Origin of the sequence: Fictibacillus phosphorivorans, assembly GCF_007673525.1 — a bacterium.
In the GTDB taxonomy this organism is placed as follows: Bacteria; Bacillota; Bacilli; order Bacillales; family Fictibacillaceae; genus Fictibacillus; species Fictibacillus phosphorivorans_C.
Window position 1 is genome coordinate 922,747 of record NZ_VDZU01000001.1, and the last position, 57,671, is coordinate 980,417.

58 protein-coding genes and 1 riboswitch (2 of these 59 only partly in view) are annotated in these 57,671 nt (G+C 39.1%); of the genes, 44 read left to right on the plus strand and 14 right to left on the minus strand.

Features of this window, described 5'->3' with window-relative positions:
* The 3 genes in view from thrB to FS458_RS04370 are tightly spaced (at most 1 nt apart) and all read right to left on the minus strand, a layout consistent with a single transcriptional unit that may run on beyond the window.
* Positions 1-581 carry the 5' portion of a homoserine kinase gene (gene thrB / locus FS458_RS04360; RefSeq protein ID WP_144698163.1) on the minus strand. 334 nt of this gene lie to the left of the window's left edge, so only the first 581 of its 915 coding nucleotides appear in the window; its start codon is at positions 579-581; its stop codon lies beyond the left edge, outside the window.
* Positions 582-1,640 carry a threonine synthase gene (gene thrC, locus FS458_RS04365; protein ID WP_144698165.1) on the minus strand — a complete coding sequence of 353 codons (1,059 nt, stop codon included), beginning with the start codon at positions 1,638-1,640 and terminating at the stop codon, positions 582-584.
* Position 1,641: 1 nt separating this feature from the next.
* Positions 1,642-2,934 carry a homoserine dehydrogenase gene (locus FS458_RS04370; protein ID WP_144698167.1) on the minus strand — a complete coding sequence of 431 codons (1,293 nt, stop codon included), beginning with the start codon at positions 2,932-2,934 and terminating at the stop codon, positions 1,642-1,644.
* 208 nt (positions 2,935-3,142) lie between these two features.
* On the opposite strand from FS458_RS04370, the gene FS458_RS04375 reads away from it, so the two are divergent.
* The gene (locus FS458_RS04375; protein WP_144698169.1) at positions 3,143-3,898 is read left to right on the plus strand and encodes a hypothetical protein; all 756 of its coding nucleotides are present in this window, start codon (positions 3,143-3,145) and stop codon (positions 3,896-3,898) included.
* Positions 3,899-4,355: 457 nt separating this feature from the next.
* Here the strand turns inward: FS458_RS04375 and FS458_RS04380 are convergent, their stop codons facing one another.
* Positions 4,356-5,036 carry a DNA alkylation repair protein gene (locus FS458_RS04380; protein ID WP_144698171.1) on the minus strand — a complete coding sequence of 227 codons (681 nt, stop codon included), beginning with the start codon at positions 5,034-5,036 and terminating at the stop codon, positions 4,356-4,358.
* A gap of 232 nt (positions 5,037-5,268) precedes the next feature.
* On the opposite strand from FS458_RS04380, the gene FS458_RS04385 reads away from it, so the two are divergent.
* Together FS458_RS04385 and FS458_RS04390 are read left to right on the plus strand one after the other, a co-directional pair.
* Entirely contained in the window at positions 5,269-5,802 is a 534-nt protein-coding gene (locus tag FS458_RS04385; protein WP_144698173.1) for an NfeD family protein, read from the plus strand.
* 15 nt (positions 5,803-5,817) lie between these two features.
* Positions 5,818-7,383 carry a flotillin family protein gene (locus tag FS458_RS04390; protein ID WP_144698175.1) on the plus strand — a complete coding sequence of 522 codons (1,566 nt, stop codon included), beginning with the start codon at positions 5,818-5,820 and terminating at the stop codon, positions 7,381-7,383.
* A gap of 171 nt (positions 7,384-7,554) precedes the next feature.
* Here FS458_RS04390 and FS458_RS04395 read toward each other — a convergent pair whose 3' ends face one another.
* The gene (locus tag FS458_RS04395; protein WP_144698177.1) at positions 7,555-7,866 is read right to left on the minus strand and encodes an MTH1187 family thiamine-binding protein; all 312 of its coding nucleotides are present in this window, start codon (positions 7,864-7,866) and stop codon (positions 7,555-7,557) included.
* Positions 7,867-7,938: 72 nt separating this feature from the next.
* Here FS458_RS04395 and FS458_RS04400 point away from each other — a divergent pair, with 72 nt between their 5' ends.
* From FS458_RS04400 to brnQ, 6 genes are all read left to right on the plus strand, one after another.
* The gene (locus tag FS458_RS04400) at positions 7,939-8,358 is read left to right on the plus strand and encodes a GNAT family N-acetyltransferase (RefSeq protein ID WP_260858366.1); all 420 of its coding nucleotides are present in this window, start codon (positions 7,939-7,941) and stop codon (positions 8,356-8,358) included.
* A gap of 35 nt (positions 8,359-8,393) precedes the next feature.
* On the plus strand, positions 8,394-9,263 hold the full coding sequence (locus tag FS458_RS04405) for a Nif3-like dinuclear metal center hexameric protein (RefSeq protein WP_144698181.1): 870 nt from the start codon (positions 8,394-8,396) through the stop codon (positions 9,261-9,263).
* A 40-nt stretch (positions 9,264-9,303) separates the two neighbouring features.
* Entirely contained in the window at positions 9,304-9,837 is a 534-nt protein-coding gene (locus tag FS458_RS04410; RefSeq protein WP_144698183.1) for a GNAT family N-acetyltransferase, read from the plus strand.
* A 111-nt stretch (positions 9,838-9,948) separates the two neighbouring features.
* The gene (locus tag FS458_RS04415) at positions 9,949-10,563 is read left to right on the plus strand and encodes a DedA family protein (RefSeq protein ID WP_186320442.1); all 615 of its coding nucleotides are present in this window, start codon (positions 9,949-9,951) and stop codon (positions 10,561-10,563) included.
* 127 nt (positions 10,564-10,690) lie between these two features.
* Positions 10,691-11,233, plus strand: a complete 543-nt coding sequence (locus tag FS458_RS04420) for a YhcN/YlaJ family sporulation lipoprotein (RefSeq protein WP_144698187.1) — start codon at positions 10,691-10,693, stop codon at positions 11,231-11,233.
* Between the two features lie 188 nt (positions 11,234-11,421).
* Complete coding sequence (gene brnQ / locus FS458_RS04425) at positions 11,422-12,735, plus strand: branched-chain amino acid transport system II carrier protein (RefSeq protein ID WP_144698189.1); 1,314 nt, start codon at positions 11,422-11,424, stop codon at positions 12,733-12,735.
* Between the two features lie 52 nt (positions 12,736-12,787).
* Here the strand turns inward: brnQ and FS458_RS04430 are convergent, their stop codons facing one another.
* Together FS458_RS04430 and FS458_RS04435 are read right to left on the minus strand one after the other, a co-directional pair.
* Entirely contained in the window at positions 12,788-14,245 is a 1,458-nt protein-coding gene (locus tag FS458_RS04430; RefSeq protein WP_144698191.1) for an NAD(P)/FAD-dependent oxidoreductase, read from the minus strand.
* A 370-nt stretch (positions 14,246-14,615) separates the two neighbouring features.
* The gene (locus tag FS458_RS04435; protein ID WP_144698193.1) at positions 14,616-15,443 is read right to left on the minus strand and encodes a hypothetical protein; all 828 of its coding nucleotides are present in this window, start codon (positions 15,441-15,443) and stop codon (positions 14,616-14,618) included.
* A 129-nt stretch (positions 15,444-15,572) separates the two neighbouring features.
* Between FS458_RS04435 and FS458_RS04440 the strand changes: the two genes are divergently transcribed.
* From FS458_RS04440 to FS458_RS04450, 3 genes are all read left to right on the plus strand, one after another.
* A complete protein-coding gene (locus FS458_RS04440; RefSeq protein WP_186320443.1) occupies positions 15,573-16,430 on the plus strand; it encodes an ABC transporter permease subunit in 858 nt (285 codons plus the stop codon).
* Positions 16,427-17,449, plus strand: a complete 1,023-nt coding sequence (locus FS458_RS04445) for an ABC transporter permease (RefSeq protein ID WP_144698198.1) — start codon at positions 16,427-16,429, stop codon at positions 17,447-17,449. Before FS458_RS04440 ends, FS458_RS04445 begins: the two co-directional genes overlap by 4 nt.
* Before the next feature lie 64 nt (positions 17,450-17,513).
* Positions 17,514-18,290 carry a protein-glutamine gamma-glutamyltransferase gene (locus FS458_RS04450; RefSeq protein WP_144698200.1) on the plus strand — a complete coding sequence of 259 codons (777 nt, stop codon included), beginning with the start codon at positions 17,514-17,516 and terminating at the stop codon, positions 18,288-18,290.
* A 66-nt stretch (positions 18,291-18,356) separates the two neighbouring features.
* Here the strand turns inward: FS458_RS04450 and FS458_RS04455 are convergent, their stop codons facing one another.
* A complete protein-coding gene (locus tag FS458_RS04455; protein ID WP_260858369.1) occupies positions 18,357-19,676 on the minus strand; it encodes a murein hydrolase activator EnvC family protein in 1,320 nt (439 codons plus the stop codon).
* A 379-nt stretch (positions 19,677-20,055) separates the two neighbouring features.
* Here FS458_RS04455 and FS458_RS04460 point away from each other — a divergent pair, with 379 nt between their 5' ends.
* From FS458_RS04460 to FS458_RS04470, 3 genes are all read left to right on the plus strand, one after another.
* Entirely contained in the window at positions 20,056-20,610 is a 555-nt protein-coding gene (locus tag FS458_RS04460) for a sigma-70 family RNA polymerase sigma factor (protein WP_186320444.1), read from the plus strand.
* 4 nt (positions 20,611-20,614) lie between these two features.
* A complete protein-coding gene (locus FS458_RS04465) occupies positions 20,615-21,274 on the plus strand; it encodes a hypothetical protein (protein WP_144698204.1) in 660 nt (219 codons plus the stop codon).
* Between the two features lie 76 nt (positions 21,275-21,350).
* The gene (locus FS458_RS04470) at positions 21,351-22,115 is read left to right on the plus strand and encodes a DUF4931 domain-containing protein (protein WP_144698206.1); all 765 of its coding nucleotides are present in this window, start codon (positions 21,351-21,353) and stop codon (positions 22,113-22,115) included.
* Between the two features lie 16 nt (positions 22,116-22,131).
* Here FS458_RS04470 and FS458_RS04475 read toward each other — a convergent pair whose 3' ends face one another.
* Positions 22,132-23,769, minus strand: a complete 1,638-nt coding sequence (locus FS458_RS04475) for a M20/M25/M40 family metallo-hydrolase (RefSeq protein ID WP_144698208.1) — start codon at positions 23,767-23,769, stop codon at positions 22,132-22,134.
* 158 nt (positions 23,770-23,927) lie between these two features.
* Between FS458_RS04475 and FS458_RS04480 the strand changes: the two genes are divergently transcribed.
* The 4 genes from FS458_RS04480 (at position 23,928) to FS458_RS04495 (ending at position 27,430) form a co-directional block, all read left to right on the plus strand.
* Complete coding sequence (locus FS458_RS04480) at positions 23,928-24,632, plus strand: ABC transporter ATP-binding protein (RefSeq protein ID WP_144698211.1); 705 nt, start codon at positions 23,928-23,930, stop codon at positions 24,630-24,632.
* On the plus strand, positions 24,616-25,929 hold the full coding sequence (locus FS458_RS04485; RefSeq protein WP_144698213.1) for an ABC transporter permease: 1,314 nt from the start codon (positions 24,616-24,618) through the stop codon (positions 25,927-25,929). Before FS458_RS04480 ends, FS458_RS04485 begins: the two co-directional genes overlap by 17 nt.
* A gap of 133 nt (positions 25,930-26,062) precedes the next feature.
* Entirely contained in the window at positions 26,063-26,764 is a 702-nt protein-coding gene (locus FS458_RS04490; RefSeq protein ID WP_144698215.1) for a peptidase E, read from the plus strand.
* A gap of 66 nt (positions 26,765-26,830) precedes the next feature.
* Entirely contained in the window at positions 26,831-27,430 is a 600-nt protein-coding gene (locus tag FS458_RS04495; RefSeq protein ID WP_144698217.1) for a superoxide dismutase family protein, read from the plus strand.
* Between the two features lie 86 nt (positions 27,431-27,516).
* Here FS458_RS04495 and FS458_RS04500 read toward each other — a convergent pair whose 3' ends face one another.
* From FS458_RS04500 to FS458_RS04510, 3 genes are read right to left on the minus strand one after another with little or no spacing between them, the layout of a single operon-like run.
* Entirely contained in the window at positions 27,517-28,311 is a 795-nt protein-coding gene (locus FS458_RS04500; RefSeq protein WP_231607356.1) for an ABC transporter permease, read from the minus strand.
* Positions 28,312-28,323: 12 nt separating this feature from the next.
* Positions 28,324-29,112, minus strand: a complete 789-nt coding sequence (locus FS458_RS04505) for an ABC transporter permease (protein ID WP_144698220.1) — start codon at positions 29,110-29,112, stop codon at positions 28,324-28,326.
* Complete coding sequence (locus FS458_RS04510; RefSeq protein WP_144698222.1) at positions 29,096-30,124, minus strand: ABC transporter ATP-binding protein; 1,029 nt, start codon at positions 30,122-30,124, stop codon at positions 29,096-29,098. The genes FS458_RS04505 and FS458_RS04510 overlap by 17 nt, the downstream gene beginning before the upstream one ends.
* A gap of 547 nt (positions 30,125-30,671) precedes the next feature.
* Here FS458_RS04510 and FS458_RS04515 point away from each other — a divergent pair.
* Positions 30,672-32,411: a mechanosensitive ion channel gene (locus tag FS458_RS04515; RefSeq protein ID WP_144698224.1), complete on the plus strand. Its 1,740-nt coding sequence runs from the start codon at positions 30,672-30,674 to the stop codon at positions 32,409-32,411.
* Positions 32,412-32,546: 135 nt separating this feature from the next.
* Positions 32,547-33,275, plus strand: coding sequence for a ZIP family metal transporter (locus FS458_RS04520; protein ID WP_144698226.1), 729 nt, complete (start codon positions 32,547-32,549; stop codon positions 33,273-33,275).
* Positions 33,276-33,355: 80 nt separating this feature from the next.
* Here the strand turns inward: FS458_RS04520 and FS458_RS20555 are convergent, their stop codons facing one another.
* Positions 33,356-34,114 (minus strand): hypothetical protein, encoded by a 759-nt coding sequence (locus FS458_RS20555; protein WP_186320445.1) that lies wholly within the window; start codon positions 34,112-34,114, stop codon positions 33,356-33,358.
* Positions 34,115-34,488: 374 nt separating this feature from the next.
* Here FS458_RS20555 and pyrH point away from each other — a divergent pair, with 374 nt between their 5' ends.
* The 14 genes from pyrH to FS458_RS04590 all read left to right on the plus strand — a co-directional run bounded on the left by pyrH (position 34,489) and on the right by FS458_RS04590 (position 49,476).
* Positions 34,489-35,223, plus strand: a complete 735-nt coding sequence (pyrH, locus tag FS458_RS04530; RefSeq protein ID WP_144698228.1) for a UMP kinase — start codon at positions 34,489-34,491, stop codon at positions 35,221-35,223.
* Between the two features lie 489 nt (positions 35,224-35,712).
* A complete protein-coding gene (locus FS458_RS04535) occupies positions 35,713-37,236 on the plus strand; it encodes a spore germination protein (RefSeq protein WP_260858373.1) in 1,524 nt (507 codons plus the stop codon).
* Complete coding sequence (locus FS458_RS04540; RefSeq protein ID WP_144698230.1) at positions 37,233-38,321, plus strand: Ger(x)C family spore germination protein; 1,089 nt, start codon at positions 37,233-37,235, stop codon at positions 38,319-38,321. Before FS458_RS04535 ends, FS458_RS04540 begins: the two co-directional genes overlap by 4 nt.
* A gap of 138 nt (positions 38,322-38,459) precedes the next feature.
* Complete coding sequence (locus FS458_RS04545) at positions 38,460-39,359, plus strand: hypothetical protein (protein WP_144698232.1); 900 nt, start codon at positions 38,460-38,462, stop codon at positions 39,357-39,359.
* 154 nt (positions 39,360-39,513) lie between these two features.
* A complete protein-coding gene (locus FS458_RS04550) occupies positions 39,514-40,599 on the plus strand; it encodes a copper resistance D family protein (protein ID WP_144698234.1) in 1,086 nt (361 codons plus the stop codon).
* Between the two features lie 32 nt (positions 40,600-40,631).
* Complete coding sequence (locus FS458_RS04555; RefSeq protein WP_144698236.1) at positions 40,632-40,880, plus strand: DUF2573 family protein; 249 nt, start codon at positions 40,632-40,634, stop codon at positions 40,878-40,880.
* Between the two features lie 77 nt (positions 40,881-40,957).
* Positions 40,958-41,113, plus strand: a complete 156-nt coding sequence (locus tag FS458_RS20560; protein WP_186320446.1) for a hypothetical protein — start codon at positions 40,958-40,960, stop codon at positions 41,111-41,113.
* A 153-nt stretch (positions 41,114-41,266) separates the two neighbouring features.
* Positions 41,267-42,184, plus strand: a complete 918-nt coding sequence (locus FS458_RS04560) for a proline dehydrogenase family protein (protein WP_144698238.1) — start codon at positions 41,267-41,269, stop codon at positions 42,182-42,184.
* A gap of 398 nt (positions 42,185-42,582) precedes the next feature.
* Positions 42,583-44,979, plus strand: coding sequence for a 3-hydroxyacyl-CoA dehydrogenase/enoyl-CoA hydratase family protein (locus FS458_RS04565; RefSeq protein ID WP_144698240.1), 2,397 nt, complete (start codon positions 42,583-42,585; stop codon positions 44,977-44,979).
* Between the two features lie 15 nt (positions 44,980-44,994).
* A complete protein-coding gene (locus FS458_RS04570; protein ID WP_144698242.1) occupies positions 44,995-46,176 on the plus strand; it encodes an acetyl-CoA C-acetyltransferase in 1,182 nt (393 codons plus the stop codon).
* 15 nt (positions 46,177-46,191) lie between these two features.
* Positions 46,192-47,976, plus strand: a complete 1,785-nt coding sequence (locus tag FS458_RS04575; protein ID WP_144698245.1) for an acyl-CoA dehydrogenase family protein — start codon at positions 46,192-46,194, stop codon at positions 47,974-47,976.
* Between the two features lie 382 nt (positions 47,977-48,358).
* On the plus strand, positions 48,359-48,718 hold the full coding sequence (locus FS458_RS04580) for an arsenate reductase family protein (RefSeq protein WP_144698247.1): 360 nt from the start codon (positions 48,359-48,361) through the stop codon (positions 48,716-48,718).
* 71 nt (positions 48,719-48,789) lie between these two features.
* On the plus strand, positions 48,790-49,176 hold the full coding sequence (gene gcvH / locus FS458_RS04585; RefSeq protein WP_066397386.1) for a glycine cleavage system protein GcvH: 387 nt from the start codon (positions 48,790-48,792) through the stop codon (positions 49,174-49,176).
* A gap of 60 nt (positions 49,177-49,236) precedes the next feature.
* The gene (locus FS458_RS04590; protein WP_144698249.1) at positions 49,237-49,476 is read left to right on the plus strand and encodes a YusG family protein; all 240 of its coding nucleotides are present in this window, start codon (positions 49,237-49,239) and stop codon (positions 49,474-49,476) included.
* Positions 49,477-49,535: 59 nt separating this feature from the next.
* Here the strand turns inward: FS458_RS04590 and FS458_RS04595 are convergent, their stop codons facing one another.
* A complete protein-coding gene (locus tag FS458_RS04595; protein WP_137791763.1) occupies positions 49,536-49,856 on the minus strand; it encodes a general stress protein in 321 nt (106 codons plus the stop codon).
* A 240-nt stretch (positions 49,857-50,096) separates the two neighbouring features.
* Here FS458_RS04595 and FS458_RS04600 point away from each other — a divergent pair, with 240 nt between their 5' ends.
* The 9 genes from FS458_RS04600 to FS458_RS04640 all read left to right on the plus strand — a co-directional run.
* Entirely contained in the window at positions 50,097-50,444 is a 348-nt protein-coding gene (locus tag FS458_RS04600) for a toprim domain-containing protein (RefSeq protein WP_066397377.1), read from the plus strand.
* A 3-nt stretch (positions 50,445-50,447) separates the two neighbouring features.
* Positions 50,448-51,494, plus strand: a complete 1,047-nt coding sequence (locus FS458_RS04605; RefSeq protein WP_144698251.1) for a PQQ-dependent sugar dehydrogenase — start codon at positions 50,448-50,450, stop codon at positions 51,492-51,494.
* 12 nt (positions 51,495-51,506) lie between these two features.
* Entirely contained in the window at positions 51,507-51,854 is a 348-nt protein-coding gene (locus FS458_RS04610) for a thioredoxin family protein (RefSeq protein ID WP_144698253.1), read from the plus strand.
* Positions 51,855-52,313: 459 nt separating this feature from the next.
* Positions 52,314-53,084 (plus strand): RNA polymerase sigma-I factor, encoded by a 771-nt coding sequence (gene sigI / locus FS458_RS04615; protein WP_144698255.1) that lies wholly within the window; start codon positions 52,314-52,316, stop codon positions 53,082-53,084.
* Positions 53,085-53,174: 90 nt separating this feature from the next.
* Positions 53,175-54,395, plus strand: a complete 1,221-nt coding sequence (locus FS458_RS04620; protein ID WP_144698257.1) for an anti-sigma-I factor RsgI family protein — start codon at positions 53,175-53,177, stop codon at positions 54,393-54,395.
* A gap of 120 nt (positions 54,396-54,515) precedes the next feature.
* Positions 54,516-54,860: a hypothetical protein gene (locus FS458_RS04625; protein ID WP_144698259.1), complete on the plus strand. Its 345-nt coding sequence runs from the start codon at positions 54,516-54,518 to the stop codon at positions 54,858-54,860.
* 79 nt (positions 54,861-54,939) lie between these two features.
* A riboswitch (SAM riboswitch) is annotated at positions 54,940-55,070 on the plus strand.
* A gap of 310 nt (positions 55,071-55,380) precedes the next feature.
* Complete coding sequence (locus FS458_RS04630; RefSeq protein ID WP_144698261.1) at positions 55,381-56,406, plus strand: methionine ABC transporter ATP-binding protein; 1,026 nt, start codon at positions 55,381-55,383, stop codon at positions 56,404-56,406.
* Positions 56,399-57,067, plus strand: a complete 669-nt coding sequence (locus FS458_RS04635) for a methionine ABC transporter permease (RefSeq protein WP_137791770.1) — start codon at positions 56,399-56,401, stop codon at positions 57,065-57,067. Before FS458_RS04630 ends, FS458_RS04635 begins: the two co-directional genes overlap by 8 nt.
* 29 nt (positions 57,068-57,096) lie before the next feature.
* A protein-coding gene (locus FS458_RS04640; RefSeq protein ID WP_144698263.1) for a MetQ/NlpA family ABC transporter substrate-binding protein crosses the window boundary here: on the plus strand, positions 57,097-57,671 show its 5' portion. It continues 244 nt past the right edge of the window; only the first 575 of its 819 coding nucleotides appear in the window; its start codon is at positions 57,097-57,099; its stop codon lies beyond the right edge, outside the window.

The following is a 57,671-nucleotide window of genomic DNA, read 5'->3' on the forward strand; positions in this document are numbered from 1 at the left end:
TCAACCGCTTTGTTGAACGGAAGAAGATTTGGCAGAGAACCCCTTGATTGTTTCGTATGAAGAACTCCATCTGGAATGGCGACGATCATCTCAACTGCCACATCAGGAACATGGACCGTTTCGACCACTTGTCCATTGTAAAAACTGATTGTGAGTCCTCCAAAGATGGCAGGAATCACATTATCAGGATGTTCTTCTAGTGAACTTGCAAGAAGTGATTTGGATTCTCTAGAAAGTTCAAGGTCTAAAAGGATGTTTGCGAGTTCAATACCTGCAACGATCGCTGATGCAGAACTTCCCATTCCTTTTGATGTTGGAAAGGTACTAACCACATCTAGCTGACACGGAGGCAGTTTTTTTCGAAATGAATCTGCGGTAAAATAAGCAGCCTGCATGATTAAGTTGTTTTCATCTTTATTGAATGCCTGAAGTTCTTCTCCGTGAAAGGTTGTTTTTCGTGGAGCGAACGGCTGAACGTGAACGGTTAAGTATCTGTTTAGAGCAAGCCCTACTGAATCAAAGCCTGGACCGAGATTGGCTGTACTTGCTGGAACATGAATAGAAAAAGGTTCTGCTTTCATTTATACAACACATCCTTTTAGCTGTTGACGTAGTAAATCAAAATCATTTGGAATCACGATGGGCTCTTGTTTCACTGTTTTTAGCGCGATATTAGGATCTTTGAGACCATTGCCTGTTAGAATGGCCACAACGGTAGCGCCGTTTGGAAGTACTCCTTGTCTGTGTTGTTTATACAATCCAGCAATTGTACTGCATGAAGCAGGTTCGGCGAAAACACCTTCTTTTGAAGCGAGCATCTGATACGATTCTAAGATTTCTTCATCAGTAACTGAATCAATCACTCCTCCTGATTCTTCTAATGCAGATGAAGCTAACTTCCAGCTGGCAGGATTCCCGATTCGAATGGCCGTTGCAATCGTTTCAGGATTCTTTACAACGGATCCATTTACGATTGGAGCTGCACCGGCAGCTTGAAATCCATGAATGCGAGGGAGGCCGGAGGATTTAACTGCATCATATTCTTTGAACCCTTTCCAATAAGCACTGATGTTACCAGCGTTTCCAACGGGTATAGCTAGAATGTCAGGTGCTCCGTCAAGCGCATCAACTAATTCGAAAGCCGCTGTTTTTTGTCCTTCCAGACGATATGGATTTACAGAGTTAACGAGGGTGAAGTCTTCTTCTTCACTCATTTTCTGTACCATCTGGAGAGCTTCGTCAAAATTTCCTTCTATCGCAAAAATTTCAGCTCCATACATTTTTGCTTGAGCCAGTTTTCCTTGAGCGATCTTACCATCAGGAATGACGACGATACATCGGAGGCCAGCTCTTGCGCCATACGCGGCAGCTGCGGCAGAAGTATTTCCTGTAGAAGCACAGATGATCGCTCTGCTGCCTTCTTCTTTCGCTTTAGCCACAGCCATGACCATCCCTCTGTCTTTAAAAGAGCCTGTAGGATTTGCTCCTTCGTACTTCGCATAGAGGTTGATGCCCCATTCCTTCGAAAGATGTGTAAGTGGAATAAGTGGAGTATGCCCTTCGTTTAACGATAGAAGGGGAGTAGACTCATTGACCGGCAAATATTCTTTATATCGATGTAAAAGTCCTTTCCAATGCATGTTAAGCTCCCTCCACACGATAGTGACTTTTGATTTCTTGAACCACTTCAGAGTCCCGAAGCAGGTTGTAGACGTGACTATCTTGCTGCTTGTTCGTTCCGTGCGTCACGATTACAATTTCTGCGACCCCTTTATGATCTACAGGGCTTTGAATTAACTTTTCAAGGGAGATGTCATGAAGTGCAAACAGAGAAGTGATAGAAGAGAAAGCACCTGCCTCATCTTTCACGTACAACCGGTAAAAGAATTTTCCGTCGATCTCATTCGGTTGTTTTAATTGTTTATCAAATTGTGGAGCAACCACGCTTTTACCATTAACACCAAGCCGCATGTTCTTCACCACAGCTACTAAATCTGAAACAACTGACGTAGCCGTCGGGAGCTGCCCTGCACCTGGTCCAAAGAACATGGTTTCACCAACAGACTCACCGTACACATATACTGCATTGTATTCATTGTGAACACTTGCTAACGGATGGGAGTCAGGCAGAAGAGTAGGCTCAACACTGATCTCCACTTTTCCGTTATCCTTTTTTGCGTTTCCGATCAATTTCAGTGTATAACCGAACTGACGCGCATATTCAAGATCCTCTTGTGTAACCTTTGAAATACCCGACACGGTTACATCATCCAAATGGATATGCATAGAGAAGCCGAGTGTTGAGAGAATTGCCATTTTCCTCGCTGCATCGATGCCTTCTACATCTGATGTAGGGTCCGCTTCTGCGTATCCAAGATCTTGTGCTTCTTTTAATACTTCTTCATAATTGCGCTGTTGTTTATCCATTTTTGTAAGAATGTAGTTCGTTGTTCCGTTGACGATTCCCATCATCTTCGTAATTTTGTCTGAAGCCAACCCATCAACGAGTGAACGAATAATAGGGATACCTCCTGCAACACTTGCCTCATAAAAAAGGTCACATTCATTTTCATGTGCTACTTGTAAAAGCTCTGCACCGTGGAGCGCCATCAAATCTTTGTTTGCCGTGATTACATGCTTCTTATTTTGAAGAGCAAGTGTGATATATTCTCGCGCGAGTTCAATACCGCCCATCACTTCAATAACAACCTGTATATTTGGATTTTGAATAACATCTTCCGGGTGCTGTGTTAACCATTCATTGTTAATGGAGACGAGACGTTCTTTCTCTACATTCTGAACAAGTATCTTTTCAATAAAAACAGGGCATCCAACTCGGTGCTGCAATTCTTCGCGATTTCCTTCGATCATTCTAACAACACCACTGCCGACAGTTCCTAATCCTAAAAGTCCTACTGAAACGTGAGTAACCATTTTATCCGCCCCTTTGTTTTTGTGGAAAATACACTTGTTTGTTTGATATGGACATTTTACATGGAGTTAGAACATCACACAACAGTGTTTTTTGTAAAGATTTAGATAGCGCTTACATTAACAGGAACTCTTTAGTCTTTTTTATAGAGTAATAGGATGATCTCGGATATGATAGGAACAGGACTGTAAAAAAAGGGGAGCGCTTCTTATGGCTTATGAGTTAGAAGAAACAATTAAGGACACACTCAATTGTTTAGAAGAGAATATCTTTTATATAGATCAAGACTTCCATATTTCATGGATGAATAATAGCAGCAAAAAGTTAATAGAAATGATGAAGACTTACCTTAATATAGAATCTGCCGAAGACATTCTAGGTTTACATATTAGAAGTTTTCATAAAAGCTCTTTTCAAGAAGAGCTGATGAAAAAAGGTGAGTTTCCAATCGATATGCAGATTGTTCTCTTTAATCGGTTTGTTGCAAGATTAATCGTGAAAGAACTAATCGTGCAGAATCAGAAACGGGGTTATCTGTTAACGTGGAAAGATATCACAGAGCGCGAACAGGAAAGAGAAAGAACAAAAGAAATTCTGAATGAGCTAGCAACACCAATCCTTCAAACAGTTGCAGAACATACGCTGTTAGTGCCCCTGATTGGTGAACTTACCCTTGAAAGACTTGAAACGTTGACTACAAAGCTATTGAAAGAATGTTTAAACAATGAAGCAGATTACGTGATAATAGACTTTTCAGGCGTTACTACCCTTACAGATTCTGAACTTGGGATCGAGATTCAAAAGCTTACAGATGCGATAAAATTGATGGGAGCAGATGTATTGTACTGCGGTTTTCCGAAAGAAATGGTCAAAAATATGGTCTCTTTTGGAGTACATACGAATCAACTTTCATTTGTCTCTTTTCGCAATGCTATTCGTTATGTTGTTTCAGAACTTCAAGAATAAAGAAGCAGCCGTTTAGTGGAGGGCTCTGAAAAAGTCCCTAATTAGAAGATTTGGGGCGGTGGTCTCCGCTCCAGGGTACATGCTTTCCGCGGGGCGGGCGGTGAGCCCCCTGCCGCTTTGCGCCTTTAGTGGTCTCACCTGTCCCACTCGTCCTAGCCGTAGTCAGTACCCTTCCTCTCCAATCACTACATGTTTGCAAATTAAATTCAAAGTCCTTGTATGGCACTTTATGATTTGATTGTGCCTCGCAATGAATGAACTAGTAGACTTTTCGTTTATCTATGATGAAAAACTGGACAAATGTTGTCATGACAACGGCAGGAATGCCATTTAGTCACGGGTATGATGTGGCATCATCATAGGGTCTAGAGAATCACGAAGTTAATTAAATAAAAAAGTTAAGGCAAGGTAAAAAGGAAACACCGGTGAAAATCTACCGATGTTTCTGTAGCTTCGTTTAGTGCGGCTGCTTTGTCTTTTTAATATTCTTAATCGCCTCTTTATAGGAAAGTGGACTTAACTTCTCTGTATGAACGAACTCCCATACCCAATCGGCATCTGTGTACGCATACTCTCTTAAAGCCCATCCAATTCCTTTTCGGATAAAGAAATCTTCATCGTACTTTGTATCTCTAATGATTTGTGCTAGAAGCTCTTTATCGGTCTTGTCTTTATATCCGAGTTGAAATAAAATTGCCGAACGCATAAGCCAGATATTTTTGGATTGAATCCAACGTTTCGTAACGTGTTGAATCTCTTCTGGAAACTTCATCAAATAATAACCCGCGATATGTTTAGCGATATGATCAACCGTATCCCACCAGCTTTTATTCACGATGGTATACTCGATCCATTCTATATCCTCTTTTGTCATCTGCTTCTTTAATTTATCAACTATTGTAAACGTAGCATACTGCATCTCTCGTTCCGGTCTAGACCAAGCTTCTTTTATCAATGACGGTAATTCCTCTTTTGAAGGCAATCCATTTACTTTTAAGAATTCCTTCATGCTTTGTTTCAAAATGGGAGAACGAATACCGAAGAATTCGAACTGATCGCGCATATACTTTTTCATTGGCTCTGCATCATCTTGATTAGCTTGTCTGTTTAAAAACTGCCACAACTTCTCTTCATACATGGGATTCCACTCCTTTTAACAAAATTATACAAAAAAATGTTAACTAACTGAAACTTTTTTCTGAAACATCCGTAAATATCTATATAAAACCAATATTGGAAATTAATTATTGTCGACAGAATTTTACAATCTTTTTTGTTTCACTTTGTTAAGGTTATATCAAATTCGACAAAAGGGTGTGGTGATTTATCGTTTTGTAATAAAAAAGTATATGAAGACAGGAGAGAAGACTATGGAACTATTCGGATATCCGTTGTCTACGATCTATTTAGGAAGCTTTATTGTTTTTGGGTGCATCACTTTTGTATACATCCTATTTGGTGACATGCTTGATGCTGCTATGGACCTTTTGCATCCATCGCTCATCTTATCCTTTTTAACAATTGGGACGGCTTCGGGGTATTTGTTAGAAATCATGACGGAAATTAACAGCTGGTTCATCATGGTTTTCAGTAGTTTACTTTCGTTGTTGCTCGTGACTTTATTAAACGTTTTCGTCTTGATGCCGATCCGGTCTTCAGAAGAATCTTTAGCTTATCGAGATGAAGATCTAAAAGGAAGAGTGGGGACCGTACTTACTTCTGTTCCGACGGATGGATTTGGCGAAATCTTAATCGAAGGCATCAGCGGAAGGATATCGAAATCAGCTATAAGCATGGATAACAAACCAATCTCTCAAGGAGAAAAGGTGTTGATCATCGACATCCAAAAAGGTGTTGTATCCGTGATGCGTTATGAGCAAGTGGAACAAACATATATTCATTAAACTGGAGGGGTTATTATGAGTTTTTCACCGTTGTTTATCGTTATCGGGGTTGCCGTATTCTTAGTCGTTGCTCTTATTAGTGTTTTTATTACAAAGTATAGAACGGCGAGTCCAGATGAAGCATTGATCGTAACGGGAAGCTTCTTAGGAAGCAAGAACGTAAATATCGATGAAGCAGGTAATCGTATCAAAATCGTTCGTGGAGGCGGTACGTTCGTACTTCCTGTTTTTCAACAGGCAAAGCCGCTTAGTTTATTAACGAGTAAGTTAGATGTACAAACACCAGAAGTATATACAGAGCAAGGTGTTCCCGTTATGGCTGATGGAACAGCGATCATTAAAGTAGGAAGCTCAATAGGTGAGATCGCGACTGCGGCCGAGCAGTTCCTAGGAAAGTTGAAGGAAGATCGTGAGAATGAAGCACGTGAAGTTCTTGAAGGTCATTTACGATCTATTTTAGGATCGATGACAGTTGAAGAAATCTACAAGAATCGTGAAAAATTCTCACAGGAAGTTCAACGTGTAGCTTCTCAAGATCTAGCTAAAATGGGATTGATCATCGTATCGTTTACGATCAAAGATCTGCGTGATAAGAATGGATACCTAGATTCTCTTGGTAAGCCGCGTATCGCACAGATTAAGCGTGACGCTGACATGGCGATGGCAGAAGCTGAAAAAGAAACGCGTATCAAACGTGCTGAAGCAGATAAAGAAGCAAAGCAGTCTGAGTTAGGCCGCGCTACAGAAGTAGCAGAAGCTGAAAAGATGAATCAGTTGAAAGTTGCTGAGTTCCGCCGTGAACAAGATGTTGCCAAAGCTCGTGCTGACCAGGCATACCATCTAGAAGAAGCGATCGCAAAACAGCAAGTTACTGAACAACAGATGCAGATTAAGATCATCGAGCGTCAAAAGCAGATCGAGCTTGAAGAAAAAGAGATTCTGCGTCGTGAAAAGCAATACGACTCAGAAGTTAAAAAGAAAGCGGACGCAGATCGTTATGCGGTTGAACAGTCAGCGGAAGCCGATAAGCGTAAGCAAGTGGCTGAAGCAGATGCTCATAAGTATCGTGTAGAAGCCATGGCAAAAGCCGAAGCTGAGAAGGTACGCCTAGACGGACTTTCAAGAGCTGAGGCGGAACGTGCAAAAGGGGAATCCGAAGCAGATGTTATCCGCTTGAAAGGTCTTGCTGAAGCCGAAGCGAAACAAAAGATCGCAGAAGCGTTCGAGTTATATGGTCAGGCTGCGATGATGGATATGATGATTAAGATGCTTCCGGAATACGCGAAGCAAGTAGCTGCACCACTTTCCAACATTGATAAAATTACAGTCGTAGATACAGGCGGCGGTGAGAACGGTGGAGCAAACCGCATCACAGGTTATGCGACAAACTTGATGTCCACACTTCAAGAATCTTTGAAAGCTTCATCCGGCATTGATGTAAAAGAACTGTTGGAAAATTTCTCTGGAAAAGGGAATGTTCGCAATAGCATCGACGACCTTCGCATCGAATTTGCTAAAAAAGAACCAAATGCAGTAGCAACAAAGGAAAAAGCAGAAGTAAAAGCTTCAAAGGGAGAATAAATAAAAAAAGCTTACTCTCGGCGGGATGGTTAGCCCTGTTAGAGTAAGCTTTTTTGTAAATTTGGTTGCATTGCTTGATTGAAAGCTCGTTCAGCAGCATGAAATGCATGCTGAACAAGCGCCATACGAAAAATACGAGCGCCTACCCAAAATATTAACTCAGGTCAGGGCTTAATCCTTATTCATCCGAGCTTCGACAGCCTCTAGCTTTCCGGCCATCGTGGATTTTTTATCACGGCGGTCATCAATGCGAATGTTTGTGGCAACTCGCTGAATGCCTTTTGAGAATGGAACCTCGTGAAGCTGTTGGATTACATGAAAGAGATCAGGAAGTTCTCCTTCAATTAGTGTGCTCATCGGAGTAAGCTGGTAATTTACCTTATCTTCGTTTTGCTTAAGAACTTTTTGAATTTCAGCTACATATTCACTAACACTTGGAGTCTCAGTACCGATTGGAATGATCGTAATATCTACAATAGCCATGTATAGAACACCTCAACTTTTTTCTTTATTGTAGCAAACGCCACCATAATGACAAACAAAAGGATGATACATATGGAAATACAGAATGCGAGAGAGACTGATTTTCATAATATTATAGAATTAGATAAAAAAATGATAGGGAGTGATCATCGAAAAGAAGAAATCGTTCAGGCGATAAAAGAGGAAAGATGTTTGATCATGTATCAGGAAGATAAAATCGTTGCATTTCTTATCTATCACACTCATTTTTTTGACTGCTGTTTTATATCGCTCATCATGGTTGACCCTTTTTATCAGAGAAAAGGACTGGCCAGTAGTTTGTTAACGCACATGAGTAAGATTTCACCCACAAACAAACTATTCTCATCAACAAATGAATCCAATGAGTCTATGAAAAAGACCTTTATCAAGAATCAATTTAAGAAGAGTGGTTTTGTCGATAACTTAGACGAAGGAGATCCGGAAATTATTTATTTTAAAGAATGTTACTGAGTATGTATCAACATGCCAGAAAGGAAGAAAAAAAGATGGTGAAACTAAAGAGAATAGATCATGCGATCGATGAACTTTTTACATATAGAAAAATTGGAACAGATCCAGCGTTCAGTCGGTTTATTCCAATGGTTTACGACCCAATCCATTATGATTGGCGCGATGAGTTTGAACCCGAATTTACAAAACTGTTCAATGGACTCATGCTTAGAGGAGATGAAGAGGTCAATCGTGTATTTTCGGCTGTGTTTCCTACAGAAGAAGTATTAGAAAGACCAATTGTTATGGAATGCGGAGATCCCAAAGGGAAATGGGGAAGAGGCTTTATGCCGATACCTCCACATTTTATCGAACAGATGAAGACAAAGCGTTTATCAGTGTTTACGCTTCATGTACCCCTCGATTATTCGCGCGAAATCAGCACGAGTGATGCATGGAGAGAAGCTCTAAACGCAAAAGTGATTGGAGAGCTGTTGAAGGATGATAACGGAGCTTGTGGCATTCTTTGTGAAATAGCTCCAACTTCCACAGAAAACTTGATTCATCGTTCTACTGAAATGTTCGGAATCCCTTATGCAGATGTGCATGGTCCTTTCCATAACCACATAACGAAAATTGCGATTGTAGCCGGGTGCGGTGATAAAGTAGAAGCGATGATCGAAGCGGAAAGGATGGGAGCAGAAGCTTATTTAACAGGAGAGGTACACTGTCACATTGATAATGATTACGGTAAAAAGAAGTATGAACAGATGAAAAGCTATATCGCTCAAACAACAATGAGCTTAATCGGAGTATCGCATTCTGCTTCCGAATATTTAGTGCACAGCACACAGTTAAAATCTTGGTTTGAAGAGAAGATTCAATTGCCTGTAACACTTTTGCCACAGAGTAAATGGTGGGTATGAATCAAACAAAACAATAGAGAGATGATCGTGAGGAGAAAACATGAACATACGACGAGCTCAAATAACAGATGCAGCAGAAATAGCCAAAGTACACGTAAAAAGCTGGCAGCAATCTTATAGAGGTCTAGTAGATGACGACTATCTATTAGAGATGTCGGTCACAGAAAGAGTAGAAAGATGGCGTGAATGGCTGATGCAGAAATCACACATCGTACTTGTTTTAGAAGATGAAAATAAAGAGCTTTGTGGATTTATATCTGGAGGTTCCATCAGATCACAACATCCATATGAGAGTGAAGTATATGCTTTTTATTTATTAAAAGAAGTGCAACTAAAAGGACACGGTACAAAAATGCTTAAAAGATTCTCAGAAGAACTTCTTTCTTTAGGTAAGAAGAGTATGATCGTATGGGTATTAAAAGATAATCCATCAAAACAAGCATATATTTCTTTGGGCGGGAAAAAGATAGATGAAGAACAGATTACAATAGGAAAGCAGCAGATGTTAGAAGAATGCTTTGCTTGGGATGACATAGCTGTAATTCTTACGACTAGTAAGGATCACATGGGTTAAATACATAGTAACAATCTAACTACATTATACTTAAATGTAATTTTCTCTTTCCAAATCATCCAATTTATCGTTACAATGGTAGAAGGTGTAAAAAAAGAAGTTGGTGACGTCATGGAATTTGATTTAATAAATATCATTCATCAATATAGCTACTTTGGTATTTTTTTATTATTGGCACTAGGAATTATCGGCTTACCTATTCCAGATGAGATCCTTTTAGCCACTGTAGGATACTTCATTTTTGCAGGAGATCTTCCAGCTCTGCCTGCTGTATTGAGTGCTTTTTTAGGAGCGATCACGGGTATAACGGGTAGCTATTATTTTGGAAACATCTGTGGTAAACCTCTATTAAAAAGGGTAGGACCAAAATTTGGAGTTTCTGAAGAGAAGATAGATAAAACACAGAATTTCTTTTTAAAGTATGGCAAATCGGCTTTGTTTTTTGGTTACTTTATGCCAGGAATAAGACACCTGACTGCTTACTTTGCAGGAATGTATTCTTTAAATGGGAGACAATTTGCACTTTACGCTTATAGTGGCGCTATGTTCTGGTGTTCGTTCTTTATCGTTATTGGCTATCAGCTTGCAGGTCGATGGGCTTTAGTTATGGAAGTGATCCATAAGGTTGGTCTGTTCGCATTTACAATCGTAATCCTTAGTATTGTTGCGTGGATCATCTTCAAGCCAAAAAATAAAGGCTCCTATTCGAATGGATGGTTTAAATAATAATGTCTTCCAATGCTGGAAGGCTTTTTTTTATGTCTAGAGATAAAATCATGGTTATGTATATTTTCTCTTCAAGAAACAAATTTTATTAGATGACAGTCAAAAATTTTTAAAGGAGTGTCATTTAATGAAAAAGACTATTCTCGTTACTTCAATGGCCGTGATGCTTTCATCGTTTCTAGGTGCTTGTGGGATGAACAACAACGACAAGGACATGGGAAAAGAAGCGCGTAACAACATGACTGAAGTGAACTACGACAATCGTGCTGATCGCAATATGGATAACATGAACAACAACATGGATATGGGTATGGATAATCAATACGACGAAAACACGCGTATGGATGTAGCAGATAAAGCAGCTAATAACGTAACAGATCTTAAAGAAGTAGACGATGCAACTGTTATCGTTACAGAGAACAATGCTTATGTAGCTGCAAAGCTTAAAGGCGGCGAGAGCATGAAGCTTTCGAGAGAAACAGAAAAGAAGATCGGGGATACGGTTCGAAAAACAGATCCTGATATCAATGATGTATTTGTTTCAACGAATCCTGATTTCATCGATCGTATGAACGGATATGCAGATGAAATCAACAAAGGAAATCCTGTTTCTGGTTTCGTAAAAGAGTTTAACGATACGATCAAGCGTGTGTTCCCAACCAACCGTTAAGTGATTAAAGGGCTGAGTATGTCTCAGTCCTTTACTTACGAAAACATTTATTAGAAAATTCATTATATCTGAATATTGACTCCAATCTCATATCATGTTACAAATACATATGGATAAAAAAATATTTCGACAAAATTCGATAAATACAAAATAATATCTTATTGATGACCACGGAGGAGGAATATTACATGCAGATGCGAACGCTCTCGGTGGGCTTAATGTTATTTGCTTTGTTTTTTGGAGCTGGAAACCTGATCTTTCCACCAGCATTGGGTCAGTCAGCAGGCGAAATGGTCTGGCAATCCATGATTGGTTTTTTTATAACAGGAGTTGGTTTGCCTTTACTTGGCGTTATTGCACTGGCTCGCACAGGTGGTGGTTTACAAACGTTAACTGAAAGAGTAAATCCATTATTCGGTTCAGTTTTCGCAATCATCCTTTATTTAGCTATCGGACCATTCTTCGGAATTCCAAGAACAGGTACTGTTTCATATGAAATGGCATTCGTTCCGTTTTTACCAGAAAGTATGAACAACGGCTTAACGCTTTTTTTGTTTACAGTCGTATTTTTTGCTGTAACGTATTGGCTCTCTTTAAATCCATCTAAACTTGTAGATCGGATTGGAAATATTCTAACACCCTTGTTATTGTTAATTATTTTTTCTTTATTAGTAAAAGCAATCATAACACCAGTAGGAAAATTAGGAACTGCATCTCCTGATTATGCTAGTAATCCTTTAGTTAAAGGATTTATGGATGGATACTTGACGATGGATACACTAGGAGCACTTGCGTTTGGTATCGTAGTTATCACAGCCGTAAAGCGACCAGATGTGAAAAAAGAACAAGTGACCAAAATGGTTATCAAGGCAGGTTTGATCGCAGCTACTTGTTTAGCAGCTGTTTATGGCATCTTAGCGTATTTAGGAGCAACTAGTCAGGCACTAGGTCAAACAGATAACGGTGGGCAAATTCTTACGAATGTTGTAGCAGAACTATTTGGACCGTTCGGAAACGTACTACTTGGACTAGCTGTAGCACTTGCTTGTTTGACAACTTCAGTAGGTCTTGTAACTGCATGTGGTGAATTTGCAAAAAAAATGTTCCCAACTGTTTCTTATAAATCAGTTGTACTCATCATGAGCGTTTTCAGTGCAGGTGTTGCAAACTTAGGATTAACTCAATTAATCTCAGTTTCTGTACCTGTTTTAACAGCAATCTATCCGATAGCAATCGTTTTGATTTTGCTTTCTTTCCTACATGAATGGTTCTCTGGAAGGAAGGAAGTATACATCGGTGGAATCGTTGCAACTGCACTGGTTTCAATAGCAGATGGATTAAAAGCTTTTGGACTTAAACTCAGTGCAATCGAACAGATTTATTCGTATATCCCTCTTTATGCAGATGGAATTGGGTGGCTGATCCCAGCAATCATTGGATCGGTTGTAGGTTTTATCATTGCTGTAATAAGAGGTAGAATCGTTATTTTCTCTACAAATTAATCCAAAATGAATGCCTTAGGATCAGAATCCTAAGGCATTTTTTTGATTTTATTTAAACCAACGCTGGTATCTTTTCCTTTATCTTAGCTGCAACGTTTTGAGCGATCCATACGCCACATGCACTTGCTTGGGCGAGACCACGCGTAATTCCAGCACCATCTCCACCAACGTAGAGTCCGTTGATCTCTGACTCAAACTTATCATCAAGCTTCGGACGTGCAGAATAGAACTTAGCTTCTACACCATAGAACAAGGTGTGTTCTGATGCGATACCTGGTGTAACTTTATCTAAGGCTTCAGTCATTTCAATCAAACTTTTCATCGTGTTATAAGGAAGCACAAGCCCGAGGTCACCAGGGACAGCTTCTTTTAATGTTGGACGAAGGAAGCCTTCTTTAATCCGCTTATCCGTAGAGCGGCGCCCTTTTAAGATATCTCCATATTTCTGAACGACAAGTCCACCCATAGAAAGCTGATTAGCAAGTCTTGAAACCTCATGAGCGTATTCAGTGGGTTGATCAAACGGTTCAGCGAATTGATGTGATACGAGTAACGCAAAGTTTGTGTTCTCACTGCCTAGCTTAGGGTCTTTATAAGCGTGTCCGTTCGCAAGCATAATACCGGAATGGTTTTCTACGACTACATGTCCGGAAGGGTTGGAACAGAACGTTCTTACTTTCGTGCCAACAGATGTATTAAAAACAAACTTTCCTTCATAAAGGTGCTTGTTGATCTCTTCCATCACCAAGTTGGAAGTCTCCACACGAACGCCAATATCTACTTGGTTAGCTGTCATTCTAATACGTCGTTTCTTTAAAATCTTAGTAAGCCAAGTTGAACCATCACGGCCAGGAACAATGACTACTTTCTCAGATGTAAGAGAGGTTCCGTCTTTTAAAAGGATTCCTTTTGCTACATAACCATCAGTTGTTCGTTCTGTAATGAGATCTTCAACCTCAGCTTTATATTTCATTTCAATGCGCGTTTTTAAGTACTCATAGATGCTTTTCAGTATTTCAAGGTTTTGTTCTGTACCAAGATGACGCACTTGAGCTCTTAGAAGCTTCAAACCAGCTGCATAGCCGCGCTTTTCAATATCTTTTACTTCTGGTGTCAGCGGGTCAGTAATAGAATCTGTGGCACCGTGCTCCAAGTTAATCTCATCTACATATTTAATAAGTTCAACAACTTGTTCTTCAGAAAGATAATCAGTCATCCATCCTCCAAATTCGCTTGTAATATTGAACTTTCCATCCGAATAAGCTCCTGCTCCGCCAAAACCGTTCGTTATGGAACAAGCTGGTAAACAACCGGCGAATTCTTTTCTACCTGCTGCAGGCGGACATTTTTGAATCTTTTTCTCTAGTATCGGACAAGAACGTGCATAGATATCATGTCCTTTATCTATTAACAAAATCTTTGCATCTGGAAGCTGTCTTGTTAGTTCATAGCTTGTAAAGATACCTGCAGGACCTGCGCCAACAACAATTACATCATAATGGGTATTCATAATAATCCCCCTTGAAATACTTGGTAGTTTTTCTTGAATTGTTTTTTCCCTTGGTAAATATAACAATTATTAAAATGAATTTCAACTGAAATACGAACAATTTAATAAAAAAATATAATTTTATTCGTGTTTTAGTATTAGATGGGGATTGTGCTAAATGAGCTGAAGATTAATAATTATAGAGGATTTTTTTATACGGTGCTGGGTAATATTGATCTGTTACCACACATAATTTCTGAATTCCGCGAGTTTTTGCTGTATGTCCGCGAGTCAAACATGTATCAACAAATCCTACACGCACTATACCCCTAATACAAACAAGCAAGCTACTCTCTCAAAACAAAAAACCTAAAGAAAAGCTTCTTCAGGTTTAGAATCTTATTTTCATGATTTTCCAGCTGTCTGTCATTGATTTTCTTTCCATTAGAAAGGTAAAGGCATCTGTTTGTAATCCATTATCATCGTATTTTTTTACTCTTGCTCTTATTTCAGTTCGTACAACAGGTGGATACCGGGTGCTTGGTGACCTGATCTCATACTGCATGCTTGTGATCCCTTTGAACAGTTTTTTAATAGTAGGATCTGCTAGCAGAGTCTTGTTTAGGACAGGCGTGGCTATTTTTATGTCTCGCTGTTTCATTCCGACTAAAAACATAGAAACAGCTTGTTTCGCGCTTGCTCCAGCTGCGTATTTAGATAGTTGTCCTCCAGCTTTTAAAATCATAAATTGATGAGAAGGGTCAATATTGCGAGAACGATGTGTTGAACTTCCTAAGAAATGTATGCAAAAGTGACCCGGAAAACCGTTTTCTAACGCACCTGCTCCATGAGGCATTCCATGCATGCTACCAGCGAGCATCCTGCCTTTTACGGGAATTAGGATAGCCCGTCGATTCCAACTCCATTTATCGTTGTATAAATGCTTCAAAACAGCTGTATCATCTCGAGTCAAAGGCTGTACGTCAGCATGTTTATTGCCAGCCCTTCTTTGTACTTGAAAATAAAACCCAGTCTCTAGATCCACGACTTTAAATGTGGCACCTTTAGGAAGGAGCTTGTTTACTTTCTCCCACTCTACGACCTCCCCCTTTTTTACAATTGGGAAATAAGTAAGGGGTTCTTTTGCTTCAGAGGTGTGGGGAAAGAAGAAGCTTAAACAAGCTGTTAATAGAACTCCAGTCATGATCTTATTCCACATAGTCAGTCCTCAATTCCGTATGTTTTTCTCTTCCTTAATATGGATTGTTTTGTCCTTTTTATCCTTCAAAAATAAGGAAGTGAATAAAAAGCAATGGATGCTTCGTCTAAAAAGAAAAGGGGGAGCTTTATGAGGATTATAAAAAAATTGTTCATGCAGCTGTTTTTAACGATTATTTCGATCATATTGATCAGCGGACTCCCAGAGTTAATCATGAACAAGAACGTAACCATGTATTTTCAAAAAATCAAAGTTGTTCTATTTGATGTGATTCATTTAAATGAGATGACTTATATGAACCAAGGTAAGCAGAGATTGTTTTTAGACGATATCTGGTCGCCATATCTGTATTCATTAACCATTCTTTTTGGTGCATTAGCCATTGCCTTTTGTATGGCACAGCTCCTTACTTGGTGCACGTTAATTATGCCGATGTTCATAAGAAGAGCAGTGAAAAACATTCTTACGTTTTTAGAATCATTACCCGATCTTCTTGTTTTTGCCCTCGTACAGATGGCAATCGTTCTTATTTTTAAAAAAACAGGAATTCTCGTCTCAAATGTGGCTTCATTAGGGGCTGAGGACAGAATTTATATAGTGCCGATCGTGTGCTTAATGATTTTGCCTTTTGTTTATTTTTATAAAATGATGATTCTTCTTTCAGAAGAGGAGCTTGGAAAGTCATATGTCGAAATGAGTTTAGCGAAGGGCATGCGAAGAATATATGTACTTATCGTCCACGTGACGAGGAATACAAGTGAAGGAATCTTTCACTTTTCAAAATCTGTTCTTTGGTTTATGATCTCAAACCTTCTCCTTGTTGAGGTGATCTTCAATATCCATGGAATCACTCATTATATGTACAGTGATTTTAGACCAGAGATGTTAGCAGCTTGCTTAATTTTGCTCGTTATTCCTTTTTTCCTTTTATATGCTCTTTTCGAATGGACCATCATCCGGTTATCAAGAAGAGGTGAGCTGATTTGATTCGCAGCATTAAGTTTTGGGTCGGTCTAACCATCTTGAGCATATTCATCTTTTCTAGCTTTGGGTTCGCTTTATTTTATGATAGTGATGTTCGCCAAGTTCAGATGCTTTATGATGATGACAAAAACTTGATAGGAGGCGCACCTTTTGAGCCATCTCTCATGTTTCCACTAGGTACAGACCCCTTAGGTTATGATATCAGCCAAAAAGTATTGCAAGGAGCAAAATTCACTCTACTCGCAGTTATTGCGATCGGTGTGTTTCGTGTCCTGTTCAGTTTTATCGTGGCGATTCCATTTGCTTTCTATTTGCCAGAGAAGATCCGTAGAGGGTTAGATCAGCTACTAAGTTCTTTTTATTTTATTCCGCTTACGATCATCGCTGTGTTCATTTTGAGCCCCATATTAAGTGAGCAGTTGAGTGCAGAAGGAGAAGAGTTCTTTCTTTATACGTTCACCGAACGAATTGGTCTTGAAGTCATTATTCTGACGTTCCTCGTAGTGCCATTACTCGGTTCCATGATCGGGAATATGATGGCATCCCTATTAAAAGAAGAGTTTATTGAAGGAGCACGGCTATTAGGGGCTAGCAGGTGGAGGATTTTTACTAAACATGTTATTCCTCATATGTTGCCCAAGCTTGTTATTGTATGGTGTCAGCAATGCGTTCAAGTACTGATTATTTTTACTCACCTTGGTTACTTTAAGTTGTTCTTTGGAGGAACAGATATGGATTTTAATCCGATGATGGCCGATCCACCGAAATCATTGTCAAACGAGTGGTCAGGTCTTGTTGGCGATTATTATATTCAGATTCATGCCAATCCTTATATCGCACTCGGTCCAATCATCATGTTCGGTATCGCCATATATGCTTTTCAGCTTATAGGAGAAGGTTTTCAGCATCACCTGCAAACCAGACATTATAAGAAAGAGAAACGTGATCGCATGTCACGAAAACAAAATCTCGTGGATGAACCGAAATTATCTTTTGATTTCATGCATAAGAGAGGTGCTTAAAAAAACACCACTTTTCTCTTCTCGCCATACTATGTAATATCCTGTGCAGACAGGGGGGAGAGAAATGATTTTTGTTAATGGATATCCGGTAGAAACGGCTCAAATCTCTGGTTTCAAATCGCTTACACCTACACAGAAACAAGTAGGCGAAAAGCTTCAAAAATCCAGAGAATCGTTTTATTACACAAGTCCACATCAGTTTTTATTTGAAGTGGTCATGCGTACAAATATTGTAGCGGCTGCAAACGGTATGCGTGATAGCGGAGCAGGATTTGCAACGTTCGTGAATTCACGCTGCAATCCGCAATATTGGAGAAGAACAGCTTATGGCGGTTTTTTGCTTCGATCAGATGTCCGTCCTTCTGACGCCATCTCAGATATTTTTATCAATGGAAAAAGGTACGGGTTTGAATGTACAACAGCTATAATGATCATGATGTACAAAGCGATTCTTGAAACAATTGGAGCGGGTATGTTTGATCAATTGTTTAACGGGTTGCTTCTCTACAGTACGGAACATGATGAAGATCTACAGATTATTGCTGTACCATCTGGGGATTCGTTGCCAGGAGATGTGAGATATGTTAAAAATCCAGAACATCATCCTAATACGCCTCAATGGCAAGGTGAAAACTTAATCGATCTTGGAAACGGACAATTTTTTGGTCATGGCATCGGAACAGGAACAATTGGTGAGGTTATCGATGTGCTTAATCAAAAAAGAATGCCTGGCGCAACGGTTTCCGCCTTTTTAACAGCGGAGATCATAAGACCGAACTATCGACTAATGTCGGAATACACACGTCATCCAATTCGAAGACTGCTTGGTGGAGTTATATAAAAATGTCCATACAAAAAGACGCAGAGAACTGAAATCTCTGCGTCTATTGTTATTTTATTTTATGAGTTATTGAAGGTATGGTCTTGGATCGACCGCATTTGATTTTGAGCCGTTCCATGGTCCTTTGTGCAATTCAAAGTGCAAATGCTGTCCTCTGGATGCACCAGTGTTACCTTGGTAGCCTAAGAACGTACCTTGAGAAACAGATTGACCTTGACTAACAGCAGGCGTTGATCTCATGTGTGCATATAGAGTTGTATACAGTTGCCCGTTAATAAAGTGCGTAATGTACACAACGTTTCCATAACTGCTCGAATAGTAAGCTCTCGTTACTGTTCCAGATGCTGCTGCAACGATTGGAACTGTACTTCCGCCTTGAGCGATATCCATTCCGTAGTGCATGCCTGCGCTTCTGTTACCAAAACCAGAAGTGATGAATCCTTGTGAAGGCATGATAAAGTCACGACTTACTGGCGCTGGAGCAGGTGTTGGTGCCGGCGGTGGTGTTGGTGAAGGTGTAGAACTAGAGCCGCCTCCAGAGTTGGATTTGTTTCTTTCTCTAGCTGCTGCTTCTGCACGAGCTTTTTCTGCAGCCGCAGCCGCAGCTGCTCTTGCTTCAGCTTCTCTCTTCTTACGCTCTTCTTCTTCACGTTTCGCACGTTCCATTTCAGCTTTAATGGCTGCTTCTTGTGCTGAAAGAAGTTCGTTCGTTTCATCCAACTGCATAATATGATCATGTAGATGGTCTTCTTCCGTCTCTAGTTGAGCGAGAAGCGCATCCTTTTGTTTTTTCTGGTCCGTTAGCTTTTGGTTCAATCCTTCAAGTTCGGTTAAATCTGTATTTAAAGACAAGAGTTCACTTTCAACTTGTCCTTTTTTCTTTTCAACAGACTCTTTATCCTGTTTGTGCTCTTCTAAGATGGCTTTATCTTGTTCAGCAATCACGTTTAATGCAAACACGCGATCAAGGAAGTCACCGAAATCTTTAGAACCCAATACCACATCTAAATAATTTACCGCACCGCCGCTTTCGTACATGGAAGTTACGCGTTCTTTTAGAAGTGCATCACGTTCTTTGATTCTCTTTTTAAGAACATCAATTTCTTTTTTTAGTTTTTCAATAGAAGCTTTCGTTTTTTGGATCGATTCTTTTTTGTTTCCAATATCTTCAAGAGTCTTGTCGATCGAACTCTCTAATTTTTGAATTTGATCCAATGTATGATCTTGCTGATTTTGATTCTTCTTTAATTCACCCTGCTTTTCCGTTTGCTCAGAGCGATTCTTTTCTTTTTTCTCTTTTATCGAAGACAGAGTTTCTGCCGATACCGTATATGTACTGAATACTAGACTGAGAGACAGTGTAGCCATAACTAGCTTACGTTTCAAGATGGGTACTCCTCCTTGTAAGTGCAAATGTTGCCAATTTCTTTTCTGAAGTGATTATACCATTGATTAATCATCAGTTATTGCGAAATAATATTACATTTATATTTCAAAATATTACACATTGAAACATAATTCGACGGAAACTCTGTAGAGATTTGTCTGTATTAGGAAATAAAAAGGTAAAATCAGCGTGCAAATCGAATAGAGAAGTAGGTATATAGAATGGGTTTTCATTACAAAAAAATGTTTGCCCCGTTAGTTTAATAGATTAAGATTCTATATCTTTCTGGTTTGGTTTTTTACTAATTCACATAAAATGAATAAAAAAATTATAACTAATCGTCTAAAGGATAGGGTGTTGGTAAAGGAGGGGATGCACTTGAAGTTCAATCGAGAAATCCATAACGAAGGCATAGATTCACACTCCCTTACTCAGGAAGAATGGGTCGTACAGATTATGGATATATACCAAGACAAGGTGATAAGACTAGCATACACCTATGTTAAGGATCGAAAATTGGCTGAAGATTTAGCACAAGAAGTGTTTGTGAAATGTTACATACATAAAGACAATTTTAGAAATGATTCATCAGTAAAAACTTGGGTATACGCCATCACTGTAAACTTGTGTAAAGATTACTTAAGAAGCGGTTGGAAGAAATACATTCATGTTATGGACCGGTTTGGTAAGTCGAGAGCATCCTCTGTCCTAACACCAGAACTTTCAATCGTCCAGAAAAGTGAACATGAAGCCTTAGCAGATCAAGTACTAAAACTGCCTCTTAAATATCGGGAAGTGATTCTTCTATTCTATTATAAAGAACTAACCGTGTGCGAAATCAGCCAAATCCTAAACAAAAAAGAAGCAACGATCAGAACTTTACTTCAGCGGGGAAGAGAAATGTTGCGACGAAAACTGGAGAAGAGTAGGTGAGATCATGGAGGATCCTTTCAAGCAGCTGCCTGAAATTTTGAACAACGGCCGTATGAGAGCAATAACGTTTAAAGAAGAACATAGACAGAAAGTCCTTCAGAGAACAAGAGATCTCCACAAGCCACCTGCACCAAAAAGCATGTGGTATCACTGGTTTCATCAAAGTTTAAGTCTAGCTCTTGGAGTTGCGTTCATCTTTATTTTTATACAATTTGCCGAAAGCATGCCTTTTCCACTCAAAGAACAAAAAGAAGCTCAATCAATAGCTAAAATCCCTTATGTTAATCAAGCGATCTTAACAAAAGCGAGACATGATATGCGAAACCATCACAAGATTTCAGGTGTGGTGGCTGATCAAAAGAAAGATACTCTTACCGTTTTTATTACGTTTCCAAAGAATCTATCACAAGAGAAACAAATATTTCTTACCGAATCGTATTTAAAAGAAGTATCACACCTTACTTTAAATGAACCATACGTAGTGCAAAAAAATTTGGGAGAGCTATGGAATTATGTTAATGTAAAAGTCTATACAACAAAAGAATCTGAAGACGAGATGTTGAGACAACTTATGCATGTTGAGCAGAACTTCGAGTGGAAAGGTTCGATCAATAAGCATGACGGAATATTGAAATGGGAACGCATACCTGGATATAATAATTAATCTACATGTTAAAAGGTTTTCATTAGAACAGCTAGAAAATAGAATAGATAGGAAACAAGCAAAAGCGGTGAAAAGAATGAAAAAAACACACATTAATTTTTTTACAGAAGTAGGAGCTCAAAAGCCTAATAGTATAAAAAATAAAGAAACACCTTGTCCGTTTTGTCGAATTGATGAGTTAGAGGAAGTTTTGGATAAGCAAGATTCGATCATTCTTGTTAAAAATAAATATACAGTTCTCGATGGTGCCTTTCAAACTGTCTTGATCGAAACAGATGAATGTGAAGGTGAGCTCTCAAACTATTCGAAGGATCATCTATACAAAGTCCTTCGTTTTGGGCTTGAACATTGGAATAACATGTTACACAGCGGTAAATACACGTCTGTGATGTTTTTTAAGAACCACGGTCCTTTATCGGGTGGAACAATCCGCCATCCTCATATGCAGATCATTGGATTAAATGAAGTAGATTGTCTTCACGATTTTTCCGAGAATCAGTTCAAAGGACTGACAATTCTTGAAAAAGAGGGAGTCAGCTTTACTGTATCGACTGAACCAAGAGTTGGGTTCTATGAACTGAATGTCATATGGGAAAAAGACGCAGAGCTTTCTTTATTCGCGGATTGTATTCAAGCTGGAACGCATTTTTTGCTGAATCATTTTCATAGAAGTTGTACAAGTTACAATCTTTTCTTTTATCAACATAACGAAAAGACATATTGCAAGATCATGCCTCGTTTTGTGACCTCACCTCTATATATGGGGTATGGTGTACAGCAAGTAGCGAACAATATTGAAGGAATAGCACAAAGTATTAAAGACCTTTACTTTAAACCATAAGAAAACCAGATCTTCCTCAGATCTGGTTTTTTGCTTGGTCAAATAACGTTTCCATCGCAAAGATAATTAACGGGTGTGTTTCATCCATTACTTTGTTGATCTCAAGCCGCTCTGTCCATTGATGTGCATCCTTACCGAGTGGACCAATGTTAATAACCGGAATATCAAGTTCTCTCATATCATCAAACGGAATATGGTAGCGAGATCCTAGTAATGGGAAGTTACTTGTGAAAGATGAAAGATCACGAGAATCTCCATGAAATCCAATATAGCTCAAGTCAGATAAGCCACTAAAATAGTGGACATTCACGAGCTCGCTGTTGAACGTGTGTTTCGCATGACTGACTACCATATCTGATGTGGCTTTAATCAGCGGGTGGTCGCTTGAACATACGGCTGGATAAAAAGGCGGTGTGTAGAACAAGACGATCATCGGAGAGATGTCTCTGCAAAGACTTGCTAACTCAAATACATATTGTATCGTCAGCTCTCTTTCATCCGCATTCGGATTGTTCGTCTGAAGCATGTTTTCTCTGCGATCAAGTTCTTCTTGTCCATATTTAGTCACGGCGTGTTCATATAGTTCATTAAAAGTAAGTACTTTAATACTTTCTTTTTTCGGCGTGAACGGTATGATTTCAGAGACATTTTTGCTTCTTTCAAAGAGCCGGTCCTCTAATCGAAGGGCTGCGCTTTTTGCGCTTTTTATTAACATATCCGTAATATCCGATAGCGATCGATTAAAGAGCATAAGATTAAACAGTGTTACAGCCGCGTGTGGTATCTGGACAGAGTAGTGATCTTTTAAATCTTTTTGAATCAAGTTCGTTGGTACAGGAGTAGCCTCCTCACGAAACTTCTCTACATAATCGACGTTCCATTCTAGTTCTCTCGTAATCTCAGCAGCCATCACATTTCCGTTCATACCTGCTAGTGGCTCACCTACATGTGTCTCCTTACCATAACAAAGAAAACCAGGAAGAATCTTGCCTGTTGATCCTGTATACATATAGGAAGAAGTATCACCTGGGTATTTTGTGAAGCTTGGTTCTCCGTTCAAACATGTGATGTATTTTATATCATACTCCTCTTGAAGCTGCCGTAAGACACTGACACCCGCAAGCATTCCTTCAGAATGAACTTCTTCATCCGGAACAGAAATCATGAGTACGTTTCCTTTAAAATGACCGGTTGTCGCTTTTTCGATCATCGACATATGAAGAGCGACCCCAGCTTTCATATCCATGATGCCGCGACCGAAAAGCCAATCGCCGCTATTCAGGTCATCTTGAACAAAAGTATGCAGCAGCTCTTTGTTCTCGATAATCTTTTCAGTCAGTTCTTCTGGGCGAAAAGCGAGATGCTTCCATTCACCAAAGTCGTCTACGGAAACAACATCAAAATGGCTCAGCAGAATAATGGTTTCTTTAATCGAAGGATCATTCTGTACAAACGCAGTGATCAGTTTTCGACCATCTGGAAGAGGATGATGGCGAACGTAATCAGGATGCTTAGTGAAATAGTCTAGTGATGAGAGCGTATGGTGCAGATGTTCGGCCATAAATAATTCTCCATCATGATGGGTGATGCTAGGGATCGAAACTAGGTCTTTTAATAATTTCTTATATCCCTCTTTTGTTTGCCACTTTAACATATGTGTACCTCCTAGATGTATGTCTTTGTTACCTATACTCTTCTTTCCCTGTAAATCCTTCTTTAAAAAGTTTCTTGGAATGTATTGACAGATAATCGAAATAAATGGTATATGTGTATTATAACGAGTAGTACACTTAGGACAAAAGGGGTGTCAGCATGATCACTGTAAGGAATCTATCTTATGCATTTAAAATTGGTAAGAAAGAAAAAGAGAATATCGTACCGGTTCTGCATCATGTCGATCTGCAAGTAGCTGAAGGTGAGATCGTAGCGATCGTAGGAAGAAGCGGATCAGGAAAGTCGACTCTATTAAACCTGATTTCTGGTTTTATTAAATCGCAAACAGGAGATATCACGATTGATGGACAACAGGTAAGCAAATTGTCTGAATCAAAATGGGCTGAATTCCGATTAGAGCATCTAGGATTTATTTTTCAAAGCTTTCAGTTGATTCCTAGTATGACAGCCTTTGAAAATGTAGAGCTTCCATTAGTATTAAAAGGCGTTAGCGAAAAAGAGAGAAAAGATCAAACGATGAAAATGTTAAAGAAGGTTGGATTAGAGAAGTACCAAAGTCATTATCCGGGAGAGCTTTCAGGAGGTCAGCAGCAGCGCGTTAGTATAGCCCGGGCATTAATCCTGAATCCTCCTCTTATTCTAGCGGATGAACCAACAGGTAGTCTTGATTCTGAGAACGAAAAAGAACTATTAAACTTTATAAAAGAATTGAATGAAAAAGATGGTATTACGTTTTTAATCATTACACATGACCATGAAGTAGCTTCGATTGCTCATCGAAAAGTGGAGATCAGAGACGGTTACTTAAGAGAAGGGAGCAAGCTTCATGAAGTTCAAAGATAAACATCGGTTCGTAAGAAGTAATATGAAAAGAAACAAGACTCGTGTATGGATGACAATCCTGGCATCTACGATGGGGTGTGCCTTTTTGATCATGCTCGCCTCTGTAGGCTTTGCGATTCATAAGACTGCGGTAGATGATGTGATGAGTTATCGATTGATGAACGAGATTGAAATACAGAATGATAACGGTCCTTTGGTTGAGGAAGACGTGAAAAAACTCCAAGATATTAAGAATGTTAAAGCGGTTAGTCGAAAGAAATATGTACCTGCGAGCGAAATGACCCTAGGGGAATACACGGTATATGCTGAAGTAAACAGTGTAAATATGCCTTCTGAGAGAAAAGCGGGTTTGCAACTTGAAAAAGGGAGAATGCCTAAGAGTAAAAATGAAATTATAATCGGACACCATTTTGCTCAAGAATTAAGAAAAGAGATGCCAGAAAACTTTACAGAAGGAATGAGTGACGAAGAGGCACAAAAGGAGATGAAGAAATTTGCTTATGACGGAGATTTATTAAATCAAACATTAACCTATCATATGAAGGTAGATAATCCAGACATCAAAACAGAAACACAGATAAAAACGGTACAAGTAAAAGTTGTAGGAATTAAAGAGAAACCAAAAAAAGAATGGATGACTGACAGTTCGGTAATGATTACAGACGATCTTCATAGTGAAATTATGCCTCTATTAACTGAAATAGATCCTGAACTTAAGAACAGTGATGATTCTTACACTTCTGTCAGAGTATATACGTCTTCAGCCGAAGATGTTAAAGAAGTGTCCGAAAAGATTAAAGATAAAGGATATCTTACTTATTCTGTTGTTAGCGAACTAAAAGAACTGAACATCTATTTTACATTGTTTAAAGCAGGATTAATCTTTATCGGTGCTATCGCTGTACTTATTGCTTCTATTGGAATTTTTAATACGATGACGATGGCTGTTACGGAACGCTCCCAAGATATCGGAATCATGAAAGCGATCGGTGCTACACCAAAAACGATCAAGCGCATCTTTCTTTTAGAGAGTGGATACATCGGACTATGGGGAGTGGGATTAGGAACCATTTTAGCGTATCTCATCAGCTATGGAATCAATTTCGCTCTTCCTATCATCGTTGAACAGTTTATGAACGAAAAGCCACCAGAAGATTTCATTTTGTCTTATATCCCGTGGAGCCTGACTGTAATCGCTGTTACGATCTGTATGAGCGTAACTTTACTTTCTGGTTGGCGGCCAGCAGCTAAAGCCACCACTGTTGATGTATTAAAAGCGTTAAGAAGAGATGTATAAAAAAGCATCAGCCGAAATTAAGTAATCGGCTGGTGTTTTCTTTTTGTATAAGCAATCAAAACGGATTAGCTCTTTTTAGAGGATAACTCTAAACCAAAATCGAAAGGGATATAACAGAGGAGTGAATGAGCATATGAAACAGAACAGCACAAAGCAAATTATTGCCATGGGAGGCGGAGGCTTTTCCATGGAGCCCGAGAATAAACGGTTAGATCGGTATATTCTGAAGCAGAGTACAGCTGATCGACCTCGCATTTGTTTTATTCCTACAGCAAGCGGTGATGCGGATGGTTATATCGAACGATTTTATAAAGCTTTTCAATCTGAAGATTGTGAACCTGCACATCTTTCACTCTTTTCACCACCTGAACATTTGGAGAGTTTTGTAGAGCAGCAGGATATTTTTTATGTAGGTGGTGGCAATACAAAAAATCTTTTAGCGCTATGGAGAGAATGGGATCTAGATGTTCTTTTGAAGAAAGCATATGAAGATGGAAAGATTTTAGCGGGACTCAGCGCGGGATCTCTCTGCTGGTTTGAAGAAGGCGTAACCGATTCCTTCGGTCCATTGGCTATGCTAGACTGTTTAGGCTTCATCAAAGGAAGTCATTGTCCGCATTATGATGGAGAAACAGAGCGAAGACCTGCTTATCATAAACTTATCGAAAATGGACTGAAAGCGGGATATGCTGCAGATGATGGAGCGGGACTGCATTTTGTGGATGGCGAACTGCATACCGTTGTCAGTTCAAGGGAAAATGCGAAAGCCTATTTGGTAGAGTTTGATGGAGAGAACGTGAACGAGCAGGAGATTGAGACACTTTTTTTAAAATAAAGGTTTAAAGTTCTGATGATTGGGCGGAAAATGTACTATTCGTTAATCATCAGGAGGTAAATCGCTTTGAAAAAAATAGGAACAGTTTTGTTCTATATGATGCTCGTACTCTTACTCGCATCATGTGGTAACAAAGATAAAGAAAACGAGCATAAAAATCATGATATGGAAGAGTCCAAAGCGCAATCTCAAGCTGCATCTAGTAAGGTGAAAGGCGGTTCATATATCGTAAACCTTGTTAATGCAAAAGGAGATAAAGCAGGAGAAGCAACGTTAACCCAAACCGGAGATGGGGTAAAGGTCGAAGTGAATGTAACTGGGGTAAAGCCAGGTGAACATGGCATTCATTTTCATGAAACAGCAAAGTGTACACCACCGGATTTCAAGTCTGCAGGAGCACACTTTAATCCTACCGAAAAGAAGCATGGATTTCTGAATCCGAAAGGACCACACGTAGGAGATATTCAAAATGTGAAGGCTGATAAAAGCGGAGTCGTAAAAGACGAAGTTCTATCCAACCTCGTGACACTTTCTGAAGACAGTAAAAACTCTCTTTTTGCTAACGGTGGAACATCACTAGTTATCCATGACAAGGCCGATGACTATAAAACAGATCCAGCAGGAAATTCGGGAGATCGTGTGTTGTGTGGGGTAATTAAAAAGTAAGGCTATTATCCTGTTGGTATCGTTTTTGCAAGTACCACTAAAACAAAGCTGGCACCTCATCATAATTGATAAGGTGCCAGCTTTTTTTAACTTCCTGTACTCGTAAATGCCTTCAGCCCTCTATTCCAAAACCAGTAAGCAATGATGCAAGAGACAATTGCGACAACAGGTGTTAAGAGAGCCATTCTTTCAAACCCTGAACCTTTAATAAAATAAGCTGCAGGATAAAAAGCAGTAAATCCATAAGGAACAATCCATGTTAGGAAGTGACGGATTCCTTTATGATAGATCGTTAAAGGATAACGAGCAAAATCACTTAAATTAAAGATTGTCCATACAATTGGCAGACTGTCGACCATCCAAAACGACAGAGTCGCAAAGAAGAGGTTGATTGCGACGAAAATGAAACCTGATGCGATAATCATGACAACAAGTATAAAGAATTCCAGGACACCCCAAGAGATGCCTAAGTGTGGCATTGCTGTACTGATGACGATAATCCCTATGAACAACTGACCAAAACCATCTTGCTGCAATCGGTCTGCGATAAAATGAAACAGAGGATTGATCGGTCTGATCAAGAGACGATCGAATTTTCCTGGTCGAATATACTGCCAGCCAAGCGTCCATAGATTATCAAAGAATATATGATGGATGGAACGGCCAGTAGCAGCAATTCCGTAAATAAATAAAATTTCATAAAAGGTCCAACCGTTTAAGGCATGGATATGATCAAAAACAATTTTAACGAAGAAAATTCCTGCGAACTGCTGAAGCATAACAGAGAGGACACCAAGTAAGAAATCCATCCTGTACTCCAACATGACTTTTAAGTTTTGTTTGCAAAATAAGTAATATAATTTCACATATCGTGATAGCATCAGCGTCACCTCCTAACCTCCAAAAATAGTTACCTTTTTTATTGCGATTGTCCATAACACTCTTAATAAGACAAAGAGTGAAACCGCCCAAAATACTTGTGATCCGAGCGCCAGCCAAGCTTCTGTTCCTGAGAGGATGCCAGTGTAAATCGCAACTGGTACATAGACCATCGCTTGGAATGGTAGAAACAGACTTATTGTTTGAAACCATTCTGGAAAGAGAATAAGCGGGACAAGCGCACCAGAAAAAAAGGAGATAACTGCTTCTTTCATGACTTGCAGACCCCAAAGATTTATCGTCCAAAATGCTAGAATGGCAATCAATAGATCAAAAAAAGTACCGATCCAAATACCCATAAATGCACTGATTAAGAATAATAGACCGGCTTGCCATGTAGTTGGCAGTGTGATATCCATAAAAATAAATGCGAGAATGCTTAAAGGCAGAGCCCCACGTACAAAATGAATAATTTTATCACCTAGATCCATAGCGACCAAACGAGTAATCAAGTTGTAAGGCCTCATCAATTCTATCGCAACATTTCCATCTTTAATCGTATGGGCCAATTCCTGACCTACACCTGAAACAAACATCTGTAAAAACATAGCGATAATGATGTACGTAATCATCCCGTCGAATGGCAGTCCTTCAATCTCTGTTCTGCTGCTGTAAACGGCTTTCCAAAAGAAATAGATAACAAGCATCCGGAGCAAAATAGAAAAAGTATTAGCCCAGAACCATGCTGAATAGGCAGCATGTACTTGCATCTGCACTCTAGCAAACTCAATGTATTTCCTCATGCTGAACCTCCTTCTTCATGCCTCTTCCATATATTTCTTCTACGATGGTTTCTATCTTGGCATCGGCAATGGTTAAATCAGCAACAGAATAATGGTTCATCATCGTATGGATGACTTCTGCACCAGAGATATGTTTATTGCTGAATGATAGGGATACAAGATGTGGTTCTTCATCGCTTTTTGGAAGTACCTCTGTTATGTCACACAAGGTTTCCGGCAAAACAAAAGAATCAGCAGCATCTTCTAGTTCAAAATGAATTACGCGCTTATCACCGAACTGTGATTTGATATCTTGGATAGACCCATCATAGATCACACTTCCATCATCGATGATGATGATTCGCTGACAGATCTCTTCGATGTCCTGCATGTCATGAGTGGTGAGAAGCACAGTTGTGCCGTATCTAGCGTTCATCTGTTTGATGAAAGCACGAATTCGAACCTTTACAGCTACATCTAATCCGATTGTAGGTTCATCCAAATAGACTACTTTTGGTCGGTGTAAAAATGCAGCAGCAAGTTCACAGCGCATCTTTTGTCCTAATGAAAGCTGTCTTACAGGGATACCAAGCAAGGGTTCTAAATGAAGTACTTCTACGAACTCTTTTAAAGTCTCTTCATATTGTGCTTGAGGAATCTCGTAAATGTGTTTAAGAAGCTCATAGCTTTCTCTGACCGGAATGTCCCAGAATAGTTGTGTACGTTGACCGAATACAGCACCAATATGACTTGCATTCTGTTGTCTGTTCTCGTAAGGGATGATGCCATTTACCTTAACCTCTCCTGAAGTTGGAGTGAGAATGCCTGTTAACATCTTAATCGTAGTAGATTTCCCAGCACCGTTCGCACCAATATAGCCAACCATCTCTCCAGCATTAATATGCATGTTGATCTTCTTCACAGCTTTTTTTGTTTCAAATTTCCTATGAAACAATGATTTAATGGCTCCTCTTAATCCAGGATCTCGTTTTGCAATCTTATAATGTTTTTCTAAATTTTTTACGACGATCATAATTGTTCTCCTTAAAAATGGACACAAAAAAACCACAGACAAATACCTGCGGATGTGTGTGCATATGTAATTTTTTGCTCACCAAAAAAACACGCCAGGTTATAAATCGAAGGGATATGAAGTTAGTTTGATTGTATGATAGAAATCCACATGTTATCCTTCTCCTTTTTGAAAACGGTTGCACTAAGTATACCGAAAACAACAGAAAATGTAAAATATATCCTTGTTTTCAGATAGAAAGCGCTAGTTTAACGAAATCAAGCTTTGGGAAAGTAGAGCTAATGTAGACGTTTTTAGGAAAGGCTCTGTTTTCTAGAAAATTGTTGTATCTATCTTTTGTGTTTTTCTTCTTTGAATATTGATTGAAGTGTAAGATGCGAGACTCCTGCGGGACAGGTGGGCAGGTGAGACACTTAAAAGTGAAACGTACGAATGTGGCTCACCGCCTGCCCCGCGGAAAGCGAGCATCTGAAACGGAGATCAATTACTACAGAGAGCAACATGATTAGAAAAACAGCCTTATTAAAGGAGAAAAAGGAGGACGAACATGTACGATTACAATGGAGTTACAGATTCTTGGATGGCTTATTTAGGTAGATTGCCAGATTTGCTTCTCGCTATTTTAGTTTTATTAATTGGTTGGCTAATCGCCTCATTGGTTGCAAAAGCAGTAAAAAAAGCATTACACAAAACAGATTTTGATAACAAAGTCTTGAAGTGGATGAAACCTGATACCCATGAAGATCAAGTGCAACAAACCCGTACAAGCAAGTATTCTTCTGAAGAAGTAATTAGTAAGGTTGTATTTTGGATTCTAATGGCAGTAGCCATTGTTATGTTTTTGAACATGCTCAGTCTTCCGTACGTCGCACAACCAATATCAAATGCTTTAGGTGTGATTGCGGCAGCGATTCCTAATTTACTAAAAGCTGCACTAATCGCGGCAGTAGCTTGGTTGATAGCCTCTGGTTTATCGATCCTAGTTAAAAAGTTAGGTCAGAACACCAGATTTGAAAGGTTACTACACCGTTGGAAACTGACTCGTGATCCTCGTCAATCTGACAAAGCTGTTCTTTCTGCATCAAAAGCAGTATTCTACCTCACATTGTTATTGTTCCTGCCAGCTGTGTTATCTGCTTTAGGCATTGAAGCCATTTCTGAACCATTAGAAGGTATGCTGACAGGCCTCTTCGCATTCTTACCAAAACTGCTCGGAGCGGCAATCATTCTTTTTGTAGGGTGGTTGGTTGCTAAAATCGTTAAAGAGATCATCGTTAACTTCTTAGCGAGCATTGGTACAGACCGATTAGCTTCAAAACTTGGTGCGGATCGTGCACTAGAAAAGACATCTCTTTCTCAGATCATTGGAACAATCGTTTATGTATTTATCTTAATTCCAGTTGTTATTTCAGCTTTAGAAACGCTTGATATCAATGGGATTTCAGGTCCTGCCATCGGTATGTTAGGTCAGATCATGGACATGATTCCGAATATTATTGTTGCCATCCTTTTAGTAGCTGTTGGATTGTGGCTTGGCAAATGGGTGAAACAAGCAGTTACATCATTATTAGAACGAGTTGGATTCAATGGCATCTTCTATAAGATGGGCCTTGGTTCACTTCATAAAACAAATCAGACGTTCACGATCTCAGAAATGATTGGATATGCGGCTCAAGTCGTTGTTGTGCTGCTGTTTACGATTGAAGCACTTCAGCTCGTTAAGCTAGAGAGCTTAGTAAACATACTATCAGTTGTACTTGCGTATATCCCGATGGTGTTAACAGCTGTGTTGATACTAGGAATCGGTTTTTATGCTGGAGACCTTGTGAAACGTGTTGTTCAAAGTATGATCAAACAACAAACAGAAGGAAAACTTCTTGGCAATATCGCAAAATATACGATAATCACACTAGCATTCTTTATGGCTCTTGATCAGCTTGGAGTAGCGAAAACAATCGTAAATGCTGCATTCATCCTCATTTTAGGTGGCTTTACGATTGCGTTTGGTCTAGCATTCGGATTGGGTGGCCGTGAAGCGGCTGGACGCACGCTGAATAAATGGAGCCGTAAGATGGAAGAGACGACGATTCAAAGTCCAGACCCAGCAGAATGGAAAGACAAGACGAGTTTAAAAGATTTCCGAACAGATTCTTCTAAACCGGAAAGCAATCTTATAGACGTAGAAATAAATAAACCACATACGATTTCAAAAGATCGTCAGTTCGATCATTTAAATACACCTAGTGATGAATTTGGTATAAACAATAAACCAAAACGAAATGAGTAAATAAACTATAGAATGAAATCGGCTCATAGAGGTGAAACTATCCCTTTATGAGTCGTTTTTAATCTGTTTTGCAGTTGTACTTTTAAGACATTGCTTATTAGATAGGATTATAAATGAGGAAAGGAGTTAAACAGTATGCTACTTGCCGCCTTTTGGGGAGGAATAGCAGGTTCTGCTGTACTTCTAGGATGTTTTACAGCACTAGCTTTTCGTATTCCTAAAAAATGGACAGCTTGGATTATGGCATTTGGAACAGGGATCTTAATTGGTGCGGTCTCTTTTGAGCTTTTGATCGAGGCAGTAGAGCAGAGCAATTTAATGGTTACATCCGCTGGCTTCATTCTAGGAGCAGCGATCTTTACCGGTATCAATAGTTTACTTGCTAAAAAGGGTGGACATGAAAGGAAGAAGTCTGGCGATAAGAAAACAAAGGGTGTAGGAATGGCGATATTTCTGGGAACTTTGTTAGATGCCATTCCAGAATCTGTGTTGATAGGTGCAAGCTTGATTGATCACAGCAAGGTAAGCTGGCTCCTAGTAGTGGCCATTTTCTTAAGCAACTTTCCTGAAGGGCTTTCAAGTTCAATAGGGTTGTTAAGAGAAGGATTCTCTCGTCGGAAAATTCTTGGAATGTGGCTTTCTGTTTTTGCTATTTCTGCACTCGCCGCTTTTCTTGGGTATCTCTTGTTAGAGAATGCTTCTGTAGCTTCACTTTCGTTGATTGGTGCATTTGCAGGAGGTGCCATCATGGCGATGGTAGCGTCTACCATGCTTCCTGAAGCACATGAAGATGCGGGGGTAGCTGTTGGCTTTATTACTTCCTTAGGACTTTTATGTTCGATGCTTCTGACTCATTTATCATAGAATGCTGCTAAGGCTAAGATTATATTAAAAAAAAGCTGCTAAAAGTAAGTTTCCTTACTTTTAAAACAGCTTCTTGATGTTTAAAGCTTGAACCAGCCTCTAGATTCTAAATCTTCAGAGTTTCTCTTCTTGCGCTTCTTTTTCTTCCAATGATCATGTGTTGAGGAAGACTCTTTGCACCAGCTAGAAGATGAAGAAGAAGATGATGTTGAAGATTCTTTTTTGCACCACAGTACAGAAGAACTGGAGGATGAAGAAGATGACGAAGATGAAGATTCAGGTTTACACCATACAACTGATGAACTTGAACTTGAAGAAGATTCTGGCTTGCATTCTTCTTTCTTTTTGCAGCAAGGCTTTTCTTTCTTACAGCATAAGATTCTGCAGTTGCTGCTTTCGTCGTCACCAATTTCGCCTGCTTGCGTAATAAAGTTGATAGAGCCGATCGCGATAATTACAAGTTCGTCGTCTTCTACTACTTGAATGGATGTGCGGTTAACACGAGTTAGTACGCCTTCCACTTCACCATCATCGTCACTTCCGTCATTCACTCTTACTTTACAGTTGATCAGCTTTCGTAAGATGCTTTGGAACGTATCATTACAGACCTTTTTACGATCCGTGTTGCAACAGTTTCTGTCAGTTGCTACTGATACAGATCTTACATTATTTAAAGGAAAGTAAAGAACCTCTCTGTCATCTGTCTTGATTGCTATAAAGTCTCTTCCAACACAGACGAGTTTGCCAGACTCTTCTACATCTTCCCCTGCTCTGACTGTAACGTGCTTACATAATAAATTAGCAAGCTCTCGAGGTGAGAGTTTGTGTTTACAATTCAAAATATTGCCTCCTGGTAATGGTATTGACTATTTCTTGTCCATGCATTATATGTAACAAGTTTTGAAAGTGCATATGACACTTGTCTATATATATAAGTTTTAAAACTAATTTTTTTCGTTTTAGTATGTGTTTTGATGGATATAGGAAGGGATTTCTAAAAAAAATTATTTAAATTTCACCCAAATCCAATTTTTTGTATATAATGATTGGAAAGAAGAAAAGAGGAGGGATTGTAATGAAGGGAACTCGATATAAAAGTACTCAATTCCTTACAATTCACCTTATTCGAAAGAACAGATGACATTTTTATTGTCATTTGTTCTTTTTTTGTACCCCGTTTTCTTTATGTGTATGAAGAAGGAGGAAAAAGCAGATGCGATATAAAAGAGTACTGATTAAATTAAGTGGTGGTGCGCTCGCTGGCGAACAAGGATCAGGTTTTGATCATCTTTCTTTAAACCATATTGCAAAAGAAGTGCTATCTGTTCTTGAAAAAGATATTGAAGTGGCTATCGTTGTAGGCGGAGGAAATATTTTTAGAGGGAATTTAGCAGAGTATTGGGGCATTGAAAGAGTTGAAGCTGACCAGATCGGAACGTTAGGAACAGTCATAAATAGCTTGATGCTTAGAGGGGTCCTGAAAAGTAAAATAGACCAAGAAGTAAGAGTGATGAGCTCTGTACCGATCAGTGCTGTAGCAGAACCTTACATCCGATTAAGAGCGGTACATCATTTAAACAAAGGATATATCGTCATTTTTGCTGGTGGCAATGGTCAGCCCTATGTGACGACGGACTATCCTGCAGTTCAAAGAGCGCTCGAGATGAACTGCGATGCCATTCTCTGTGCAAAGCAGGGAGTAGATGGTGTGTATGACAGCGATCCTAATCGGTTTAAACAGGCAAGGAAATATGCTACTTTGCACTATGATGAGGCTATCAGGAACAATTTAAAAGTCATGGATCAATCTGCTCTCATTCTCGCTCGTGATCATGGATTGCCGATCCATCTCTTTGATTTTAATCAAGAAGGGTCGTTTCTGAAGATATGTAACGGTGAAGATGTAGGCACATTCATCAGTCACAACATAGAAACAGCTCTTGTGTAAATTATTTTTAAAAAACTGATTTCGTATTATCCTTTGTTGCTTTTGAGAGTAGTTGATTTCTGTTACAGATGCTCGGTTTCCATGGGGCGTGCGGTGAGCCTCCTGTATAGTTGCAGTGACTAGCCCCTCGAGGTCAAAAGAAACGGTCAAGAAGGCAAGAGCGCCTTCCAAGCCCATTTACCTTTTGCTTGTCGGGGCTGAACGAGTCACTTCCACTTTTCGGACTGCCGCTTTGCGCCATTAGGAGTCTCCACCTGACCGCTCGTCCCATAGGAGTCTCGCATCTTTTACTTCAATCAACTTGTCAATGAAGTAAAAAGCAAAAGAAACAATATGTTTTGGTTTTGCATAAAGCCTCTAATGTTGGTTACATTAGAGGCTTTTATAATGATTATCAAAAAGTATTCCGGTCAAGGATTGGAATGCTTTTTTGTATATTTCCATTCACCTCATCTCATATTAAGAAGTAGAAAAGAGGTGTGAGTCTTCATGATGAAATGGTTTAAAAAGAAGCCGAAAGAGCAGAGTCATACAATTGATCTGTCTGACAATACGTATAGCGATATTAGAGAGCTTGTGGATAATGCCAAGGAGTCTGCTGATTTTATCCATTATCCTCAAAAGACGGTCCATCACCACATTTACATTTCTTATTATAAAGCGATGATCGATGGAGAACTGCTTCATCGAGACCTGCTTCCATATTTAATACATAGCAAAGATTTTAAGAACATCAAAGATTTAAAAGATATATTACCGATCGAGAGTGTTACGATCACAAATGATATAAAAGAGATTCAAAATAAGCTATTACGTGGTTTTATCGTTGTTCAACTAGGCGAATACGATGAAGAATGTGCAGTCATTCGTGCCGAGAACTTTGCAACAAACCGTCCAGTATCTGTATCTGAAATTGAGTTCTCCGTAATAGGACCGAAAGAAGCTTTTATTGAGAACTTAGATAGTAATCTGTATTTGATCCGAAGAAGATTGCCCGTTCCTGAACTTCGTTTTAAAGAAGTCGTTATTGGAAAATTTTCCAAGACACGTGTTATCATCGCCTATTTAGATGGGGTTGCTGAAAAAGAGAACCTGAACACTGTGATGCAGCGAATAAAGGATATTGAACTGGAGGTCATTCCGGATAGTTCTTATTTAGAGCAGATCATATCCGATAATACGAAGTCAGTGTTTCCGCAACTCATAACGACTGAACGACCGGACAGGGTTGTAGCGATGTTAAACTATGGCCAAATCGCGATCCTCTCAGAAGGTTCACCACAAGCTCTCTTAGGACCTACGGGCATCTCAGAATACTTTGCATCACCAGAAGATTATTATCTGTCATGGCTCTTAGGTTCATTGTTCCGGTTCATTCGCTTTATTTCAGTTATTTTCTCAACCTTTGCAACACCGCTTTATGTAGCCGTACTAACTTATCATTATCAGATGATACCTAAAGATCTATTAGCACCTTTAATCTCGTCGCGCGTGAACATTCCGTTTCCACCTATATTGGAAGTATTGTTTCTAGAATTGACGATTGAGCTGTTGAGGGAAGCGGGAGCTCGTCTCCCTACGAAAGTTGGTCAAACACTCGGTATCGTTGGAGGTATTGTAATCGGACAGGCATCGGTAGAAGCAGGGCTAACGAGTAACATTCTTTTAATAATCGTATCACTATCTGCACTGGCATCATTTACAACACCGATTTATAAAATGGCAAATACGATTCGAATCCTTCGTTTTCCATTTATCTTTTTTGCCGCACTTTGGGGCGGGGTGGGAATCGTATTGGCGATGTCATTTATTCTTGTCCATCTTTTGCGACTAGAGTCTTTAGGCAGACCTTATCTACAGCCGATTTATCCGCCTCGCTTGTTAGATATGACGGATACCATCTTCCGACTGCCATACAACCGACTATTAAAGCGTCCGATCTCGTTAGGAACGAATCTGCCATCTAAAGACAAAGTGAAAGAAATGAGAAAGAAAAAGGACATTGACGAATGAAAAAAAAATATAGGCTTTGTATTCTTTTTCTCATCTTTATTCTCGCAGGATGTGTACCAAAAGAGATCATTGATGAAGTCCAGCTTATACATGCGATAGGCTTTGACAAAAAACCAGATGAAAGTATTCAGGGTACCATTACTTATCCAGTGTTTAATATGGATGGTAATGTTCGAGTTGAGACGTTAACAGCAGTATCTCACACGAGTCGGTTTATCCGGTCGAAACTAAATACGCAATCTCCTAAGACACTTACGACAGGACAGCTGCGTGTGGTGTTGTTCAATGACCGCTTTGCAGAAAAAGGAATTATCGAGATCGTAAATTCCCTTTACCGAGATCCTAACGTAGGAAATCGACTTTTTCTGACTGTAGTTAATGGCAGTACGAATGAACTTTTAACGAAGAAGTATACCGCTTCTGCTCTTCCATCCATGTATTTAGCCGATTTGCTCGATCAGAATATTAAGAGTGAGAATTTGCCAAAAACGAATCTGCATGTATTTCTTTATAGCTATTACGGTGAAGGTATGGACCCGTTCTTACCGATCGTAAAAACGCATAAAAAGTCAATTCAGCTAGAAGGAATAGCTCTCTTTAATAAAGATAAGTATGTTGGAAAGCTAAATCACCGCCAATCTTTTGCGTTTAAAGTTCTTCTGGACGGATCTAAATCAGGTAACTATGAGGTGGAGGTCAAGAAAGAAAAAAGGAAGGGCCATGCGGTTATTCGTAATATTAAAGGAACGACAACCTATGATATAAAAAAAGTGAACGGAGTTCCCCAGTTTAACATAAAGATGAAGATTCTTGGAGAGATTCATGAGTATCCGCATTGGTTAAATCTTGAACAGCCAGCGAACATTGCCCTTATTGAAAAAACGTTGAAGAAACAATTACAAGATGAAGCACAAGGTATTGTGAAGAAGTTTCAAAAATTAAAAGTTGATCCACTGGGCCTAGGAGACCAAGTACGACGAAGAGAAAAAGGTTGGGACTATCAAGTTTTTAAAAAGCAGTATCCTTCTATGAAAATTAAAGTATCAACCGAAGTAGATGTAGTAGAAACAGGAGTTATTGAATAATTTATATAAGCAGCTTTCTGTTTAATATGAAAGCTGTTTTTTTGTATCCTCCTTTCTGCGGACAAAAAAATAAAACCATCGCGAATGTTTATATGGTTATTCCTTTATAGGGATAACGAGTTAAAGGGGGCAATTGATTTGAAGACAACAGATGAGAAAATTAAGATTCGTAATCATTGGTTCAAAATTATTTTAATTAGTTTAATAGCGCTTGTATTCATGTACAAGTTAGTGATTACTGAATTTACGTTTCATTTTTCAGACTTGCTAGCATTTCTTGTAGCTGTTTTTGCGATAGGGATCTGCAGTATGTTTTATGTGAAAGTAAATGAAGCACTTATGGCTTTTGTTTCTGCTGGAAAATCTGTAATACCGATGGCTAATAAAAATCAGTCCGTGTCAGAAGCACAAGAAGATAGAGTAGAAGAAGATTACATACAGGAATACATACAAGATGATGAAATCACATTAACAGAATCTGAAGAAGAAGAACTTGTTCGTGAATTATTATCTCATGAAGAACAGATCAAACGAATGAAACAAGTTCAGAATGAAGTTAAAAATCGCTTAGTAATAGAAGACCTTCATGAAGAAGATAAGAAAGATTATATAGACTATTTGCTGCAAAAAGAGAAAGAGATCTTGCTGGCAAAACAAGAGATTATTCGAATCACAACTTTATTAGAACCTTCAGAAGAGCAGGACGATGTAGAAGAAGAGTTTGAACAAGAATATATTGAAGAAGAATACATAGATGAAGAGACAGCTCAGACTGGAAACGCTAAAGATATTGTGCAGTTACTGGGCAAAGAGTTTGTATTAAATGCAAGTCTAGAGCAATTCAATCACAAGATGAGAGAAATTCAACACTCTATCACGATTGAAACGGCCAATCAATTAAAAGAACAGGGACTCATTGATCCATATTTCAATGTCACGCGTAAAGGATTGAAAGAATTTAGACGTGCTGCAAGAAAATTTAGCTACGGGGATGGAGTCAAATTCTTATCAAAAGTCGTGCAGCGTGGTAACCGATAATTTCATTCGAAAGCTAATAGACGCGAGAAACACGTTGTTCTGTTAGCTTTCTTCTATTTAAATTGAGATTTCATTTTATTGTCATTCTTAATTTTTGTTACTTTCCGAATCCCTGATACAATAAGCATAGATTGTTGTGAAGGAGCTTATTTTTATGTTTATTGTTGCTAAGGCTTTATTATATGTATGTTTTGCTTTATTGATGGGTTCTTTTATCTTGTATTCCGTTCCAAGACGAAATCGTCCGGAGATTTTTATATCGAAGAAGTTCATCTTGATTTTAATAGCATTAACACCACTGTTTGGAATTGGAGAACTTGTAAGACTTACGATGCATCTAGGAGAAGATTTCGGATATTGGTTGACGTTCCAGAATATTGTTTTTAGTTTTGAAGTAGGAAAAGGTTGGCTGTTCTTAACCGGAATTTCCGTTCTTTTGTTCTTCATGGTTTTATTTAATGATATAAAAGAAGATCGATTTTTTGCCGGATTAGCCGTCTTTTTGATAGCAGGTATGGGAGTTTCTGTTGGTTATGCGAGTCATGCGGCTAGTTTAGAATCGCTAGGATTCTTAGCACACTCTTTGCATTTTATAGCTGTAATCACATGGTCAGGGGTGCTTCTCGTAAGTGGTTATTTCAGCAAAGGGGAGGGACCAAGCCTTTCGTTCTACAAATGGTTCACTCCATTGGCAGTTGCCTGTTTAGCAACCGTTATCGGTGCTGGATTGTGGTTGATGAACTATATTGTTCCTGAGTATGTGAACAGTTATTTGTTAGACTATGGACAAGCATTGTTAATCAAACATGTTCTATTATTTATCATCGTGATTTATAGCCTTATCAACGGAATCTGGCTTAAAAAAAAATTAAAGAAAGGTATGACTGGATTAGCGCTTAACAAATGGATAAAAACAGAAGGAATCTTCTTGTTTCTTGCTTTTGTAGCAACAGCGTTGATGACTCAGCAAACTCCACCTCATGATGTAGCGGATACGTTAAAGATGGAGGATCCTTCTAAGCTGTTTACTTTTTCCACTGGTTTAATTCCTGGCGATAATCCGATGCTGTCAATTAGCTTCTCGATAATGAGTCTTGTTTGGCTGGCATTTGCTCTAGTACTTGTCTTATCTATGTTTGTCACGATAAAGCGAGACAAAAGTATGGTACTTGCAGTCGTCGCTTCTATCCTAGCAGCGAGCGCCATTTATTTAGCTATCATGTCTTCCGTTTCACTTTAAGAGTTCTAAAATAATCTAGGGGGTATTTAACCGTGGATGAAAAGTTACAGCAGCAACTGGACGGTTTAATAGAGAAATACGCTGAGCTTCTTTTGGGAACATCAGATTCAAAACATAAAGAAATGATAAAGTCGTATGCTCTATATTCGTTTATCGCTAAAAGTATGCCGCCATTAGTTAAGCATTGGAACGAAGAGTACCCAGATGCTAAGGATGCCATGAAAAATCTTGTTCAAGAGATTAAAGAATTGAATGAAAAGCACCGAAATCAAAAGAAATAAATAAGATGTAGCATGAGACAGTCATATAGACTGTCTTTTTGATTGCAAGCTATTCATTTTCTGCTACTATCGGTGATATGAAGGTAGTTACAGGTGGTGAGAGGACGTTTTCAGGTGGAACGGAAGGTGTTGGCGGTGAAACATTGTATTGTATCGGTGAAACTGAGCCATTTACCAGTGAACGTGTAAGAAATATAAAAACACATACCGTAAACATCACACCATATCAGTAGGCATGTTAAAACCACTATTTACATGAAAAATATTTTTAATATTGCAAAATCGACAATATTCGCAAAAAAAATGATATATTTAAAGCGGTTACAACAGAGAAAGAATTTAACCAATCTTATTTTATATTTTAAGGGTATTAGGGGGTAATTGGATTGGAACAACTTATGCGCAATTTTTTCTTATTTCTTGCTAAAAATAAATCGTTAACCAACCTTGCTAAAAGATACGGTCTACGTTTCGGAGCAGGTCGTTTTGTGGCAGGTGCAACACTTGATAGTTCTATATCTGCTATCAAACGTTTGAACGAAAAGGGAATGCCAGTTACGATCGATCATCTGGGTGAGTTTGTCGATAACGAACGCGAAGCAGCCGAAATGACTCAGCATTGTATAGATGCAATAAAAGCTATCAGCAAAGAAAAGCTGGATTCACAGCTTTCTTTAAAAATGACTTCCATGGGGCTAGACATTAGTGACGAACTTGTGTTGAGTAACATGAGAAAGATTATGGATGCAGCAACAAAACACAACGTTTTCATTACGATTGATATGGAAGACTATTCTCGTTGTGAAAAAACGCTTGAAATCTTCAAGATGCTAAAAAGTGAATATGATAACATTTCAACAGTTATCCAAGCTTATTTGTATCGCTCACTAGAAGATGTTCAAACGTTAGACGAATATCATCCGAACTTGCGATTAGTAAAAGGTGCTTACAAAGAACCGCAAACTGTCGCATACCCGGAAAAGAGCGATGTTGATAATAACTTTAAAAAGCTGATCGAAACTCATCTTTTAAACGGAAACTATACAGCGATTGCAACACATGATGATGAGATCATTCAATATACTAAAGACCTGGTTGAAAAACACAAGATTCCATATGATCAATTTGAGTTTCAGATGTTGTACGGAATTCGTGTAGAACGACAAGATCAGCTGATGCAAGAAGGCTACAAGATGCGAATCTATGTACCATACGGAAACGACTGGTATGGTTACTTCATGAGACGTCTTGCTGAACGTCCGGCAAACGTTGTGTTCGTATTAAAAGGTGTGTTTGGAAAATAAATAGTAGTATGCAAGAGGAGTCTGTCTTAAACACAGGCTCCTCTTTTTTATAGGTTGTTTTCTAAAGATTGTGCTTTTAATCCTTCTTTGACTGTTGATTGTATTGGAAGCGGCTCACCGCTCGCCCCGCTGAAAGCGAGCATCTGGAACGTAATCAATTACTTTCAAATGCAACAATGAATACGAAAGCCGTCTTTTTAACGAAGAACTTTGGCGACAATCCTTTAAATAAACCATAGGCATCACACCTGCATAAGATGGAAATAAAAGTTTACAAAAGAAAAAAACCTCAACTATTGCTAAAATTCAGAATATATTTTATATTGGATATAGGGTAACAAATTTTTTTATGGATAAAAAATGAATGAGTATTCATTCAATAAAGGAGGAAGACCATCTTGTCTCGTGAAATCCGTAAAGCTGCCGTACTGGGTTCTGGTGTAATGGGATCAGGCATAGCCGCTCATCTAGCAAACGTCGGAATACCAACATTACTATTGGATATTGTACCGCCTTCTTTAAGTGAAGAGGAAAAAGCAAAAGGGATCACTGAAGATCATCCTGCATTCCGCAACAAATTCACTCTATCTGCAACACAAAAACTATTAAAGCAAAAGCCCGCTCCACTTGCCGTGAAAGAAAATCTCGAATTAATCTCAATCGGTAACCTTACCGATGATCTTGAAAAATTAAAAGATGTAGACTGGATCATTGAGGTAGTTGTTGAACGCTTAGATGTGAAACAAAAACTTTTTGAAAAAGTAGATCAATATAGAAAACCTGGAAGCATCATCACTTCAAACACATCAGGCATCTCAATTCGTGCTATGGCTGAAGGACGTTCTGAAGATTTTAAAGCAAACTTTTTAGGAACGCACTTTTTCAATCCACCACGATACTTAAAGCTTCTTGAAATCATCCCTACAGAGGACACGAAACCAGAAGTTGTTCAATTCATGCGCAGTTTTGGTGAGAACGTGCTTGGTAAAGGTGTAGTTGAAGCAAAAGATACGCCTAACTTTATCGCGAACCGCATCGGAACATATGGACTGATGGTCACGATGCAAGAGATGATGAAACAAGGTTACAGTGTAGGTGAAGTAGACTCTGTTACGGGTCCATTAATCGGCCGTCCAAAATCTGCAACGTTTAGAACACTTGATGTTGTCGGGCTGGATACTTTCCTTCATGTTGCTAGAAATGTTTATGAGCAAGTTGACGGAAAAGAAAAAGAAGTGTTTGAGATACCTGATTTCTTAAACGAGATGGTGGACAAAGGATGGACTGGGAGCAAGACAGGTCAAGGCTTCTATCTGAAACAAAGAAGTAAAGCAGGCAGTGAAATCTTAGAGCTCGATCCAGCTACATTGGAATATAAACCGCGCTCCAAAATGAAAACAGCTACACTCGAAGCTGCAAAACAGATGAAGACAACAAACCAAAAAGTGAAAGCGCTTTTATATAGTGATGACCGTGCAGGAAAATTGTTATGGGACATTATTAAACCGGTTCTATTATATTCTGCAGAAAAATGTTATGAAATTGCTGATGACCTTGTCGCGATCGACCAAGCAATGAAATGGGGATTTGGATGGGAGCATGGTCCATTTGAGATTTGGGATGCGATCGGCGTACCTGAATCTGTAGAACGAATGAAATCTGAAGGAGAGACAATTCCTGGTTGGGTAGAAGAACTTCTTCAATCCGAGAAAAACTCTTTCTATACAAAAACAGAAGGTGATCGCTCTTACTATCACCACGGAAGCTATCTTCCTGTGGAAGAGAACAAAAAAGTTGTTCATTTGAGCCGTTTAAAAGAAAAAGGCAATGTGATCACAAAGAATGGTGGAGCAACACTAATCGATCTTGGTGATGATGTTGCGGGTCTTGAGTTCAATTCTCCAAATAATGCGATCGGACCTGAAATTATTATGATGCTTCATCAGGCGATCGATGAAGTAGAAAAGAATTATAAAGGGTTAGTGATTGGTAACCAAGGCAAGAACTTCTGTGTTGGTGCCAACTTGATGCTTATCCTCATGGAAGCACAAGATGACAATTTCTTTGAACTCGACATGATGGTTCGTCAATTCCAGCAAGCGATGGCAAGAGTTCGCTATAGTGCAAAACCTGTCGTTGCGGCTAACTTCGGAATGACGCTAGGTGGCGGAGTTGAAGTATCACTTCCTGCAGCAAGACTTCAAATGTCATCTGAAACGTATATGGGGCTTGTTGAAACGGGAGTTGGCTTAATTCCAGGTGGTGGCGGAAACAAAGAGCTTTACCTTCGTTTGTTAGAGCAGCTGCCAGAAGGTGCAAAGGGAGATCTGCAAAAAGTTGCGAACCAAGCTTTTGAAACGATTGCGATGGCTAAAGTTTCAACTTCCGCTCAAGAAGCACGTAAGCTAGGATTCTTACGAAATGAAGATAGCATCTCCGTAAATGGCGATCATCTCTTGCATGATGCTAAAACACAAGTGCTTGCGTTAGAAAGTGTTGGTTATACACCGCCTGTAAGAAAGAAGATTCCAGTGGTTGGTGAAGCAGGATATGCGACACTTGCACTAGGAGCACAGACGATGCACTTCAGCCAATACATTTCAGAGCACGATCTAAAGATCGCAAAGAAACTAGCCTTTGTTTTAGCTGGAGGAAGAGTACCAGAAGGAACTTTGGTAGACGAACAATACTTACTAGATTTGGAGAGGGAAGCATTCCTAAGTCTAGCTGGAGAACCAAAAAGCCAGGCAAGAATGCAGCACATGCTTGTTAAAGGCAAGCCGCTAAGAAACTAAGGGGGGAAGAACTCAATGTTAAAAGAGGCAGTAATAGTAGCAGGTGCTAGAACAGCAGTCGGTAAAGCGAAAAAAGGTTCTTTTGCACATATGAGACCAGACGAACTAGCAGCGGTAACCATTAAAGAAACGTTGAAACGTGCAGGTGATTATAACGGAGAGATTGATGATTTGATCATCGGATGTGCTGTTCCTGAAGCAGAACAAGGGATGAACATGGCTCGTTTGATCGGTGCTAGAGCAGGTTTACCTGAAACTGTACCAGCGATCACAATCAACCGTTTTTGTTCATCTGGTTTGCAAAGTATTGCGTATGGTGCAGAAAAAATCATGCTCGGTGCAGCGGAAGCCATTCTTGCAGGCGGAGCAGAATCGATGAGCCTTGTTCCTGTAGTAGGTCATGTTGTAAAGCCTAACCCTTACTTAGTTGAAACGGTGCCACAATATTACATGGGAATGGGTCATACAGCAGAAGAAGTAGCGAGACGCTTCGGTATCTCAAGACAAGATCAAGACGAATTTGCTGTAAGAAGTCATCAAAAAGCTGCAGCGGCGATTAAAGACGGCAAATTTAACGACGAGATCGTTCCTGTACATGTGATGAAACGCTGGTTAGATGAACAATCAAAGCTGGTGGAAAAAGAGATTGCTGTGTCTGTTGATGAAGGTGTACGTGCTGGAACAACCGTTGATGTACTTAGTAAACTTCGTCCGGCATTTACACCGACTGGTTCTGTAACAGCAGGTAACTCTTCACAAACAAGTGATGGCGCTGCGACGGTTCTTGTTATGAACAGAGAAAAAGCAGAAGCTGAAGGTTTAACGCCATTATTGAAATTCCGTTCTTTTGCAGTGGCTGGCGTAGCTCCAGACATTATGGGAGTCGGTCCTGTAGCAGCTATTCCGAAAGCGTTGAAAATGGCTGGGCTAGAACTTTCGGACATCGGCTTGTTCGAGTTGAATGAGGCATTTGCTTCTCAGAGCGTTCAAGTCATTCGTGAACTGAATCTTCCAGAAGACAAAGTAAACGTGAATGGTGGTGCTATTGCACTTGGCCATCCACTAGGTTGTTCAGGAACAAAACTAACACTAACTCTATTACACGAGATGAAGCGTCGTAACGAACAGTTCGGAGTTGTAACGATGTGTATCGGCGGTGGAATGGGGGCAGCAGGCGTATTTGAACTAGTAGGATAACGAGGAGGAGAAAGCATGTCGAATACAGCAGAAAAACAAATCATTGGTGGAAGCTTTTTAATAGAAGACATTTCCGCAGCAGATATTTATACACCTGAGGATTTTTCAGAAGAACACTTGATGATCGCAAAAACAACGGAAGATTTCGTTGTGAAAGAAGTTGTACCTCAACTTGAAAAGATGGAAGATCATGATTTTACCGTTTCCAGAAAGTTATTAACAAAAGCGGGAGAACTAGGACTTTTAGGAGCAGATGTACCTGAAGAGTATGGCGGCTTAGGTCTAGATAAAATTTCTTCTTCACTTATCACAGAAAAATTCGCTCGCGGGCGCGGTTTCTCAATCAGTTACGGAGCGCATGTAGGAATCGGCTCACTTCCTATCGTTCTTTTTGGAAATGAAGAGCAAAAGAAAAAATACTTACCTGAACTTGCAACAGGTGAAAAGATCGCAGCTTACGCATTAACTGAGCCAGGTTCTGGATCAGATGCACTTGGCGCAAGAACGACAGCAAAACTTAACGCTGAAGGCACTCATTACGTATTGAACGGTGAGAAGCAATGGATCACAAACTCTGCATTCGCTGACGTTTTCGTAGTATATGCAAAAATCGATGGTGAACAGTTCACAGCCTTCATCGTTGAAAGAGATTATAAAGGCGTTTCCACAGGACCAGAAGAGAAGAAGATGGGAATCAAAAGTTCTTCCACACGTACTCTTATCCTAGAAGATGTAGAAGTACCAAAGGAAAATCTTCTATGGGAAGCAGGAAAAGGGCATCTGATCGCCTTTAATATCCTGAACATCGGTCGTTACAAGCTCGCATTAGGATGTGTAGGGGCGGCAAAACGCGCATTCGAAGTATCTGTAAAATACGCGAACGAGCGTCAACAGTTCAAGCGTAAGATCAGTTCTTTTAGCCTTATTCAAGAAAAGCTTGCGAACATGGCTGTCCAAACGTATGCAGCTGAAAGTTCTGTATACCGCACAGTAGGTCTTTTTGAAAACCGTCTAGGCGCTCTATCTGAAGAAAAACAAAAAGATGGTCGTGAATTAGCAAAGGCAATCGCAGAGTATGCGATCGAATGTTCACTGAACAAAGTGTCAGCTTCAGAAGTGTTGGACTATGTAGTAGACGAAGGCGTTCAAATCCATGGTGGATACGGCTTTATGTCTGAATATGAGATCGAAGGTGCATACCGCGATTCTCGTATCAACCGTATCTTTGAAGGAACGAACGAGATCAACCGTTTGTTAGTACCAGGAACACTTGTAAAAAAAGCGATGAAAAACGAATTGCCACTTATTCAAAAAGCAACTCAGCTTCAACAAGAGCTTATGATGCTAATGCCTGTGGAAGTAGGTACGGAAAGCTTGGATCAAGAAAAATATCTTGTGTCTATGGCTAAGAAGATTTTCTTGATGACTGCTGGATTAACCGTTCAAAAGTTTGGACCTAAGTTAGAGCAAGAGCAAGAAGTATTATCAAACTTAGCCGATATCATTAGTGAAGTGTACAACATGGAATCTGTTCTCTTACGTACGGAAAAAGCTATCGAAAGATCTGGAGCTGAAAAGGCAAAACAAAAACTTCTATACACAGAAGTATATTGTCAAGAGGCGTTCAACCGCATCGAAGCTCACGCAAAAGAATCTATCATTGCTGTTGAAGAAGGCGACATGCTCCGCATGATGTTGTCCGCGTTAAAGAAACTGACGCGTCACACACCTATTAATGTGATTAAGAAGAAGCGCGAACTCGCGGTTCAGCTTCTTGAAGAAGAACGCTATATCGTTTAATTGATCGGTATTTATTTACGCTAACCTTCAAAATATCTTATCTTTCCCTCCTGCATTTTGTAGGAGGGCTTTTTTGTTAATAACAGGCTTGTGTTGTAGTTGATTTACGTTTGAGGTACTCGCTTCAAGTGGATCAGGCAATCCACAAATTTATGAAGTTTATCCACGAATTTTAGCTTCCAATCCAAAAGTTTTGGTAGTTTATCCGCGAGTCTACAATCTTCGACAATTGCCAACTCTGATTATACCCTCTGTCCATAAAAAGGGAGCAACCTAAAACAGGATCTCGTTTTCAACATCTGATAAAACAAATTAACAACGTGCAGAATTTCTTGTTTTATTGGTAACACTAGTTTGTGGTACTATGAGAAGGGGTGATATAATGCTACTGAAAGTGTATGAATATCCAAAATGCTCAACTTGCCAAAAAGCAAAAAAATGGCTAAAAGAAAACGATGTAGCCTTTGAGCCTATACATATTGTGGAGAACCCGCCTTCTGCTGATGAACTGAAGAAATTGATCGATCTTAGTGGTTTAGAGATCAAAAAATTCTTTAATACGAGCGGCATGAAGTATCGTGAGTTGGGTATGAAAGAGAAGATGAAAACAGCTACAGAAGAAGAGCTGCTTGAAATCTTAGCCAGTGATGGCATGCTGATCAAAAGGCCGATCGCGACAAACGGCAAAGAGGTTACAGTAGGATTTAAAGAAGAGCAGTTCGAAAACACATGGAAAAAATAACATTGTTACTGACTATAATAAATTAATTATTGTAGTTATTATAAAACCAAGAAAAGCTGGAGGGATTACACATGGAATTTCCAAAAGAATTACGCTATTCAGAAGAGCATGAGTGGACAAAAACAGAAGAAGGCAATAAAGTTCGTATCGGTATTACAGCATTTGCTCAAGACGAACTAGGAGATATCGTGTTCGTTGAACTTCCTGAAGTAGGAGACGAACTTACTGCGGACGAGCCTTTCGGAAGCGTAGAATCGGTTAAGACTGTATCTGAATTGTATGCGCCTGTTTCTGGAAAAGTTGTAGAAGTAAATGCAGACCTTGATGATAGCCCTGAACTTGTTAACGAGTCTCCATATGAAAAAGCTTGGATGGTTGTTGTAGAACTTTCAGATGCTTCTGAGGTTGAAAAGTTAATGACTGCAGAGCAGTACGAAGAATTAATTAAAGAAGATTAATGAAATCAATCCCTTCAGGAAAGAATAGACATACTGCTATTCTTTTTTGGAGGGATTTTTATGAACCAAGATAAACGAGATGTTACATCAAGGGTTTTTGGTAAAATGAAGGGCGGATCTATGTCCCTTTATTTGGATAAGGATGAAATTGGACAGATCCGCTTTACAAACCAAGGAAACATGTATGAGATGGCTGAGGGTTTTGAATTTGATGCTGACAAGATTTATAAACGTGAAAAGCCTGTAGAATTACCGAATCCTACAAAGTATGTAGATGAATGTGATAAAGGTTGGTGCTAAATTCAACACAATGAGGATGATGTCAACGAGATACTTTGGCAATCATCCTCTTTTTCATATTAATTTAGTTTGTTTCGTTCAGCACTGCCGCCTTTCGATCCGATCTTTTGATAGAAACTTTTATCCTGATTTTGGGAAGTAGCCGTACCCCCTTTTTTACCGATTTCTTGATAAAACGTCTTATTATGTGTGTTAGAGGTAGAACTGCCACCTTTTCTACCGATTTCTTGGAAGAAAGTTGTGCTATGTTTTTTTGATGTGGAGGTACCGCCCTTTTTTCCAATCTGTTGATAGAATTCTTTCCCGCGTGATTTGGCTGTTTTTTCTCCGCCTAATCTGCCTGCATCAGCTCGGCTCATTTTAGGTTCTGTTTTTGCCATGAGATGACTCCTCCAATATTCGTTTTATGTCTCCTGAATTCCCTTTATTAACAAGGTGTCAAACGCGATTGGGGAGAATTAGTACAAAACGCATACATCAAATACAAATAGGTAGGAAAATAGGAAAAAGGGGTATAGTAATAAAGAACATCTCTTGCAGGATTTTAATAAAATAAAGCAAATATATAATCTAAGCGATGCATTCATTTTATAGTCTTCAAAGTATAGGAGAGATGAGTAATGAATGAAATCAAAAACAAAGTAATCATTGTCGAAGGTAAATCAGATAAGGATAAGTTAGCTGCAATCCTGGATGAACCGGTTGAAATTATTTGTACGAATGGAACTTTAGGTTTGGATAAATTAGAAGAGTTGGCATTAGCCATTGAAGATCGGGATGTTTATATCCTGGTTGACGCAGATGATGCTGGTCATAAACTAAGAAAGCAACTGCAACGTGAATTACCGAATGCGGAGCATTTATATATTAATAAGATGTACAGAGAAGTTGCAAAAACACCTCTGATGTACCTAGCAAAGGTATTGGTAGGTGCACACTTTAATATTCAAAAGAATTGTTTAGGATAAGCCATGAAAAAAAATTGGTACAGTCTTATAACTGCCTTTTGCTTGATTAGTGGTTGTAGTCCTTTAAATAAAGATGAAATAAATACATCTTCCAAAGATGTTATTAGCACAAAGTTAAATATCCCTTGGCAGATAAACAGTACCCCAAAACAAATGTGGATCAGTGAACGAACTGGGGGGCTTGTTTTATTAGGCTCGAATCAAAAAAAGACCTCTTATTCCCCAATATTTTCTGAAGCTTTGGCTGATGGTGGGGAAGGAGGTTTTCTTGGCTTTCTTTTAGACCGAAATTACGAAAGCAATAAAATAGCTTACGGATATTACACGTATGAAAAGTCGGATCGTTTAGTAAATCGAGTGGTTGAGATGCGTTTTGAGAATGATGAATGGAAAGAGAGCAGAATCCTTCTTGATGATATTCCTGGTGGCTACACACACAATGGTGGAAGAATGGAGTGGGGACCAGATCAAAAGCTTTATATAACAACGGGAGATAGCGGAGAAGAGGATCTCTCTCAAAGTTTAGAAAGCCTGGCTGGGAAAATTCTAAGAATCAATAAAGATGGTTCTGTTCCAGAAGATAATCCATTCTATCCTTCTCCGATCTATACATACGGTCATCGTAATCCACAAGGAATGACATGGGATGAAAAAGGCACGATGTTTGCTGCGGAACATGGATCATCAAACTATGATGAGATCAATAAAATTCAGCCGGGAAAAAATTATGGATGGCCGCTTATTCGCGGAGATGAAGAGAAGGATGGCTTAGAATCACCATGGGTTCACTCGGGAAATGATACGTGGGCACCTTCTGGCATCGACTATAATAATGGGTACCTATATGTGGCAGCTCTTAGAGGAGAAAAAGTTATGAAGGTAAGTACTTCCTCGAAAAAGATAACCTCAATTGTTTCCAATGAAGGACGGATTCGTGATATCCTTATTGATGAAAACAAAATGTTTGTTGTAACGAACAACAAAGATGGAAGAGGGCAACCATCAAGTGAAGACGATGTGTTGCTAACTGTATCACTAGAAAAAAAGTAATGGAGTAATACCATGAAAGAAATCAATCGGAAAAATTGGGAAACCGTTATCGAACAGTCGCTGCAAAATCCATATTTTTTGTATCTTGAAACTCCGCTTTGCGGAACTTGTAAGATGGGGAAGAAAATGTTTGAGGTTGCAGTCGAAACGATACGCGTTCAAAAAGACGAAAATATAGCGGTAGGTGTTAGCAATATTAATGAGATGCCAGAGCTTGCTGCCAAATATGGAGTAACCAGCGTTCCATGTTTACTCATTCTTTCAAGAGGAATTGCTATTGATCGTATTTATGCGCTTCAATCTGCGGGAAATATCTACAAATCCATGTTAAAACTAGTGGAAAAGGAATATAAAGGGTAAATAAAATGTGGGATCCACCCCACATTTTTTAATTTATCGCCTAATTCTACAAAAATTTATGTTTTTCGGGGGTTAATCCTAAAGAAAAATATGGGAATTTAATGTCGCGAACACGTCCTTTTGTAACAATTAAGGGTGTGTTTTTTTATTTTAAAATAACGCTGATGACTTTGATAGAGGGGTTTTTAAGGGGTATAGGTGAATTATCAGTTTGTTTTGCCAATTCAGTACTTTAACGATAACGTCACAAATGTTACGGGCGTTGTAATATTGTTATAGAACTGTATCCTACAAATGTCAAAAGTCATGGTATAAATGAATAGGAGAGCTTGTTTGCATGTTTGCTCCCTAGCTTATTGTGGTAAATAAGAATGATTTTATTTTTAAAATAAAAATATACGATTCACTAATAAACGAAACAAAAGCAAAGCAATTTTTAAACCGAGGTGATTGATAATCATGGCATCTTTAAATTTAAATGCAGTATTCCCGATTGCAAAAAATAAATTATCGAGCAATAAATTAACAAGCATAGAAGATAAAGTTCTAACGATCCAAGAAAAAGACGATGAGAAACTTAGAAATGAACTTATTGGTGATTACCAACCATTCATTAAAAAAGTAACTTCTAAAGTGTGCAGTCAATATATAGATCGTACGATGGACGAGTTTAGTGTAGGTCTTTTTGCTTTCAACGAAGCGATTGATCAATACCAAGAAGGGCAAGGCAGCCGTTTCTTGTCTTTTGCTGATATGGTTATTAGACGCAGAGTCATCGATTATATCCGTAAAGAAGTCCGTCAGAACAGACTGATCTTTCTACAACCGGATGAAGAGGATGAAGAAGGCCGTTTAGAAGAAAGTTACGCAGAGCAAAAAGCTGCAATGGATCATTTTGAAGACCAGATTCAAGTGGAGAATCGTGTTTATGAGATCGAAGAGTACCAAAAGTTATTAAAGACTTTCGGATTAAATTTTAAAGTTCTAAGTAAACACTGTCCAAAACATGTAGATGCACGTGAAAATGCGAAAGAGATTGCTCGTCTTTTAGCTGAAAATGAAGAACTTGCCGCGTTCTTAAAAGAAAAAAAGCAATTACCAATAAAAGATTTATTAAATATGGTATCCTGTAGTCGTAAAACCATAGAGAGAAATCGAAAGTATATAATAGCAGTTTCACTTATATATTTAGGCGATTTTCAAGCGCTGAAATCATACATTCAGCCATAAGGTGAGGTAAATAAGGTTACTTGGCAAGGGAATGGGATGTTCTCTTGCCTGTAATTTATACTGATCCTGCTACATGCGGGAGGGATACCATTGAAGAACGGCAGCGGCATCGTTATTGAAGTTCAGAATAAAAAAGCAACTCTTCTTATGAAGGACGGAACCTTCGTTACAGTAAGAGTACCAGCAGGAAAAAGACCTCTTGTAGGAAATGAGTACCAGGCTTCTTATTTTTCAAACAAAAAAAGAAGTCTTTTTGTGTTGCCATCCATTTCGTTTTCAGTCGCAGTATTAATTGCCTTTCTTTTTCTTTCAGGTCTAATGCCTAATAGCAGTCATTCTGCTGCGGCTGCTTATGTTAGTTTTGATATCAATCCCAGCCTTGAGGTTGGCGTTGATGATGAAATGAGAGTCGTTGAAATGGATGCTTTTAACGATGAAGCAAAACAGATCATAAAGAAATATAATTTTTCTACAGATGATCGTATGCCGTTTGAAGTATTTGCAGATCAACTGATCAAAGCCTATCAGACAGAAGGTTATATGGAAGAGAATCAATCCATGCTGATCACTACTGTTACTGATAAAACAAGTGATAATAAAACAAAGCAGGAACTAGATCATGCGTTGAATTCTATCGTTAAGAAAGCGGTTGTTCAGTATCCTGTAGCCATTACTGTTTCTGAAACAAACGAAGAAGTACGAGATAAAGCCAAACAATTAGGTGTATCATCAGGTAAATATACAGCCTTCCAAGAAGCTACAAAGAACGATAAACACCTTAAAGAAGAAAGAATTAAAGAAGTGAAGTTTCAAGAACTCAAAGTGAATGCGACTTCTTCTAAGGACATTAAATCCGTTCCACATCCTCGGAAAATAAAGGTTGCACCACATGAGGTCAAGGCTAAGCCTGTAAATAATCACGGGACAAAATTAGATAACCGCAGCTCGGCTAATCCACCTCGAGAAAACTTTGTTAAGCCTAAAAAGCATTTGAATGAAAAACATAATAATGAAGCGCGAGAAAAAAGAAATAAGGTTATTAAGAAAAAAGAACATAAGCAACAAAAAGAGCAAAGGGTAGAACCGAAGACGATGAATTATCCAAAAAAGGATAGGAAGTCTGATCAGCCAAAAGAACACAAAAAAGAAAACAAAATGCAAGATCAGAACCACAACAGAGAAAAGAACGAATATGATCGTAAGCAAGATAATCAGAGACACCAATGGGATAATGAAAGACATCATAAAGATGATCAAAGACATTCCAAGAAAAAGCATGATGAGAAGCAAGAAAAGAAACATAAGCACTAATTATGAAATAACCTGTCGTAAAAGCAGTTACGATTTATTGTAGCTGTCGAAGGGTTTATAAAGGTATATGAATATTCCTCTAGAATCGGTGAAGTAACAACCAATTCGGGGGGATTTTTAATGTTGGATATTCGTTACTTTGAAAGTCAAATCGCCAAAAGTCCATATCTTTCTCTTTATAATATTCCTGTTAAGCCCAGCTTTAAGTGTAATGACGAGACCACGCTGAAAATAGAATATAGAGAAGGAGAGAGGAACAGAACAGTAACGTTTACAGGGAATCCGAAATATCTATCCATGCTGCTTGAAGGAAAAATGAAGCTAAGCACATTATTGAGACAAGAGATGATCGAGTTTCAAGGTACACTGAGACAACGCTTAAAATGGGAAGCCATTTTTTACTTGAGTTCCCATTGGGAAGAGATCTCTGCGGGCGTATTAGTTCGAACTGCTAAAAATATTTGACACGAATCGACAAGGATGATAATATTCTTCACAGTGATTCAAATAAGCATCGCTTTAACTTAATAAAGTAACACTTTTTTACTTATCACGAGAGGTGGAGGGACTGGCCCTATGAAACCCGGCAACCGCTAGATCATTGCATTCTTATGAATGATGAACTAGAAAGGTGCCAATTCCTGCAAGGCTTTAAGTAGTCTTGGGAGATGAGGAGAACGTGCATAGAATATAATATGCCTTTCTGCTCATATTGAAGCAGAGAGGCATTTTTTGTTTGGTTGTTTTTAAAAGAATTCCTTTTGGGTATTCTCTACATCATCTTTGAAAAGCTGATTGTAGTGTAAGGTGCGAGACTCCTGGGGGATCAGCGGGACAGGTGAGACACCTAAAGAGCGAAGCACAGTGTGGCTCACCGCACGCCCCCCGGAAAGCGAGCGACCTGAAACGGAAATCAGCCACTTTTAAAAACAACTCTGATTACTGAAAGAAAGCATTATTTTAGATAAGAAATGAGGTAAGAAACTTGATTAATTTACAGTCAGTCCGTAAAGTCTTTCAAACCAAAGATGGTGAAGTAAAGGCTGTTGATACGGTAGATTTAAACATAAAGCAAGGAGAAATATACGGAATCATCGGTTATAGTGGTGCAGGTAAAAGCACACTGATTCGAATCCTTAACATGCTAGAGCGTCCTACTAGCGGTACGGTTACGATCGGCGGCAAAAACATGTCTGAACTGTCACCGAAAAAATTAAGAGAGGCAAGGCAAGAAATCTCAATGATCTTTCAGCACTTTAACTTGTTATGGTCTCGCACAGTTAGAGAAAACATTGCGTTTCCACTTGAAATAGCGGGTTATCCAAAAGCTAAGATCAAACAACGCGTTGATGAGTTGATCGACCTTGTTGGATTGGAAGGTCGTGGTGGTTCCTATCCGTCACAGCTAAGTGGTGGACAAAAGCAGCGTGTAGGTATTGCGCGTGCCCTTGCTAATGAGCCGAAAGTACTCTTATGTGATGAAGCAACTTCAGCACTTGATCCTAAAACAACCGACAGCATCCTGGATCTGCTGGTTGAGATCAATCAAAAGTTAGATCTGACAATCGTTCTTATTACACATGAGATGCACGTGATCAGAAAAATCTGTCACCGTGTTGCTGTAATGGAACAGGGGAGAGTCGTAGAAGAAGGCGATGTATTAAATGTCTTCAAGAACCCGACAGAACCAATCACGAAGGATTTTGTGAAACAAGTAACAGAACCTGAAGAAACAGTAGATACGATTAAACAATTCATTTCTGAATTTCCTGAGGGACGAATCGTTCAGCTGACTTTTATAGGTGGACGAGCAGGTCAACCATTAATTACGGAACTGATTCGTAAGTATGAAGTGGATGTTAATATTCTTCAAGGAAAGATTACACAAACTCAGAATGGACCTTACGGGACGTTGTTTATTCAGATAAAAGGTACAGAATCTGCACTAGCTCGTGCTATGGAGTTCTTAAACAGTGTGCAGGTTGAAGTAGAGGTGATTCATAATGCTTAGTACATGGTTCCCAAACGTACAGTGGGACGTTCTATTAGAAGCGACAAAAGAAACATTGTATATGTCTGCTATCTCAGTAGTCATTACATTTTTTCTAGGGCTTGCCCTTGGTTTGGCGTTATTTTTAACGTCTCCTGGAAACCTGTGGGGAAATAAGTTCTTAAATAGTGTCATTGCCATAATCGTTAACGTATTTCGGTCGATTCCGTTTATTATCTTGATCATCTTATTGATTCCATTTACACGCTTGATCGTAGGAACGATGTTAGGCGCTGAAGCAGCTCTACCTGCTCTTATAGTAGGTGCTGCACCATTTTATGCACGTATGGTAGAGATCGCTTTGAGAGAGATTAATAAAGGGGTAATCGAAGCAGCGAAATCAATGGGTGCTACAAACGCTCAGATTATCTTTAAAGTTCTTATTCCAGAAAGTACGCCGGCTCTTGTTTCAGGAATCACTGTTACTGCCATCGCACTAGTAAGTTATACGGCAATGGCTGGAGTTGTTGGTGCTGGTGGTTTAGGAAACTTGGCTTACATGGAAGGTTATCAAAGAGACAACGCGGATGTGACGTTGATTTCAACAGCACTCATATTAGTTATCGTCTTTGTCATCCAGTGGATCGGTGATCGAATTACAACTTCGTTAGATAAGAGATAATTGTTTTTGACAACAAGGAGGAAGTTCATATGAAAAAAGTATTAACTGTTCTTGTATTAACCGTTCTTGTTGCAGCACTTGCTGCTTGCGGGAACAAAACAGAAGGCGGAATCAGCGACGAGAAGATCGTAGTAGGTGCATCGAACGTACCACATGCTGAAATCCTAGAAGAAGCAAAACCTCTTTTGAAAGAAAAAGGAATTGAACTTGAGATTAAAACGTTTCAAGATTATGTATTGCCAAACAAATCTTTAGATGAAAAAGAAATCGGTGCGAACTACTTTCAGCACGTTCCATATCTAGAGTCTCAAATGAAAGACCATGGATACAAATTTGAGAACGCGGGTGGCATCCACCTTGAGCCGATTGGTATCTATTCTAAAAAATACAAATCACTGGATGAACTGCCTGAAGGCGCAACGATCATCATGTCTAACTCTGTAGCAGATCACGGCCGTATGCTTGGCTTACTTGAAAAAGAAGGCTTGATCAAAGTGAAAGAAGGTGCCGGAGCAGAGGCACAGATTAAAGATGTTGTTGAAAATCCTAAGAAGCTTAAATTTAAAGCAGACGTTGATGCTGGGATGCTTCCAAAAGCATATAA

Coding starts and splice junctions, on each gene's coding strand:
- FS458_RS04605 (WP_144698251.1), top strand. CDS start 50,448: ATGAAAAAAAATTGGTACAGTCTTATAACTGCCTTTTGCTTGATTAGT.
- FS458_RS04395 (WP_144698177.1), bottom strand. CDS start 7,866: ATGGCTATTGTAGATATTACGATCATTCCAATCGGTACTGAGACTCCA.
- FS458_RS04430 (WP_144698191.1), bottom strand. CDS start 14,245: ATGAATACCCATTATGATGTAATTGTTGTTGGCGCAGGTCCTGCAGGT.
- FS458_RS04405 (WP_144698181.1), top strand. CDS start 8,394: ATGGTGAAACTAAAGAGAATAGATCATGCGATCGATGAACTTTTTACA.
- FS458_RS04535 (WP_260858373.1), top strand. CDS start 35,713: ATGATGAAATGGTTTAAAAAGAAGCCGAAAGAGCAGAGTCATACAATT.
- FS458_RS04540 (WP_144698230.1), top strand. CDS start 37,233: ATGAAAAAAAAATATAGGCTTTGTATTCTTTTTCTCATCTTTATTCTC.
- FS458_RS04570 (WP_144698242.1), top strand. CDS start 44,995: ATGTTAAAAGAGGCAGTAATAGTAGCAGGTGCTAGAACAGCAGTCGGT.
- FS458_RS04580 (WP_144698247.1), top strand. CDS start 48,359: ATGCTACTGAAAGTGTATGAATATCCAAAATGCTCAACTTGCCAAAAA.
- FS458_RS04400 (WP_260858366.1), top strand. CDS start 7,939: ATGGAAATACAGAATGCGAGAGAGACTGATTTTCATAATATTATAGAA.
- FS458_RS04385 (WP_144698173.1), top strand. CDS start 5,269: ATGGAACTATTCGGATATCCGTTGTCTACGATCTATTTAGGAAGCTTT.
- FS458_RS04390 (WP_144698175.1), top strand. CDS start 5,818: ATGAGTTTTTCACCGTTGTTTATCGTTATCGGGGTTGCCGTATTCTTA.
- FS458_RS20560 (WP_186320446.1), top strand. CDS start 40,958: ATGAAGGTAGTTACAGGTGGTGAGAGGACGTTTTCAGGTGGAACGGAA.
- FS458_RS04590 (WP_144698249.1), top strand. CDS start 49,237: ATGAACCAAGATAAACGAGATGTTACATCAAGGGTTTTTGGTAAAATG.
- FS458_RS04410 (WP_144698183.1), top strand. CDS start 9,304: ATGAACATACGACGAGCTCAAATAACAGATGCAGCAGAAATAGCCAAA.
- FS458_RS04380 (WP_144698171.1), bottom strand. CDS start 5,036: ATGTATGAAGAGAAGTTGTGGCAGTTTTTAAACAGACAAGCTAATCAA.
- FS458_RS04610 (WP_144698253.1), top strand. CDS start 51,507: ATGAAAGAAATCAATCGGAAAAATTGGGAAACCGTTATCGAACAGTCG.
- FS458_RS04475 (WP_144698208.1), bottom strand. CDS start 23,769: ATGTTAAAGTGGCAAACAAAAGAGGGATATAAGAAATTATTAAAAGAC.
- FS458_RS04470 (WP_144698206.1), top strand. CDS start 21,351: ATGAAAAAAACACACATTAATTTTTTTACAGAAGTAGGAGCTCAAAAG.
- FS458_RS04515 (WP_144698224.1), top strand. CDS start 30,672: ATGTACGATTACAATGGAGTTACAGATTCTTGGATGGCTTATTTAGGT.
- FS458_RS04520 (WP_144698226.1), top strand. CDS start 32,547: ATGCTACTTGCCGCCTTTTGGGGAGGAATAGCAGGTTCTGCTGTACTT.
- FS458_RS04510 (WP_144698222.1), bottom strand. CDS start 30,124: ATGATCGTCGTAAAAAATTTAGAAAAACATTATAAGATTGCAAAACGA.
- FS458_RS04480 (WP_144698211.1), top strand. CDS start 23,928: ATGATCACTGTAAGGAATCTATCTTATGCATTTAAAATTGGTAAGAAA.
- sigI (WP_144698255.1), top strand. CDS start 52,314: ATGGCATCTTTAAATTTAAATGCAGTATTCCCGATTGCAAAAAATAAA.
- FS458_RS04435 (WP_144698193.1), bottom strand. CDS start 15,443: ATGTGGAATAAGATCATGACTGGAGTTCTATTAACAGCTTGTTTAAGC.
- pyrH (WP_144698228.1), top strand. CDS start 34,489: ATGCGATATAAAAGAGTACTGATTAAATTAAGTGGTGGTGCGCTCGCT.
- FS458_RS04595 (WP_137791763.1), bottom strand. CDS start 49,856: ATGGCAAAAACAGAACCTAAAATGAGCCGAGCTGATGCAGGCAGATTA.
- FS458_RS04575 (WP_144698245.1), top strand. CDS start 46,192: ATGTCGAATACAGCAGAAAAACAAATCATTGGTGGAAGCTTTTTAATA.
- brnQ (WP_144698189.1), top strand. CDS start 11,422: ATGCAGATGCGAACGCTCTCGGTGGGCTTAATGTTATTTGCTTTGTTT.
- thrC (WP_144698165.1), bottom strand. CDS start 1,640: ATGCATTGGAAAGGACTTTTACATCGATATAAAGAATATTTGCCGGTC.
- gcvH (WP_066397386.1), top strand. CDS start 48,790: ATGGAATTTCCAAAAGAATTACGCTATTCAGAAGAGCATGAGTGGACA.
- FS458_RS04420 (WP_144698187.1), top strand. CDS start 10,691: ATGAAAAAGACTATTCTCGTTACTTCAATGGCCGTGATGCTTTCATCG.
- FS458_RS04375 (WP_144698169.1), top strand. CDS start 3,143: ATGGCTTATGAGTTAGAAGAAACAATTAAGGACACACTCAATTGTTTA.
- FS458_RS04415 (WP_186320442.1), top strand. CDS start 9,949: ATGGAATTTGATTTAATAAATATCATTCATCAATATAGCTACTTTGGT.
- FS458_RS04485 (WP_144698213.1), top strand. CDS start 24,616: ATGAAGTTCAAAGATAAACATCGGTTCGTAAGAAGTAATATGAAAAGA.
- FS458_RS04450 (WP_144698200.1), top strand. CDS start 17,514: ATGATTTTTGTTAATGGATATCCGGTAGAAACGGCTCAAATCTCTGGT.
- FS458_RS04370 (WP_144698167.1), bottom strand. CDS start 2,934: ATGGTTACTCACGTTTCAGTAGGACTTTTAGGATTAGGAACTGTCGGC.
- FS458_RS04465 (WP_144698204.1), top strand. CDS start 20,615: ATGGAGGATCCTTTCAAGCAGCTGCCTGAAATTTTGAACAACGGCCGT.
- FS458_RS04500 (WP_231607356.1), bottom strand. CDS start 28,311: ATGCTATCACGATATGTGAAATTATATTACTTATTTTGCAAACAAAAC.
- FS458_RS04600 (WP_066397377.1), top strand. CDS start 50,097: ATGAATGAAATCAAAAACAAAGTAATCATTGTCGAAGGTAAATCAGAT.
- FS458_RS04440 (WP_186320443.1), top strand. CDS start 15,573: ATGAGGATTATAAAAAAATTGTTCATGCAGCTGTTTTTAACGATTATT.
- FS458_RS04635 (WP_137791770.1), top strand. CDS start 56,399: ATGCTTAGTACATGGTTCCCAAACGTACAGTGGGACGTTCTATTAGAA.
- FS458_RS04490 (WP_144698215.1), top strand. CDS start 26,063: ATGAAACAGAACAGCACAAAGCAAATTATTGCCATGGGAGGCGGAGGC.
- FS458_RS04505 (WP_144698220.1), bottom strand. CDS start 29,112: ATGAGGAAATACATTGAGTTTGCTAGAGTGCAGATGCAAGTACATGCT.
- FS458_RS04625 (WP_144698259.1), top strand. CDS start 54,516: ATGTTGGATATTCGTTACTTTGAAAGTCAAATCGCCAAAAGTCCATAT.
- FS458_RS04550 (WP_144698234.1), top strand. CDS start 39,514: ATGTTTATTGTTGCTAAGGCTTTATTATATGTATGTTTTGCTTTATTG.